Genomic DNA, 57,671 nt, shown 5'->3' on the forward strand with positions numbered 1-57,671 from the left:
CTTGCTCACACTGGACTCCAAACGATTCGGAGTCGACAGCATGAGCTATCTAGCAAAAGCGGACATTTCAACTTTGCTAGATCCGGACATTACAACTTTGCTCTAACACACCCTACGATAAGTCTCAGCCTTTGCGGTGCGGCTTCTTGCCGCCCTTCTCCGCCATGCGCCGGTCGGCGCCCGGCTTCGAGAAACCCTTCTTCTTCGGCGAGGCCGCCATCGGCTCCTCGCCGTCGCGCGTCATGTTCAGCTGCTGGCCGGCCACCCACACGGTCTTCAGGTGGTCGATCAGTTCCGGGGTCATGTCGTCCGGCAGGTCGATGGTGCTGTAGTCGTCGTAGATCTCGATGCGGCCCATGTACTTGGCCGGCATGTCGGCTTCGTTGGCGATCGCGCCGACGATGTTGCCCGGCTTGACGCCATGCTGGTGGCCGACTTCGATGCGGAAGGTCGCCATGCCCGGTTCCGGCGCCCGCTCGACGCGCTCCTTCTTGAACGCCGGGCCTTCACGGAATTCGCGCGGCGCACGCGCGGGACGGTCTTCCCACACACCCGGTTCGCGTGTCACGAAGTCGGCGCGCTGCGGACGTACCTGTCCGGAACCTGTCGGTTCAGGACGCGGCTCGCGGTCCGGCTTTTCCAGCAGCAGCGGCTGGTCGCCGCGCGCCAGCTTGGCCAGCGCCGCGGCGATGTCGACCGCCGGCACGTTCTGTTCGCGCTCGTATTCCTCGACCAGCGAACGGAACACCTCCAGCCCGCCCTCGGCCAGCGTGCTTGCGATCTGCTCCTTGAACTTCGCGATACGCACGTCGTTCACCGCCTTCACGGTCGGCAGTTGCAGCGGCGCTACCGGCTGGCGCGTGGCGCGTTCGATGGCCTTCAGCAGCCCGCGCTCGCGCGGCGTGATGAACAGGATCGCTTCGCCGCTGCGCCCTGCCCGGCCGGTACGGCCGATGCGGTGGGTGTAGCTTTCCGGGTCGGACGGCACGTCGTAGTTGATCACGTGGCTGATGCGCTCGACGTCGAGGCCGCGCGCGGCGACGTCGGTCGCCACCAGGATGTCGATCTTGCCGTTCTTGAGCTGCTCGATGGTGCGCTCGCGCGCCTGCTGGGTCATGTCGCCGTTGATGGCGCTGGCCGCGAAGCCGCGCGCCTGCAGCTTGCCCGCCAGCTCCTCGGTGCCGAGCTTGGTGCGCGCGAAGACGATCATGCCGTCGAAGGTTTCGGCTTCCAGGATGCGGGTCAGCGCATCGAGCTTTTGCATGCCGGCCACCAGCCAGTAGCGCTGGGTGATGTTCTCGGCGGTGCCGGTCTTGGCCGCCACCGTGATTTCCTGCGGGTCGCGCAGGTAGGTCTTGGCGATGCGCTTGATGGCCGGCGGCATGGTGGCCGAGAACAGCGTGGTCTGGCGCTCCGGCGGGGTCTGCTGCAGGATGTGCTCGACGTCGTCGATGAAGCCCATGCGCAGCATTTCGTCGGCTTCGTCCAGCACCAGCGTCTTCAGTTGGGACAGGTCGAGCGAACCTTTCTCGAGGTGATCGATCACGCGGCCCGGCGTGCCGACGATGACGTGCACGCCGCGGCGCAGCGCCGACAGTTGCGGGCCGTAGCTCTGGCCGCCGTAGATCGGCAGCACGTGGAAGCCCTTGATGTGGGCGGCGTAGGTCTGGAAGGCCTCGGCTACCTGGATCGCCAGCTCGCGCGTCGGCGCCAGCACCAGCGCCTGGGGCACGGCCTGCTTGATGTCGATGCGCGACAGGATCGGCAGCGCGAAGGCGGCGGTCTTGCCGGTGCCGGTCTGGGCCTGCCCGAGCACGTCACGGTTGGCCAGCAGCAGCGGAATGGTCGCGGCCTGGATTGGCGATGGCGTTTCGTAGCCGACGTCCTTGAGCGCCTTCAGTACGGGCGCGGACAGGTCGAGATCGGCAAAATTCGGGAGGGGGGTGTCAGACATGGCAAAACTTTCAAAGTTGATACTAAAGCCGCAGTTTACTCCCTCGCGCGGCGAGGGCGGGCACTATTTGGAACAGGGGCCGCTTTTTTACCAGTTGGAAAAAAGCGGCGGCCCCATGCGCGTTCACGCATGGGGCCGCGGATGATACAGGGTTTGCGCTACATTTTCTTGGCTGAACAGGTCTTGGCGATGTACTCGTCATGGGACGGCATCACCGCCACGCACTTGGCGATCACCCCGCGCACGCTGTCGAGGTACTCGGCAATGTCCGCTTCCGACTGGGTGTCGGCCAGCGGGTGGTAGCCGTCGATCGGCATGTTCTGCCCTTCGAACACCTGGATCCAGCCGACTTCCGAGAACAGCTCGTTATCGACGCGCACCACGCGGCCGCGCGAGCGGTACATGTCCATCTTGTGGCGCAGCGTATCGGGAATCGCCATGTTGGCGCATTCCATCCAATATGCGGAGTCGGTACGCTGGTTCAGGTGGTAGTGCAGGATGATGAAGTCGCGGATGCGTTCGTAGTCGAAGCGCGACTGGCGGTTGTACTCGTCGCGGTCCACGCTGCTCCAGCCGCGGTCCGGGAAGAAGTCGATCAGGCGCTGGATGCCCGACTGGATCAGGTGGATGCTGGTCGACTCGAGCGGCTCCAGGAAGCCGCTGGCCAGGCCGAGGGCCACCACATTGCGGTTCCACGCCAGCTTGCGCATGCCGGTCTGGAACTTGATCAGGCGCGGTTCGGCCAGCGCCTTGCCGTCCAGGTTGGCGAGCAGGGTCGCTGCTGCTTCGTCGTCGCTGATGAAGCGGCTGCTGTAGACGTGGCCGTTGCCGGTGCGGTGCTGCAGCGGAATGCGCCACTGCCAGCCCGACTTGTGCGCGGTGGAGCGGGTATACGGCGTGATGACCGGTGCTGATTCACAAGGCACGGCCAGGGCGCGGTCGGCCGGCAGCCAGTGCGTCCAGTCCTCGTAGCCGGTCTGCAGGGTCTGCTCGATCAGCAGGCCGCGGAAACCCGAGCAGTCGATGAACAGCTCGCCCTCGATGCGCGAACCGTTTTCCAGCTCGACCGCGTCCACGTGGCCGTCGCCTTCGCGCTGGCTCACGCGGGTGATCTTGCCTTCGATGCGGGTCACGCCGCGCGACTCCGACAGCTTGCGCAGGTATTTCGCGTACAGGCCGGCATCGAAGTGGTAGGCGTAGTTGATGTCGCGCAGCGGCGAGTTCTGCACGTCGAAGCGCGGCGGCATGAACTTGTTCGCTTTTGCCGCCATGCGGGTGATCGAATACTCCTCGAGCGGGGCAGCCTTGCCCGCGCGGCGCATCTTCTGCCAGAACTGGTCGAAAGGCAGCGTGGCCAGGTCCTGCCCGATGCGGCCGAAGCCGTGCATGTAGCGCTCGCCCAGCCGGCCCCAGTTGACGAACTCGATCCCGAGCTTGTAGCTGCCCTGGGTCTCGCGCATGAATTCGTTCTCCTCGATGCCCAGCACGCGGTTGAAGCGCTGGATCATCGGAATGGTCGCCTCGCCGACGCCGACGATGCCGATCTCGTCGGATTCGACGAGGCGGATGTTGTATCGGCCGTTGAGCAGGGTCGCCAGCGACGCCGCGGTCATCCAGCCGGCGGTGCCGCCGCCGACGATGACGATGTCCTTGAGTGGTTCGTGTTGCATGTGTATTCGCCCGGAGGTCATGAAAAAACGACCCCTGGCAGGCGGGAGCCCGGCAGGGGTCGTTACTTTACCGCAGTTCGGCTGGGATCAGCTTAGAACTTGTAGGTCGCGCCGAAGTGGTAGGTGCGGCCGTAGGCGCGGCGGTTGGTCGGGTTGTTCTCGTCGTCCGTGTACTCCAGGAACGGCGCGTTGTTCCAGTTCTGCGCCTGGGCAAACACGCTCACGCCCTTCAGCCAACCACGCTGGAACTCGTACGATGCCTGCAGGTCAACGATCGTCTCACCCTTGATGAAGGTAAGTTGCTGGTTGTCCTGGAAGTCCGACACCTGGCCCAGGAAGCTGGAGCGCTTGCGCGCTGCCGCGGCGATCTGGAAACCAGCCTTCTCGTAGTACAGGCGCAGGTTGCTCACCTTGCGCGACAGGCCCGGCAGCGGGATGCTGGTGCGATCGCCGGCCACGTTCGGGAAGCCGCTTTCCGGCAGCTCGATGCTGCTGCGGGTATCCGAGTGGTTGACCATGACGCCGAAGCCGTCCAGGTACTGGGTCAGCATCGAGAACGGCAGGTTCACCGCCAGCTCGAAGCCGTGCAGGTTGCCGCCGTCGCCGTTGCGCGGCTGGGTGAACTGGCCCACGGCCGAACCGGCGAACGGACCGGTCTGCGGCAGCGGGGTCGTCGGGGTGATGAACGGCCCGTAGTTGAACGCGCGCGGCGTACGCAGGATATACGTATCCAGGCGCTTGTAGAACACGGCGGCGCTGACGTAACCCTTGTTGCCGAAGTATTTTTCATACGACAGGTCGAGTGACTTGGCGCGGAAGGGCTTCAGCTGCGGATTGCCGCCCGAACCGGTCAGGATCGAGAGACCCTGGGTAGCGAGGTTGAAGTTCTGGCCGGCGCGCAGGTCGTCCGGATTCGCACGCGACACGATCTTGGCAGCAGCAAAACGCAGGACCTGCTCATTCTTCAGGTCGAAGGACAGGTTCAGGCTCGGCAGCACATCCCAGTAGCTGTCGCCTTCGCTGATACGCTTGGCCGGGCAGGTCGCTGCGGTATTGCCGACGCAGCGTGATTGGTCAACGACGTAACCGCCGCCGGTCTGCCTGGTGTGGATCGCCTGCAGGCCGACGTTACCGCGGTAGGACAGGCCGAACATCTCACCGTCCAGGTCGCCCATGGCGTAGCCGGTATTGATGCGCTCGTGCACATCCCAGAAACGGCTGTAGATGTCGGCGTCGACCTTGTTGGCCAGTTCGTACACCGAGCCGAGCGAGCCGCGCGGATCCCACGATGCGACGTTGATGCCCGATGCGCCAGCCTGAACCACGCTACTGCCCGGCACTGCCACCGCGGCGTACGGACCATTGCCACCCTTGATCAGCAGGCGACCTTCTTCGCCAGCACGCGACTTGTCGCGCGAGGTGTGGTTGAAGCCGAAGGTGGTACCGGTAATCGGGCCCCATTCGAATGCGCGCTTGGCGGTCAAGCGCACGGCCTTGACTTCGTCTTCCACGTAAGGCTGGGCCAGGTAGCCGGCCTGAGGCGAGCTTTCGCCACCGGACCAGCCCATGGCGTCGGTCAAGCGCGCCACGGCGCGGTCCGCATAGTTGGAGCCCGGGGTGTACTTCACTTCGGTGAGGTTGCTGCCGTTGAAGTTGGTGAACTTCAGGGTGTCCTGGGTGCGGCCCGGGATACCGGCATAAGTTTCATAGCGCGAACCGAGCTTGGTCGCCTTTGACCAGGTCAGGTCGGCAGCGGTGGTCCACTCGCCGATCTTCAGTTCGTTGTTCCAGCCGATGCTCTTGAGGTCGTCTTCGCCGGCCTCGATGTGGTTACGCACGATGCCTTTCCAGTTGGTCAGGGTGCCGCTGGTGGCCACGCCGTTGCTGACCGTGGCCTGGCTCAGCACGTGCTGCATCTCGTAGGCGCCGTTGCCGTTGAAAGCCACGCCGCCCTCGAAACCGGTGCGTTTCTGCGCGGTATCGCCGGCCGAGTAGAACAGGTCGACAGTCGACTTGAAGTTCTTGTTCGGACGGAATTGCAGTGAAGCAAAGGCGCCGTCGCGGTTATGCGAGTCGGTGACGGTGTCGGCGCCGAAGCCGCCCGGCACGCGCACTTGCGCGCCGTTGTACGGCAGCGTGCCGGTGCCCCAGGAATTGAAGGTGGTCTGGCCGCCGCCCTCTTCTTCGTAACGGGTCAGGCCCACGGCCACACCGATGGTGCGGTTTGCGAACTGGTCGATGTACGACAGGGTGGCGCGCTTGCCGTCGCCTTCCGGCAGGCCGTCCGGGTGCTTCACGCCGAGGCGGGTTTTCTTGTAGCTGACGGCGACGGTGCGCTTGCCGAAGTCCAGCGGCTGCACGGTGCGCAGGTCGATGGTCGAGGCCAGGCCCTGGCCGACGACGGTCGCGTCCGGGCTCTTGTAGATGACGACGGAACCCATCAGTTCGGCCGGGAACAGGTCGAACTCGGGCGAACGGGCATTGCCGGTCGAGGCCATCTCGCGGCCGTTCAGCAGGGTGCCGTTGAAGCTCGGCGCCAGGCCGCGCACCGAGATTTCGGCGGCACGACCCGAGTTGCGGCCACGCTGGGCCGACACGCCCGGCAGGCGCGAGATCGACTCGGCGACGCTCTGATCCGGCAGCTTGCCGATGTCTTCGGCCGAGACGGCTTCGACGATCGAGCTCGAATTCTTCTTGATCGAGATGGCCGCTTCGATACCGCGGCGGATACCGGTCACCTGGACCGTGGCCACGCCCGGCGCGACGGTCGCAGTGGTAGTGGTAGTGGAGCCGGCCGGCGTCGGCTCGGCGGCGGTGGCTGCCTGCTCGGCCGAATTCGGCTGGGTGGCAACGCTCGACGTGGCGCTGGTGGTCGTGGTGGTGTTGTCCTGTGCGGTCGACTGCGCATAAGCGCTGCCGGCGAACACGGACAGGAAGACTGCGCAGCCGGCGGCGACCGGGCTCAGTTGGAAAGCAAGGCGGGCCGGCTCACCGGCGCGCTTGGTTGCGAAGATATTCATTTGTCCCCTCAATAAAGACCAATAATTTTTTCCCGAAACTACAGCGCGACAGGCAGCTGCACGGCAGCCTCAAGCAAACGGTTTTGAACGTTCTGTCAACGATTCTGTACTAAAACTAGATGCACTGTCAACGGGAGTTGCTTGCTGCTACGATAATGGCATGTTTTTCGGAAAATCGTCAGTGAAACACGCCTTTTGCGTTGTATTTGGGCTACAAAACCACATACAGACAGCTGTAGTCGGACTACAAATGCTCGCTTTGGCGACAGCAAGCACTGTGTATGCACCAACATGGTGCAAGTGAAGACCTTGAACTCGCCAATAGACTGGAGAAATTCATAGGGACATGAGGAATTTTGTTGGCGATCTGTACTTTGACTAGATTATTCTGAGTGGATACGTTTGTCTGCTACCACGCTTCCATAGTATTCTTTCGGCAACTTAACCAACCGCGGCAGTTCTCGAGCATCTGGCTTGACGCACATGCTGTAGTCTGACTACGGAATCGCGCAATACCATGCTGGAAGCGAGGGAAGTCCGACTTCTCATGAGACAGTTCTTCGTTAGTATCCTGCTCGGCAGCACTGCCCTCGCCTCCTTCGCCGCTCCCGCTCCATCCTCTGCCATTGCCCACATGGAACCGCCGTTCTGGTGGGCCGGCATGCAGCACACGGGGCTGCAACTGATGGTGCATGGCGAGCGTATCGCTGAGCTCGAGCCGGCGCTGGCCTACCCGGGCGTGCGCATCGCCTCGGTCACGCGCGTCCCCAACCGGAATTACTTGTTCATCGATCTCGACATCGACAAGGATGCGCGGCCGGGCAAGTTCGACATCGCATTCGAGGGCGCCGGGCGCCAGGCCAGCTACCGCTACCAGTTGCTGGCGCGCGAGCCCGGTTCGGCCGGACGTATCGGCTTCAACAGCAACGACGCCATCTACCAGGTCATGCCGGACCGTTTCGCCAACGGCATTCCTGCCAACGACTCCACCAAAGACACGCTGGAAAAGGCCATGCGCTCGAACGGCTCGGGGCGCCATGGCGGCGACATCCAGGGCATCATCGACCGTCTCGACTACATCCGGGACATGGGCTTCACCCAGCTGTGGCCCACGCCGCTGGTCGAGAACAACATGCCGGCCTATTCCTATCACGGCTATGCCGCCACCGACCACTACCGGATCGACCCGCGCTACGGCAGCAACGACGACTTCCGCCGCCTGTCGATCGAGGCGAAGAAACGCGGCATCGGCCTGATCCAGGACGTGGTGCTGTCGCATATCGGCCGCGCCCACTGGTGGATGAAGGACCTGCCCACGCCCGACTGGGTCAACTACGGCGGCAAGTTCGTGCCGACCCAGCACCACCGCACCGCCGTGCAGGATCCCTACGCCTCGAAAGAAGATGCCGACAACTTCACGCGCGGCTGGTTCGTCGAGAGCATGCCCGACCTGAACCAGTCCAACCCGCTGGTGGCCAACTACCTCATCCAGAACAATATCTGGTGGATCGAATATGCCGGCCTGTCGGGGCTGCGGATCGACACCTTCGGCTATTCGGACGGCGCCTTCCTGTCCGACTACACGCGGCGCCTGATGGCGGAATACCCGAAGCTGAACATGGTCGGCGAAGAGTGGAGCAAGCTGGTGCCGGTGGTGGCTCGCTGGCAGCGCGGCAAGGACAACTTCGACGGCTACCGCGCTTCCACCCCGAGCCTGATGGATTTCCCGCTGGCGGAAAGCATGCGTGCGGCGCTGGCCGACAGGCGCGGCGCCAACGTGTTCACCAACGTCTACGAGACGCTCTCGCTCGACTACCTGTATCCTGAGCCCGGCAATCTGGTGCTGTTCGAGGCCAACCACGACGTCTCCCGCATCTGGAGCGAGGTCGGCGAGGACTTCGACCGCTACCGGATGATGATGGTGTTCCTGATGACGATGCCGCGCATCCCCCAGCTCTACACGGGCGACGAGATCCTGATGACCAGCGCCACCGGCGAGCGCGACGACGCCAGCTACCGGCGCGACTTCCCGGGCGGCTGGCCGGGCGACCGGGTCAATGCGTTTACCGGCAAGGGCCTCACGCCGCAACAGCGCGCCGCGCAGGAGCTGGTGCGCAGGCTGGCCAACTGGCGCAAGGGACAGCCGGTGATCCACAAGGGAAAACTGATGCACTACGGCCCGCGCGACAACACCTGGGTCTACTTCCGCTACGACGACAACAAAAGGGTGCTGGTCGCCTTCAACAACAACCCGAAGGAGATGGTGCTGGACACGCAGCGCTTCCGCGAAATGCTGGCCGGCGTGCCCGGCGGCGTCGACGTCCTGAGCGGGAAGCGCTTCGACCTGGCCAGGGAACTGCGCCTGCCGGCCGGGGCCAGCGTGATCCTGGAACTGGAGCCTGCGCCATGAAGCGCCAGATGCTGGCCGCCGCCCTCCTCGCCTGCCTGGCGGCGCAGGCCACGGCGCAGGACAAGGAGAAGGACAAGGAACTGTACGTGCGCGGCGCCTTCAACGGCTGGGGCACCGACAACCTCCTGACGCACAAGGGCCAGGGCGTGTACGAGGCCGAGATCCTCGTCAGCCCCGGCAACCATGCCTTCAAGGTGGGCAGCCGCGACTGGCGCGACGAATGGGTGGCCGACGCCAACAACAGCATCACCGTGACGCCGGACACGCCCTACCGCCTCGCCACCCAGCCCGGGCCGGAAGACTACCTGTTCGTGCGCCAGACCGGCACGTACCGCTTCACGGTGGATGCCTCGAACCCGGCGGCGCCGACCCTGCGCGTGGTGCGGCTACCCACCGCGCCGGCGGCAGCCGCTGCCGACCCGCACGCAGGGCGCGAGGCCGTCGCTGCGCTGGCCTGGCCCACCTGGGACGGCAAACAGGAAACGGCGCGTTTTTCCGTGCCGGACGCCGGCGCCACCCTGCGCCGCTACACCCATTCGACCACATTGAGCCTGCGCGACCCCGGCCCGCAGCACGGCGACTACGCCGAGCAGGAAGGCCTGCCACGCATCCGTACCGGCAACCTCGCCTTCGACGCCCTGTTCGCCCTGGCCGGCCATGAAATGCGCCAGGACGCCGTCAGCCAGATCCGCGACGGTAACTACCAGGGCGGCGCGCCGATCCCCTGCGACTGCTTCGCCACCGGGGAGAAGTGGCACTATGTCTGGACCCGCGACCTCTCGTATGCGGCCGACCTCGGCCTGGCCATGCTGGACCCGCAGCGGGTGCGCAATTCGCTTGAATTCAAGCTGTCCGGCTGGCGCAAGGACGTGTCCGTCAGCTCCCGGGTTGCCGGGACGGCGGACGGCCTGCAGATCGTGCAGGACACCGGCAGCGGCGGCAGCTGGCCGGTAAGTACCGACCGCGTCAGCTGGGCCTTTGCGGCCGAGGAAGTGCTGCGCACCCTGCCGGCGGCCGGGCGCGCGGCCTTCGCAGGGCGTGCGCTGAGGGCGCTGTCGAACACGATCGAGAACGACCGCATCGCCGCCTTCGACGCCACGAGCGGCCTGTACATGGGCGAACAATCCTTCCTCGACTGGCGCGACCAGAGCTACGCGGCGTGGATCCCGAACGACCTGGCCTCGATGTCCTCGTCGAAAGCGCTGTCGACCAACGTGGCGCACTACCAGGCCTTGCGCCTGGCGGCACGGCTGGCGCGCGAACAGGGCGACATGGTCCGCGCGGCGCGCTACGACGGATGGGCCATCGCGCTCAAGCGCGCCATCAACGACAGGCTGTGGCTGAAGGATGCCGGCATGTACAGCAGCCTCACGGCCGGCCATTTCGACGGCGCGCCGCTGCACAAGTTCGACTGGCTCGGGCAGTCGCTGACCATCCTCACCGGCGTCGCCAGCGAAGCGCAGGCGGCGTCGATCATGGCGCGCTACCCGCACGGCCCGATGGGCGCGCCGGTCATTTGGCCGCAGCAGCCCGGCATGCCGGTATACCACAACCGCGCGCTGTGGCCCTTCGTGACGGGCTACGGCCTGGACGCGGCAAGCATGGCCGGCAACGTGGCGGTGGCCGACGCGGCTTACGATTCGCTGGTGCGCGGCGCGGCCCTGAACATGTCGAACATGGAGAACCTCGAGTGGCTCTCAGGCCAGCCGCTGCTGCTCGACGAGCGCAACCCGTCGCTGATCGGGCCGGTGATCAATTCGCGGCGCCAGCTGTGGTCGGTGGGCGCCTACCTGGGCATGGTGGTCCGGCAGGTGTTCGGCGTGTCGGCGCTGGACGACGGCATTGCGCTGCGTCCTTTCGTCACCGCGAAGCTGCGCCGCGAGATGTTCGGCGCATCGAACGAGATCGCGCTGCACGCGCTGCGCCTGCACGGCCGGCGCATCGACGTGCGCCTGCGCCTGCCCGCGGCGAGCCCGGACGAGGGCTACTACGCGGTCGAACGCATCGTCCTGAACGGCAAGCCGGCCGGCCAGTCGATCGGCCTTGCCCGGCTCGCGGCCGTGAACGAGATCGAGATCGTGCTCGGCGCGCTGCTGCCGGGCCGGCAGGAGATTCGCCGCGTGAACGACAACCCGTATGCCGACGCGGGCGCCACCTTCGGTCCGCGCGAGCCCGCGATCACAGCCCTGCATCGACGCCCCGGGGGCGTGACGCTGCAGATCGCTCCTGGCGACGCGCAAGCGGATGTGCTGTACAGCGTGTACCGCGACGGCAAGCCGGTCGCCGACGGACTGCGCGCGGGCAGCTGGACCGACCGCGGCGCGGGCGCCTTCGGCTGCTACGCGGTGGAAGCGCGCTTCGCCGCCACCGGCAACCGCAGCCACCACAGCAGGCCGCGCTGCGTCGACGGCGGGATCGAGGTCGGTGTCACCGATCCGCGCACCATGTCCAACCTGAAGCCCAGCCAGGCGAACGCACGCTTTACAGCGCCGCATCTGCAGGACTGGGGCCGGCCGGAGGACCGCTTCGCCGTCGGCCCCATCGCCGTGACGGCGAGCGGCAGGTACCAGGTCCAGGTGCGCTACCACAACGCGGCGAACCAGGTGAACCTGGGCATCAGCGGCGGGGTGAAATGGCTGGCGCTGAAGGACGGGCGCGGCCGAGTGGTGGCACAGGGCGTGGTGCAGTTGCCGCATGCCCCGTTGGCGAAGGCGGAAACGCCGGCCGTGTATTCGACGCCGCTGGCGGCCAGCCTGCGGCCCGGTCGCTACCGCATCGAGATGAGCGATTTCTATAATATGAGCTATCTTGACAGCAACAGCAGCTTCAGCGCGGCGGGCGGCCTGGGCGGCCCGTCCAACCGCTTCGACATCCATGGGGTGCGCCTGCTACGGACGCAGTAAGTCAGGTAGGGTGCACCGGGGCACGGTAGCTGGCTTCGCCGTGCGCGCGTCCTGCTCCACCAGGCGCTGCGGCTGCGCCTCGGTAGTTTGAACGCGCGGTCGGCGGAGCCGACCACCCTACGACGCTCTGCTATGCAGCCTCGGTTTCATCGGGGGCCGGTCGCGCTTCCTTGCGCGACGGTCCCGTCATCAGCATCAGCCGCCCTTCCAGTACGCGAAATTCCAGTGGCATCGCCACGGTGGACACTTCGCCGTCGGCCGCTACCTTCATGCGCTTGCGGCCGATCAGGGAGGGCGTGCCCACCAGCAGGCGCTTGAAGGCGAAGGCTTCCAGTTCGTCATCGCTGCCGAGGCGCCCCATCAGGCCGCGCACGAGCAGGCGCAGCAAGCCGAGCTTGCCCATCGGCCGCGGCGCGATGCCGACCAGTTGCCCTTCCTCAACCGCCTCGATCAGGCCGTCGCGCATCCCGACCTGCTCCAGCTGCAGGCGGTTGTTCCCGATGAATAAAGTCGTGGTGCGCAGGCGGCGTTCCTTGCCGTCGAGCTCGAGCGTGATACGCAGGTGGCGGTGTGGACGCAAGGCGATCTTGATGGCCGAGAAGAAGGCGACGACGCGGCTGCGTCCATACTGGCGCTTGTCGATCTCGCGCTCCTCGAGCAGCTTCGGATACAGGCCGACGCTGGCGTTGACGAGAAAAATCTTGTTGTTGAGCAGGCCTACCTGCACCGGGCGCATGCTGGCGCGCAGCAGGGCGTACACGGCCTCGGCCAGGTCTTCCGGAATGCCGTGGGTGCGGCCGAAATAGTTGAAGGTGCCTTGCGGCAGGACGCCGAAGGGACAGCGCGCCAGCACGGCTTCGTGGGCGACCGTGTTGATGGTGCCGTCGCCGCCCGCCGCCACCAGGATGCCCCCTTCGGCGACGGCGCGCGCCGCCATGCTGCGCGCCTTGTCCGCCAGTTCGACCGGGTCGTCCACCAGCTCCAGGTGGCAGCTGCGGCCGGCGGCGGCCAGCACCTCTTCGATGGTCGAGCGCCGCAGCGCGGTCTCGGCATGGCCGGATCCGGCGTTGAGGACGATGAAAAACGGCGCGTCGGGACGTGGCTCGGTGGTCTGCATCGATGGCTCGGCGGTCGCTTGAAGTATTGACAACGCCATCCTACCACCGCTTCGCACCGTACTACGTGCGCTAGCGCTCGGTGACCAGGCTCATCCCGTAGAGGTTCAGGTCCGGCTCGCCTGCCTTCAGGCATACCGTGCCCTGCTGGCGCATCCCCAGCCTGAGCAGCAGGGCGATCGACGCCGCATTGCCCGGCGTGGTGATGGCCGCCAGGCGCGGGATGCCGAGCGTGCGCGCATGCGCCACGGTGGCCTGCGCGGCCTCGAACGCATAGCCGCGGCCGCGGTAGCGCGGCAGGAAGGCGTAGCCGAGGTCGACGTCGTCCAGCCCGTCGCGCTTGATCAGGCCGCACAGTCCCACCGGCGCGGCCCCCTCCCCGTGCAGCTCCACCATGTACATCGAGTGGCCGCGCGCGCGCTGCATCGCCACCGGACCGTCTTCGATCGACTTCACGGCGGCCTCGAGCGTGCGTACCCCACGGTCGCCGATATGCTCGATGAAGGCCGGGTCGTTCAGCAGTTCCAGGTAGACGGCGGCGTCGCTTTCATCCACGAGGCGCAGGCGCAGGCGGCCGGTGCGCAGGACTTCCCCCGGGTGCGCGCTCATGCGTCCACCGTCGGCCAGCGGTCCGGGTCTTGCAGCAGCTGGTACATGACGTAGGCGTCCACGTAGCCGAGGGCCTTGTGACGATAGGCCTTGGGCAGGGTGCCGACGATCGAGAAGCCGAGCTTCTTCCACAGCCGGATGGCGACGGTGTTGGTGCTCACCACATAATTGAACTGCATTGCCAGGTAGCCCTGGCGGCGCGCCTCGTCGAGGCTGTGCTCGCCGAGCAGGCGCCCCACGCCCGCCCCTTGCGCCGATGGACTGACCATGTAGGAGGCATTGGCCACGTGATGGCCGCGGCCGACCTGGTTCGGCACCAGGCGGTACATGCCGAGCAGGCGGTCGGCGCCGCTGGTGGCGACGAAGCTCGTCACCTCGGGCCCGAGCCAGTAGGCATGGCCCGCCTCGCGCGAAACGGCAGTGGTGAAAGGATAGGTTTCGCCGGCAACGACATGGGCGCAAAAAATGCTCCATATCGCATCGAAGTCCTGGTCACCGGCTGGGCGGATCTGGATGTCTGTCACGGCTATCGGAACGCGTTTCTGAACTTGAAAGCGTTCTATTCTAGCGTCATTCCAAGCGCGATTTCACGTAGCACGCAGGAGTTTTTTTCGATGTTTCCGCGAAGATTTTTTACGATCAGCCCTGTTGCGGCATCCTGAACCCGGTGCTGGCCGGACGCCCCGGCAGGTGCAGGGTCACCTGCGCGGAAGGCGCCTCGGCCACGATGGCGCCACGCCGCAGCACCATCCTGCGCGGCGCGCGCAGGCGGATCGCTTCCACCGTGGAGCCGGCGTCGAGCAGCACCAGGTCGGCCCAGCATCCCGGCGCCACCCCGTAGCCTTCCATGCCGAGGATGCGCGCCGGGGTCTCGGTCACGGCCAGGAAGCATTGGTGCATCGCTTCCAGGCCCGTCATCTGCGCCACGTGCAGGCCCATGTGCGCCACTTCCAGCATGTCGCCCGAGCCCATGCCGTACCACGGGTCGAGTACGCAGTCGTGGCCGAAGGCGACGTCGACGCCGGCGGCGAGCAGCTCGGGCACCCGGGTCATGCCGCGCCGCTTCGGGTAGGTGTCGTGGCGGCCCTGCAGGGTGATGTTGATGAGCGGGTTGGCGATGGCGGCGACGCCGCTTTCGGCGATCAGGGGCAGCAGCTTGCTCACATAATAGTTATCCATCGAGTGCATCGATGTCAGGTGCGAGCCGGCCACCAGGCCCTGCATGCCGAGGCGCCGGGTCTCGGCCGCCAGGGTCTCGATATGGCGCGACATCGGATCGTCGGTTTCGTCGCAGTGCATGTCCACGCGCCGGTCGTGCTGCGCAGCGAACTCGCACAGCAGGCGGATCGATTCGGCGCCGTCCGCCATGGTGCGCTCGAAGTGCGGAATCCCGCCCACCACGTCCACGCCCATCGCGATGGCGCGCTTCAGGTTGTCGAACGCGCCCGGGCTGCGCAACAGGCCGTCCTGCGGGAAGGCGACCAGCTGCAGGTCGAGGTAGGGCGCCACCTGCTTGCGCACTTCCAGCAGGGCTTCGACGGCCAGCAGGCGGTCGTCGCAGACGTCTACGTGGGTGCGGATCGCCAGCAGGCCACGCGCTACCGCCCAGTCGCAATAGCGCAGCGCGCGCTCGACCAGGGCGTCCTGCGCCAGTTGCGGCTTGAGCTCGCCCCACAGTTTGATACCCTCCAGCAGCGTGCCGCTGCGGTTCACGCGCGGCAGCCCGTAACTGAGGGTGGAGTCCATGTGGAAGTGCGCATCCACGAAAGGCGGGCTGACCAGGTCGCCGCCGGCGTCGATTTCGCGCGCGCCCTGCGCCCCCAGCCGTATTTGGACGGCCGCGATGCGCCCGCCCTCGATGCCGATGTCGATACCACGGCTGCCGTCCGGCAGGCTGGCGTTGCGAATCACGATATCCATGCATACTCCCCGTTTGTCTACCCGATTGTAACCATTTCCAGCCGTACGAGATGGCGAAGCAGACTCCGCGCCTGGAGATGATGCTGCATCGCAATATTTCTGCCATTAATACATCAATAAGCACTTTGCAACAGCAAGGTTCATGGCTACACTAGCCGATATTGCAGTGCACTATAAATGACTGACAAGGAAATCCCATGACTTCACTCCGCGACCCGTTTTCCGCAGTAAGCAAGGCCCAGCTCGAAGCGCAGTTCGATTTCTTCACTTCCGTGACCACCCAGGCGTTCGAGAACGCCAGCCGCCTGGCGGCCCTCAACCTGTCGGCTTCGCGCGACTCGATGGAGCGCTCGCTTGGCGCCACCTACTCCCTGATGCAGTCGCGTGATCCGCGCGACTTCCTCACCCTCGGTGGCCAGGCGGAGGCGCAGGTGCACAGCCTGTTCGCCTACGGCCGTGAGCTGCTCGGCATCGCCGGCGGCGTGCGCCCGACTGCCGTGCAGCCGCAGGCGCCGGCGCCGCAACAGGCGGGCGAGCGCACCGACGCGGCCGAACAGGCGGAAATCAAGGCCGTGCCGGAGGCTGCGCAAGAGGCAGCCGCTACCGTGGCATCCCTTGCCGATGCTGCGGCCGCTGAAGTGGCGCCAGTTCAAGTGCTCCCTGCTACCGAAGCGCTTGCCGAGCGTAGCGCTGCCGAGGCCCTTGCTCCTGCAGTGGACACTGCAGGCGCGCCGGTTGCCGACACCGTGCGCGCTGCCGTTGCCGCATCCATACCCGCATCCGCTGCCCCGAGCGAGCCGGTGGTCATGGCCGAAGCACATGCGGCCGCGAATGTGTCGGAGGCTGCCGTGCTCGCAGCCGTCGAGCCATCCCCGGTCAGCGAACCGAAGGCCATCGCCAGGGCGGCCGGCAAGGGCACTGCCCGCGCCGCCGTGGCCCAGCATCCCGCGGCCGCCCCGCTGCCGGCGCTTGACGCCGCCGAGGTGCTGGTCCCCGACCTGCGTCCCGCTTCTTCCAAACGGAAGAAGTAAGCACCCGCCTGGCGAGGCATAGCGGGCACGCGCCTGCGCCGGATTGGCAAAGCGACTACACTAGCGGGCTCCAGCCCGCTAGTTCTTTTTCGGGCGCACAATCTTCAAGGAAACTGCATGAGTCTCGCAAGGCTGATCGGCGGATTCGTCCGCCGGCACTGGCATGCCTATGTCTCGTCGGCCTTCATGCTGGCCGGCGTCGCCATCTGCACGGTCTTGATACCGCGCAAGGTCGGCGCCCTGATCGACGGCCTGGCCGCCCACAGCCTCGACCAGGATGCGCTGTTGCGCGGCCTGGCCCAGCTGCTCGGCCTGGGCCTGGCCATCTATGTCCTGCGCGTGGGCTGGCGCATCCGCCTGTATTCGGCCGCCTACAACCTGGGCGTCGAACTGCGCACGCGCCTGTATGCGCGCCTGGCGGCCCAGGGTCCGGCCTTCTACCAGCGCCAGCGCACCGGCGACCTGATGGCGCTGGCCACCAACGACATCGACGCCATCGAGATGGCGGCCGGCGAAGCCATGCTGGCCGGTTTCGACGGCACCCTCACCCTGGTCATGGTGCTGGGCATCATGACGCTCGGCGTCGACCCGCGCCTGGCCGCCATCGCCCTGCTGCCCTTCCCGCTGATGGCCTTCGCCTTCTGGCGCATCTCGCGCCAGGTGCACACGGCCGAAGCCGACGCCCTGAAGCGTTTCTCGGCGCTGAACGACCACGTGCAGGAATCGCTGTCGGGCGTGCGCACCCTGCGCGCCCTCGGCCTGGAAGCGCGCAGCAGCGCGCAGTTCAGCGAACTGGCCGCCAACGCGGCCGATGCCAGTTTCACCGCGCGACGCTGGGAAGCCGCCTACGAGCCGGCGGTCGGCCTGACCCTGACCGCCGCCACCGGCTTGACCCTGGGACTGGGCGGCTACCTGGTCTGGCACGACGAACTGACGGTGGGCGCGCTCACCAGCTTCTCGATGTACCTGGGCCAGCTGATCTGGCCGATGTTCGCGGCCGGCTGGGTGCTGTCGCTGATCGAGCGCGGCCGCGCCGGCCTGGCGCGCCTGCAGCCGTTGCTCGACATGCCGCTCACGGTCGAGGATAGCGGCACGCTCGAGACGATCGGGCGCGGCGCGCTGCTGGTGGACGGCGTGAGCTTCTCCTACCGCGAGGCGGAGCACCCGGCCCTGAGCGAGGTATCGGTGCGCGTGGAGCCGGGCAAGACGCTCGGCCTGGTCGGCCCGACCGGCGCCGGCAAGTCGACGCTGCTGCGCGTGCTGCTGCGCCAGGCCACGCCCCAGCGCGGTGCGGTCAGCTGGGCCGGGCAGCCGCTCGAGGCCTACCGGCTGGACGTCCTGCGCGCGGCCATGAGCTGGGTGCCGCAGGAATCCTTCCTGTTCTCGGCGACCATCGCGGAAAACATCGCCCTGGCCCGACCCGGCGCCTCGCGCGCGGAGGTGGAAGAAGCGGCCAGGATGGCTTCGATCCACGACGACATCCTGCGCTTCCCGCAGGGCTACGACACGCCGGTGGGCGAAAAGGGCATCACCCTGTCGGGCGGCCAGCGCCAGCGCGTGGCGATCGCGCGCGCCCTGCTGGCCGACAGCGCCCTGCTGCTGCTGGACGACGCGCTGTCGGCGGTGGACACCGGCACCGAGACCCGCATCCTCGAACACCTGGAGGAACTGCGCGCCGCCCGCGCAGAACGCAGCGCCGTCATCGCCAGCCACCGCCTGTCCGCGGTCAGCCGGGCCGACCACATCGTGGTGCTGCGCGAAGGCCGCGTGACGGAAGCGGGCACCCACGACGAACTGCTGGCCATGGATGGCTGGTTTGCCAGCCAGTGGCGCTACCAACAACTGGAGGCGAGCATCGATGCAGAGTGATACCAAGGGCGTGCCGATGCGCGCCCAGACCGCGCGCGCGGCCGGCCTGCTGCGCCGCGCCGCCGAACCCGACCGCCGCCACCTTGGCTGGGCCAGCTTCTGGCTGGTCATCGCCGCCGGCCTCGAAGTGCTGGGTCCCCTGCTGGGCAAGGCCCTGATCGACGACCACCTCTTGAGCCGCAACCTCGACTGGACCCGCATGTCGCTGCTGCTCGGCGGCCTGGTGATCACCGGCTGGGCCTCGTCCTGGATCCGCTACCTGCAGCTGATCCGCCTGTCCGGCCTGGCGATGCGTTCGGTGCGGCGCCTGCGCGAGTGGGTCTACGGCCACGTGCTGCGGCTGCCGATGGCGTATTTCGACCGCGCCATCACCGGCCAGCTGGTGAGCCGCGTGACCAACGACACCGAGGCGGTCAAGACCCTCTACATCCAAGTGCTGTTCGTGATGCTCGACTCGAGCATCGTGCTGGTCGGCACCCTGGTCGCCATGGCCTGGCTCGACTGGCGCCTGATGCTGGTGGTGCTGGCCCTGGTGCCGGCGGTGGTCGGCATCGTCTGGCTCTACCAGCGCCTATCGGCGCCGGCGGTCACCCGCGCCCGCGCGCTGCGCAGCGATATCAACGGCCAGATGGCGGAATCGATCGGCGGCATGAGCGTGCTGCAGGCCAGCAATGCGCAGGGGCGCTTCGGCGAGCGCTTCCTGCACACCAACCGCGCGCACCGCAAGGCGCGCCTGGCCGAACTGCGCGCCAACGCCTTCCTGCTGCGGCCGGCCCTCGACCTGCTCAACGTGGTGCTGCTCACCATCGTGATCTATGGCTTCGGCCAGCGCCAGATGAACGCGGTGGAAGTGGGCGTGCTGTATGCCTTCATCAGCTACATCGCGCGCGTGGTGGAGCCCCTCATCCAGATCACGATGCAGTTCAGCGGCCTGCAGCAGGCGGTGGTGGCGACCGCGCGCGTGTCGCAGCTGCTCGAGGAGAGCGGCGCGGCGGAACACGCGGCCGGCCGCATCGGCAACGAGGCGCCGTTCGACCCGCAGGCCCCGGCGGTGAGCGTGCGCGGGCTGGACTTCGGCTACGCCCCCGGCCAGCGGGTGCTGCACGCGCTGTCGCTCGACGTGCCCCAGGGCGCCTTCTTCGGCATCGTCGGCCATACCGGCAGCGGCAAGTCGACCCTGCTCTCGCTGCTGCTGCGCTACTACACCCCGGACGAGGGCACGATCGACATCGCCGGCCTGCCCCTGGCCTCGATCGGCAACGAGCGCTTCCGCAACGAAGTCGGCCTGGTGCCGCAGGACCCGTTCATCCTGGCGGCCACGGCGCGCGAGAACATCGACATGGGACGCGGGCTGCCGATCGAGCGGATCGAAGCGGCGGCGCGCGCCGCGCACGCGCACGGCTTCATCGCGGCCCTCGAACAGGGTTACGAGACCCAGCTGGGCGAAGGCGGTTCGCGCCTGTCCTCGGGCCAGAAGCAACTGGTGGCGATCGCGCGGGCGCTTGCCGGAGAGCCGCGCATCCTGCTGCTGGACGAGGCGACCTCGCGCATCGACAGCGCCACCGAGCAGATCGTGCAGGAAGCGCTGGAAGAACTGCGCGGCAAGGTGACCATCGTCGCCATCGCGCACCGGCTGTCGACCATCCGCGCGGCGGACAGGATCATCGTGCTGAACCATGGCCATATCACCGAGGCGGGCTCGCACGAGGACCTGATGCGCATCGAGGGCGGCCTGTACCAGCGCCTGTACCTGCTGCAGCAGATCGCGATCCAGTAGGGGTGATCTGGTCCAGTGGACCAGATCACGCGACGCCGACCGCGCGTTCAACTATCGGATGCGCTGCGTCGGATCATGCCGTAGCTGAACGCGCGTTCGGCATAGCCGAACACCCTACACCCCGAGCCAGTGCTATCGGGGCGCGGGCACCAGGCGCTGCGCATCGCTGCGCCGGATGTCCTCGACGACCTGGGTCGCCATCCGGTCGAGCGCCGCGTAATGCACGCCCAGCCCCTGTTGCAGGGCTGCCGGTATGCTGTCCGCGCACCAGCCGAGCAGCATGCACAGTTCCAGCGTGCGCGGCGCGCCAGGGCCGCAATCGGCGCCCAGGCGGCAGGCGACCAGGGCGCCACCGAAGGGCACGCCGCGCGCGGTCGAGTCCTGCTCGTCGCGCACCGGCACGCGCTCATGGAAGCTCGGCGCCACCAGCGAGGCGATCACGTCCGGATTGCCCTGCCCGAAAGCGGCCAGCAGCATGCGCGCCCGCCCCTCGGCGCCGTCCGCGGCCAGGTAATCGAACATGCTTCCCAACAGCGGATCGGTGGCCAGGTCGAGGTGGCGCGCCGCGTCCAGCTCGCGTTCGGCGTCTTCCAGGCCTTCCGCCGTGAAATCGCAGCGCTGCAGCAGTTCTTCGGCGGCTGCGCGGCGCGGCGCGGGCAAGGCGGGCAAGCTCTGGTCCAGCGCGCGGCGGCAGGTCTCGAGAACCTTGGTGGCGTAGAAATAGGCGCCACTGCCTGGCTTGCGCATGGCGTCGTAGAAGAACACGCGCAGGTTCGGCGCCCCGACGAATTTCGCGTGCGTGTCGCGCCAGGAAGGCGCCGGCCGCCCGCCCGCGGCGGGCGCCAGGACAGGCGCGGGGACAGGTGCTGCGGCAGGCGCAGCGGCCGGCGGCGCCGGCATGGGCCGGGCGGCGGGCAGGCCGGCGGACACCGGCCCGGGCGCGGCGAAATCGGCCGGTTGCGGTGTCGGCACCGTCAGCACCACGAGGCCGGCAAGCAGCGCGCTGAGGGCGAGGCCGATGCTGGGTTCACGCAGGCGCATGGTAGGGTAGGCTCGTCCAGGAGGCCGGCATCCTGTCAGGCCAGCCCCGTCATGCCCGGCTCCAGTTGAGGCAGGCCGCCGGCATGCCGGCGCCGCTCACCAGCATGGCGCCATGCCGGTAGAACTGCCAGCGCCGCTCCTCGGGCACGGCCACCACCACCACGCCCATGGTGCGGTCGCTCCATACCAGGCGCGCATCGACGGCGTCGAGCGCCGCGAACACCTCGCGTGGGCCGGCGCCGGGCTGGAACACCACCGTGGCAAACTGGCTCTGGGCAGGCGGCAGCATGGCCCAGGCGCCAGCCCCGGAGGTGAAGGCGCCGATCAGGAGCATGGCCGCCGCGCCATTCATGCCCGGTCCGCCGCGCCGGTGGCGCAGCCGCAAACCGATGACGAGCGGGACGATGCCGAATGCGACCGCCCAGATCAGGTCCCACATCAGCGGATTGCTGTCCAGGCGCACGCGGTGGAGGCGCAGCACCCAATGGAACACGCCGATGTCGACCAACTGCCAGATGGCGAAGCCGATCAGCACCGCGGCCGCCAGCGGCCAGCCCCATTCGCCGGTCCCCCGGCGGTGCAGGCGCCACAGGCCGATCAGGCCGGCCAGGGCGATCGCGTACATCAGCGCGTGAAAATAGCCGTCCCACAGGATCTGGAAGCGCAGGTCGTCGGTGCCGGGTACCAGACTGAGCAGGTGATGCCACTGGAGGATCTGGTGCAGCAGGATGCCGTCGAAGAAGCCGCCCAGTGCGAAACCGAGCACGGCGCCCCAGCGGAACCACGGTGTTTTCCACATCGCATCACCTCGTTCGGAAACAGGAGCGTCCAAGTATAGCCCTCCCCGTTTCGCGGGCTTGCACCATTCGCAAGGCCTTCAGCCGGCGACTTCAGCTGCGCCGGCTCCAGGCCGTACCGATGGCCACCGCCGCCAGGCCGGCCGCGAGGAAACCGGCGGCCGACTGCAGGCTCGCGTCGCCGTGGAAACCGACTACGTCCATGGTCGCCAGGCCCTTGGCCTGGATCATGACGTAGAAGCCGAACAGGAACAGGCCGAGGAACAGCCGCGGCGTACGGCTCAGCTGCCCGAACAGGGCGGCGCAGCCGGACAACGCGACGAGTCCCGCCAGCAGGGCGGCAGCGCGCACCGGTTCGGCAAGGCTCCAGCGCAGCGCGATGGCGCCCATGAACAGCACGCCAAGCAGCAGCGCGGCCGCCCACTGGCGCAGGAAGCGCCGGCGGATCCCGCCGGGCACGGCGGCGCTCAGGCCCTCGCAGCCGGCGCTGGCGTCGCGCGTCGTGCTCTCGCTGCACAGGATGCCCCAGAACGCCAGCGCTGCCGCCAGCAGGCCCGGCAGGACCGCCGCCGGCAATACCAGCGCGCCCACGAAGCAAACGGCCGCCGCCAGGATCGCGCTGGGCGCAGAGAGCAGGACCAGGCCGCAATCGGCCAGCACCTGGCCGCCTGGCCCGGGCAGGCGCGCGGCCAGGCGCATCAAGGGCGCCACCGTGCGCGCCAGCGGCCGCAGCCAGCCGTTGAGCAAGGCCAGCGGCGAACGGCGCCGGCGCGCCCTGCCGGCCTTGACGCGGTCCGGCGAGAAGCGGTGGAACAGCAGCACGGCCGGCAGCAGCGGCAGCAGGGCCAGTACGCCGGACAACAGGCGGGTCCGCACCATGTCCGCGTTCCACATCCACTGCGGCAGCGTGTGCGGCGGCAGCGCTGCATCGAAGTTCATCATGCCGATGCCCAGGGCCTGGGTATCCACCTGGCTGCGCAGGCCGTCGAGTGCGTGGGCCATGCCGGTGAAATCGAGCCAGACCAGGGAGGATACGGCGGTCCCCTCTTCCGCCACCCCGCCGAGCGACAGCATCGCCACCCATACGAAGAAGTACAGCAGGTCGCCGCCCTTGCCCATGAGCGGACTCCAGCTGTCGCACAGGATGGCGCAGCTGGCGGCAAACAGGGCCATCGGCAACAGCAGCAAGGCGTAGGTCTGCAGGTAGACCAGGGGCTGGATCGGGCCTTCGCCGCGCAGCAGGTGGCACACCAGGGTGGTCAGCATGAAGGCGCCCAGCAGCAGCACCAGCCAGGCCACCGCACCGAGCCAGCGGCTGGCAACCAGCAGCGCGTTGCCGGCCTTGGTGGCGCCGATCACGCCGCCGATGCCGCTGCGCAGGTCTTCGCCGGTGCGCCCGCGCGCCAGGTAGAAACCGGCAAGGCTGAACAGCAGGCTGCCCATGGTGGCGCTGCCCAGCGCCAGCGCGGAACTGGTGTACAGCACGCGCGCCTCATTCACCACCAGCAGGGACTGTCCTGTGCGGATATCGCTGATCATGGCCCAGGTGACAGCGACCACGGCCAGCATCGCCACCAGGGTGGACAGGCGGCGCATGCGCAAGCGCACCTCGTTGGCGGCCAGCAGGACCAAGGGGTGGCTCCTCATGCAGCCTCCGCCTGCAGCGCATAGCGCTGCGCCATCAGTGCTTCTTCCAGGCTCGGCTCGGCGGGGCGCGCGCCCAGGCAGGGCAGCTCGGGATGCGCGATGCGCAGCAGCATGCGCCCGTCCTGGCGCTGGGCCTGCAGCACCTGCACCCGGTCGCGCAAGGGGGCGTAGTCGGGTTCGGGCACGCTGGCGCTCCACACCTGGCCACGGGCCCGGCGCAGGATCGCATCCGGCGTCTCGTGCGCCACCAGGCGCCCGGAACGCATGATCGCCAGCTCGCCGGCGATGCTCTCGACGTCCGACACGATGTGGGTGGACAGGATCACCAGCTTGCCATGGCCCAGCTCGGCCAGCAGGTTGCGAAAGCGCAGGCGCTCCTCTGGGTCGAGGCCGGCCGTGGGTTCGTCCACCACCAGGATGTCCGGGTCGTTCAGCAGCGCCTGGGCAATCCCGAGACGGCGCCGCATGCCGCCCGAGAAAGCCGCGGCCGGACGGTGGGCCTGGTCATGCAGGTTGACCAGTTCGAGCAGGCGGCGGATGCGGGAGCCGTCGCGCACGCCCTTGAGTGCGGCGAAATACTGCATGAATTCAAACGCGCTCAGGTTCGGATAGACCCCGAAGTCCTGCGGCAGGTAGCCGAGGCGGCGCCGGATCGCATCCGGCTTGCGCACGATATCGACGCCGTCGAACAGGATCCGGCCGCTGCTGGGACGCGCCAGCGTGGCGATCATGCCCATCAAGGTGGACTTGCCGGCGCCGTTGTGGCCGATCAGGCCGACCACGCCCCGGCCGAGCGATAGCGACACGTCGTCCACCGCCTTGACCGTCTTGCCGAAATGTTTGCTTACCCCGTGTAGCTCCAGCATGTCGTTCCCCTCGTCTTGTTGTTGGGTTCGACTATAGGAAGGCAATCTTGCCGGAGCCAGCCGTTTGCGACAAACGGTCGAAAACAGGGGGTGAATCCATCTGGAAATCGCTCTCATCCATGACAAACAATGTGTCATTTTGGTGACAATTCACGAGAAATCGTATTTCCAATTTGCAACAAGCATATAATTATTAGAACCAATCAGTAAAGATGCGCTCCCGGCGTGTCGCGAACTTCGATGCCTTTCGTCCCCCATCCACCGGCGCTCTTTCGACGCATCGCGCTCGCCGCGGCGCTTTGCATTGCGGTGACGGGAGCGGCGGCGGATGGGCCTGCGCCACTGGCGCAGCGGCTAGCGGACATCCGCGAAATCAACAAGTACGTGCCCGAGAAAGCCTTGCCGATGCTGCTCGCGATCGAGCAGGAAGGCCGTGCCGCCCCCCTCGAGCTGCGTATCGAATTCCTCAACCAGCTGTCGAACGGCTATGACGGCATCGGCAGGACCAGGGAGGGCGAGGCCGTTGCCGATGAGCTGGTCAGGCTCGGCCGCCAGCACAACAACAATGTTGCGTTGGCCAAGGGCTTGCTGCGCAAGACCTACATGGCCTACCGGCGTTCGGAACTGGCTGAATCGCACCGCCTGGCCCGGGAAGCGGAACGCCTGGCGGCTACCACGAACGACAACGAGCTGAAGGTGCGCACGACGATCACATCCGGCGAGTCGTTTGCCGAGGAAGGCAACTTCCCGAAGGCGCTCGAACGCCTGCAGGCGGCGGCGGCGCTGGCCCGCAAGCACGGCGACCCGACCCAGATCGTCATGTCGCTCAATGCCCTGATCGGTCTGTACGGGAAGATGCGCGAGTACGACAAGGGCTTCGAGGCACTCGCCGAAGCCGTCGAGGCAGCGAAGAAGACGAATTCGCCGGGCCGCATGTCGACCCTCAAGCATGCCGAATACGGCCTGGCCGCCGACACCGGCCAGTACGCGCGCGGCCTGAAGGCCCTGCTCGAGAGCCTGGCCATCGAGCGCTCGATCGGCGCCGACTCGATGGCTGCATACACGCTGGTGAACCTGTCCGACTGCTACCTGAAGCTGCGCGACTACGGCAATGCGGCGCGCTACGCCGAGCAGACCATCACGGCAGCGCGCGCCATGAACGATGCCGGCCTGGAAGCGACGGCGCGCCTGAACCTGGGCCAGGCCTACCTCGCGCTCGGCCGGCTGGCGGAGGGCAAGCGCCACATCGAAGCCGGCATGGCGGCCTACGAGAACCTGGGCGACCAGCCGGAGCTGCAGGCGGTGCTGGTCGAGTACGGCCAGGCGCTCGAGCGCGTCGGCGACCTGCCGGGCGCCCTGCGCGCCTACCACCGTGAACGCAAGATTTCGAACGAGCTGTTCGAGAAGCGCCGCCAGCGCGCGGTGCTCGACTTGCAGGCAAGGTACGAGACCGAGAAGAAGCAGCGCCAGATCGAACTGCTGCGCAGCGAGAATGAAGTGAACCGCCTGCAGCAGCGCGTCTGGTGGCTGCTGGCCGCGGTATTCGCGCTGGCTGCGGTCGTCGTCGGCCTGCTGTACCGCAAGGTGCGCCATGCCAACGCGCAGCTGTACGCGAAGAACAAGGAACTCAAGCAGCAGAGCGTGCGCGATCCGCTGACCGGCCTGTACAACCGCCGCCACTTCCTGGAATACATGCGCGCGACGCCGCAGCCGGACATCCGCTCCGAGTCGGAACAGTGCGGCGCGCTATTCCTGCTGGACGTCGACCATTTCAAGCACATCAACGACGGCTACGGCCACGCGGCCGGCGACGCCGTGCTGACGGCGATCTCCGGCAGCCTGGACGAGATCCTGCGCGAGACCGACATGATCGTGCGCTGGGGCGGCGAGGAATTCCTGGCCTTCCTGCCGTCGATTCCGCGGGCCGGCCTGGACGAAGTGGCGCAGCGCATCCTGAACGGCGTCTCGGCCGTGTCGATCGCGCATGGCGGGCACACGCTCACCGTGAACGTGTCGATCGGCTTCGCGCCCTTCCCGCTGTCCTGCGGCGGACTGGTTTTGCCGTGGGAGCGCGCGGTCAACCTGGTGGACATGGCGCTGTACCTGGCCAAGGCCCATGGGCGCAACCGCGCCTATGGCCTGGTCGGCTTCGGCGATCCGGCCCAGGTGTCCATGGAAGAGATCGAGGGGGACCTCGAGGGTGCGTGGCGCGCGGGGCAGGTGAAGCTGTCGGTGGTGCTGGGCAGCCAGCAGGACGCGCGCGCCGCCTGACGGGCGCCACGGTTGACTGTCAATCGACCACGTCCTGGATCTTCTCGCCGGCGTTTTCCACTTTCTTGCCGACTTCCTCGGTGGCCCGCTTCAGGCCGCCCTTGGCATCCCGGGTCGCATCCTCGACCTTGTCGCGCGCTTCCTCGGCAGCGCGGTCGACCTTGGCCAGTTCCTGGTCCACCTGGCGCGAGACTCTGGCGCCGGCGTCGTCCAGCGCCTTGCCGGCGCGCTGGGCCGGCCCCATGGTTTCTTCCTCACGGCTGCAGCCTGCCAGCGCGGCAAGCAGCAACAGCGTGCCCAACATGCTCGTTTTCATGTCCGACTCCCGAAGTCTGCTTGCCCACCAGCATACACCCGCGGCGCAAAACGCGGCTGACCGTTGGCACGCCCTCTCCTTACTCGTTGCGCGTGGGGTCGGCCAGGGGGTGATGGCGCTCGTCCTCGATGTCCTGCCTGAGCGCGCGGGTCGCGTCGTCTTCGCCCCAGCGCTTGGTGAAGACGGCCAGCCGGGCCAGCGCCTTGTCGTAGGAGCGCGCACGCCGCAGCTTCCGGATGGCGCCGGTGGCGTCGTTCCAGGCCCTGGCGCGCTGCTCGGCGCGCGTGCAGTCGGCGGCAGCCTTGTTCAGCGACTGCTGCACCTGGCGCAGCTGCTCCGGCGTGGCGCGGGTGCCGCGCAGGGCGATCAGCTCGTCCTGCGCCTGCTTCGCCTTGCATTCGACGGCCAGCGCCACCGCACGGTCCATGCGCCGCTCGATGCGCGTCCCTTCGGGGCGCATGACCATCCAGAGGACCCACAGGGCGACCAGCGCGGCGATCCACCAGCGCAGCCGGATCGGCGCGCGCCGCGGCGGCGTGGCCGGTGACGGGCCGGCGGCTCCCACGCGGCCGACACCTGGCGGCGGCGGGATGCCAGGGCCCCGCTGTGGCTGGGCTGGCGGCGGGGCGCTGCCGGCCTGCCCCGCCGCCCCTGCGGACGATGGCGGGGACGCCCTGGCGGCGGCCTGCGCAGCGGCAGCAGCGGCAGCAGCGGCAGCAGCGGCAGCAGCGGCAGCGGATGCCTGCGTTGTGGACGGCTGAGCCGGCGGCGGGGTCGGCGCTGGGGTCGGCGCTGAGGTCGGCGCTGGGGTCGGCGCTGGGGTCGGGACGGGCGTCGGCGTAGGCGCTGGCTCGACCGCCGGCTTCGCCAGCACGGGCGGCACGGCAGCCGGCTGCGCGGCCTGCTGGGCCGTGCCGCACCACGGACAAAAATTCACCCGCCTCGGCAGCAGGCGGCCGCAGTGGGCGCCGATACAGCGGTAGACCGCGTCGTCTTGCACGATACCGTCCTTCATTCAGGATCCGGGACGCCGTCGGACGCGCCGCCGGCATCGTCCGGGTCGGGAATCGCATCGCCCAGCAGCGCCGCCAGTTCCGGCAGCGCGCCCACGGTGCTCCACTTGTCCTGCCTGGGATGCCAGGCCATGTTCCAGGCGCGGGTGGCGGCGTCGATCTCGCCGCGCGCGGCCTGGCCTGCGATCTCGTCGATCGTGAACGGTCCGCGCTGGGCGCCCTGCACGAACAGCTTGTAGCGCGGCTGGCCGATCGGGTCACCGGCCGGCCCCGGCGCCTTGGCCAGCTCCACCGCCGCGGCCACCCGCCCCTGCAGCACGGCGGCCGCATGCGCGTCGCTGTGCAGGTAGGGGGGCAGGATCACGCGCTTGTCCACTGGCCGCTCCACCTCCCAGCTGTAGGCGTCGCTGGCCGAATCCGGCACCGTCTCGGTCCACTGGCCGATGCTGGCAAGCGCCGTCTCGATCTGGCTCGGCGACAGCGTCGGGTCGAGCGCGGCGGCGCGGCGGATCCAGGCGTCGTACAGGCGCCGCGCCGTGATGTTCGGCAGCGAGGGGGATGGCAGCTGGGCGCCGGTCTCGTCCACCTCCAGGCGCGGCTCGTAGACGCGCAGCTGGTAATGGCGCATCAGGGCCGCCAGCAGCACCAGCTGGTGCGGTCCCAGCTTGGCCAGGCGGTGGCGCACGCCCTGGATCAGGCCGTCCCGGTAGTACGGCGGCAGGCCGTTGGAACGGATCGCGTATTCGTTGCCGATCTGGAGCCACTCACCGGAACCCGGCTCGACCTCGAACAGGTACTGGCCGCGCGGCTGGAAGCTGGCTTCGCGGTCGCCCAGGTCGGGCTTGCGGCGGATGACGCCGAGGGCGATCGCCTGCAGGAACCATTCGTAGTCGTCGGCCAGGCGGTTCAGCTCGTCCATCGAGGGCGACAGCGGATGGCGGAAGCGCGTCGCGTCGAAGTGCAGATGGGTCGGGATCTTCGGGTTCTCGATCTGGTACGAGGCGCGCCAGGTGGGCAGGCCGCGCAGCACCGTCATCGGGTAGCCGGACAGCTCGATGTAGCACACCGCCTTGCCCGGAATACCTGTGTTCACCACCGACAGCAGCTCGCCGTGGAAGTAACCGGTCGGCACCGCGGCGCGCATCTCCCCTTCCATCTTGCGCCAGGCGCTCACGTCGCCCACGCCGATGAAGCACTTGAACTGGTCGGCATTCGGCGTGAATTCGGCCGAGAAGCGCGCGTTCACCCAGGGCATGGCGCTGCGGATCCATTCGGCGAATACGCGCTGGCGTTCCTGCGGGCTCATGCTTGACAGGCGTTCCAGCAGCGGGTCGACCGGCTCCGGCTGCTCGAGCTCCTGGCTGGACAGCTGCAGCTGGGCGCGGCGGAACAGCTTCAGCAGCAGGTCGGCGCGCAGGCGCTCGTCGCCGAGCTGGGGGAACAGGCGCGCCGAGCCGCCGAATTCCAGCAGCACCTCTTCGCTCCAGGCATTCACGTCGCCGGTGAGGCGCACCGGGGGCGGCAAGGTATCGCCGGCCAGCTTGATATAGGTGGCGTGCTCCTGGCGCGCGTCCGCGCGCAGCTGGCTGATGCGCTGGTCGGCCGCCATCAGCATCGCCTGGACCTGGCGCCGGCCTTCCTGGAATTCGCCGGCGATGCCGGTCCACTGGGCATTGCCGTGTTCGTCGGTGGACTGGGGCTCGCCCAGCCAGGCCGACATGTTGCGCATCACTTCGATCGACTGGCCCGCCGCCACCGCGAGCAGGTGGAAGCGCAGGTAGTCGGCGATGTCGCGCTTGAGGTGGTTCATCACCTCGCGCGCCTGCGGCTCCTTGCCAAACAGGCGTCCGGCCGCCTGCGACAGGTTGTTCAGCGATTCCTCCACCTGGCGGGTGCGCAGCGCATCGCGGATGTCGCGGTAGCGGCGGCCGTTGCGTTCGGCATTGGCGATGTCGCGCTGCGACAGGCGCGCCTTGACCTGCTCGAGCAGCGAGAGCACGAATTCCAGGCCGCCCTGCTTGCGGTCGTCCAGCAGGGCGTACAGGCGGTCGCGCACGCGGGTCTTCTGGCGCGCCGTGACCTCGTTCGTGTGGCGCTTGATGCGGTCTTCGCTGGTCTCGGCGGTGGCGCCGGCCTCGCGGATGGCGTCGCGCTCCAGTTGCGGCAGCAGTTCGGCCACTTTCTCGCGCCACTGCTTGATGTCGTAGGAGGCCATGATGCGGTCGACTTCGAGCTGCACCTTGCTCTCGACGCGCTCGAGCAGCAGGCGCCCGTCCTTGTCCAGCAGGAGGGTGCCGGTGAGCGCGTATTCCGGGAAGGGCGTGACGTCCACCGTGCCCTTGCGGAAGTCGGGGAACACGTCGAAGGGGCGCTCGGCCATGTCCATCTGCTCGCGCATGAAGCTGTCGCGTTCGGCGTCGCCGGCGCGCCGTGCGCCGGTCGTGCCGCCCTTGCCATCGGTGCTCACCAGGCCGAAGAAAGCCTTCACCATCAGCCCGGCCAGCTCGTAGGCGCGGATGTCGTCGCGCAGGCTCTGCTGGGTGTCGAGCACCGACTGGCCGAAGGCCGAATACACCTTCGAGTACGACAGGCGCATGTCGCCGAAGCGCTGCTCCGGCACCCGCGGGTTGTAGGGCCCCAGCTTGTGCTGCTGCTGGTTGACCGCCACCGAGCGCTTGCGGTTGGCGAAGTCGGCCGAGGCGAAATCTTCGAACAGGGTGTCCGCCACCATCTGGTACACGTCCTTCACGTCCAGCGTGGCCTTGTTGGCGAGGTTGGCGGTATCGACGAAATATACGTCGTCAAAGGGCGCGCCGCGGCCCGTGATGCTGTCCGGGTCCATCCAGTGGACCTGGGCGTTCATGTCGCGCATCGCCGTTTCCAGTTCCATCAGGGTGGCGTAGGCATTCGCCTCGGTGCGCTCCTTGTTGGCCTTGGCAAAGCCGCCGGGCATCAGGAGCACCAGGTCGACCTGGCTGTCCGACACTTCCTGGCGTGCGATGGCCTTCGACAGCCAGCCGAGGTCGAGCACGCTGCCGGCGCCGGTGCCGCCCGCACAGGAGGCGATGACGACGATGCGGAACTTCGAGGTATCGACCTGCAGGCCGAGGCGCTGGTAATTCTCCTTGCGCTCGATGCCGGCATTGCTGCCCAGGGAGTTGAGCGCGCCCTTGATGCGTCCGCGCAGCTTGGGGTACTTGTCGAAGAGATACAGGCGCGCCAGCGCGCGGATCTGCCCTGCCCCCTTCGACGGATCGATGCCGAGCGAGCGCAGCTTCTTGGGACGAAGCGGCATCCAGCTTTCGATCAGCGGAAAGCGCGCCAGGCTATCGTCGGACTCGTGGTACTGCGGCAGGTCGAGCGGCTCGACCAGGCGTTCCTCGTCGGTGAGCTTGACCAGTTCGAACCAGGGATCGGTGCGCTGCGACTTGCCCTCGTCGATGACGGCATTGTTGTCGAGGTCAAAGTGCAGGAAGCGCGCCACCGGGAAGTCGGCGATCGACTCGACCCGGGTCGGGTTGTGCCGGTTCCAGACCGCCGACAGGATGCGGCGGCGGATGCGCATCATCACTTCCATGCCGGTGCCGCCGGCGCCGATGAACAGCGTTGGGCGCAGGTCGACTTTGAGTTCGGCTTTCGCGTTCAGGGCTGCGGGATTGGGGAAATCTGCCATAGTAGTCTTTCGCGGGCTTGAGTGATGCGTTACCGGCGGCCGATGAACAGGGCCGCGACCAGGGCCACCAGTCCCACTGCAACCAGCGGGCCGGTGACGGCGAAGGTCAGGAATTTGCTCGCGTTGATGATGGCCAGCACCGCGGCGGCCGACAGGAAACCGAGGCCGACGAACAGCAGCCAGCCGGCGCTGCCCGCCGACGAGGGGGCCACACGCCGCACCACCAGGTGATGCACGTAGGCGTTGCGCACGAAGAAGAACACCACCAGCAGCACGACGAACACGGCCGCGCCGATCGCCAGGTCGCGCGACGAGGTGTCGGTGGCCGCGACCGGCGCAGTCTCGGTTCCCGGCACCACCTCGACCGGGCGGCCGGCAGTGTCCGGCTGGGTCCGGGGCAGCGTGTCCTGGGGGGAGGCCGATTCCTCAGGGAGCTTGAAGCCTGGATCGGCGGGCGACGGCGCGCTGGGTGACTGGGTGCCTTGCATGGTGGATTCCTTTCTTTTTGTTTATTGTTGACAACGTGTATGAATGAGACTCGTCAGCGGCCGAGCCGCACCTGCGCACCTTCGCGCAGGTCGAGCAGCTGGTGGCCGAACAGGGTGGTCTTCAGCTGCGCCACCTGGGCGCCGGCCTTGTCGTAGATCGGCTGGACCGTGCCAGGGCGGCCGCGCATGGTGCGCAGCTCGTCCTCGACCGTCACCTGGGCCACGCGCGGCCGGCCGTAGGCCCAGGCGGCGGCTGCGCCGGCGGCCAGCAGGGCTGCCGCCAGGCCGCCGAGCGCCGCCAGCGGCCCCATGCCGTAATGCACCCGCACTTCGATCGGCAGCACCGCCCGGGACGCCTGCACCGTGCTTGGCGGCGTGAAGATGTCGGGCAGCGGATCGCCCGGGAACAGCGCCGCCATGCGCTGGCGGAAAGCCTGCGACAGTTCCAGGCGCTGGTTCGCCAGGTGCAGTTCGATCCGACCCGGCAGTACATAAGCCGAGCCGGCCGACTTGAGCGCCGCCATCGACCACCTGTCCGGCAGCTGGGCGACCGGCAGCTGCATGGTCGAGCCGAGCGGCAAGGGTTTGCCCGGCGCCAGGCCGCTCACGCGGCTGCTGGCCAGCTCGATCTTGCGGTCTTCGCCGGCCAGCATTGAACGCGCGCCCAGCGTGGCCGAGGTGATGGTGTACGGGTACATCGTGTTTTCGAGGCGCCAGGCAATGCGCGCGCGCGGCGTGCGCGCATCCGGATCGATGTCGGCGCGCAGACCGCCATTCGGGGCTTGCGAGAAGGCCACTCCCGCGGCCTGCTCGACCTGCGCCGGGACCAGGCGCACGGTGTCGCGGTCGAGCGGCTTCAGGCGCGCCGGCTGCTCGGTGATCACGCTGGCGATGCGCCCCGAAGCAAGCAGGGCGTCGAGCGCGCGGCTGCCGTCCCTGCCGACGGCGAAGGCGTAGACCATCAGGCCGTTGGCCCCGTAGTGCTTGCCCTGGACCGGCATGCGCAGCGGGAAGGCCACCACCTTGTCGATGGCCTGGCCGCGGTGGATCAGCTCGTAGAACTCTCGGTTGCGCGCGGCGGTGGCCTGGTCGTTATTCGGGCTGTTGCGGTTGTTGGTCACCAGCCAGACGATGCCCGGCTTGCCGCCCAGCGCCGTGCCGATGGCCGCTTCCACCGCTTCGCCCAGGTCGGTGTCGGCCAGCGCGCTGCTGTTCGGCTTGCGGGCGGTGTCGAGGCCGGCCAGCGCCGCGTCCACGCGGCTGCGCACGGTCTTCCCGTCGGCCTTCAGCGACAGCAGCGCCTTCGGCGACGGCGCCCCGGGCAGCGACTGGTTGAAGGCCGCCAGCACCAGGGCGTCGCCCGGCTGTACGACGGCGCCGGCCAGCGCGCCGACCAGGGGTTTGAACTGGCTCTTCGGGTCGCTGTAGAAGGGCTCCATCCAGCCCGAGTTCTGCACCAGGAAGACGTGCGGGGTAGCCGCTGCCCCCGCGGCTGCAAACAACAGCGGCAGCACGGCCAGCGCGGCAACGAGGCGCTGCAGGAGCGCCCTCATGCCAGCTCTTCCAGGCGCCAGCCGCGCATCGCGTTCCAGTCAGGGTGGTGCAGCCACAGGCAGCCGTCGTACACGAAGGGTACGCACTCGAGCGGGCGGGCCAGGCGCACGGCTTCGTCGAGGATGACGTTGCGGCGGCCGATCCATTCCACCGTGGTGCGGGGAATGGTGCGGGCCTCCAGTGCATCCTCGGCGCGGCCGTTGTACTTGTGCAGGCGCAGCACCAGCCCGCTCGGCTGGCTGCGGTTGTTGTTGAAGGCGCGCAGCAGCGGCAGCACCAGGGTGTCGTCCTGGTTCAGGTCTTCGACGTGCTCTTCCGACCAGGGTTCGTCCACCACCGGGTGGCCGCGCCGGAACAGGAAGTTGGCAAAGCCCAGGCGTGCGCCGTCGATCACCGCTGCCTCGGGGCGCTCGCTGCCGAGTTCGAGGAAGGAATAGCCCTGGCCGTCATGGCCGATGTGCCACAGGCGGCCGTCGCGGCTCTGGGTCGGCCCGCCGAAGTCGAGGCGCGGCTGCCAGCCCGGCGGCCAGGGCGTGAAGCGGGGCGCCTCGCCCGGACGCCAGGCGAGCTCGCCCTCCGCGTGCAGCCAGAACAGGCGGCCGTCGTAGCCGATCGGGCGCGACCAGCCGGCGGCCGGCACGTCCGGGCAGGCGAATTCCTCGACCGCGTCGACGTCGACGCGCGCGCTCCACAGCCTCACCATGCCATCCGGCGCCACCAGGCAGGCGATGTGGCGGCGCATGGCGCCGGGCGCGGCCACCAGCGGCGCCTGCAGCACCGGTTCGAGGCGGTAGGTTTCGCTGACGGGATTGATCCACAGGCGCTGCAGGCCGCCGTTGGTGGGCACGATGGCGACCTCGCCGCGGCGCGGTTCCAGCACCGGCAGCCAGGCATGGCACGAGGTCGTGAAGGCCAGGCCGGGCGCGCCTTCGTCCGGCGTCATCACATGCCACAGGCCGGCGACCGGATCCCAGTATTGCAGCACGCCGCGGGTATGCGCCAGCGCCAGCAGGCGCTGTTCCGGAAAACCATAGTGCGAGGCGGCGAACACGCAGTGCGCGTTGGGCGGGGCCGGCATCGTCAGGTCGCAGCGGCCCGGATGCGGCGCGGCCGGGCGTTCCTCGAGGCTGTCGCCGAGCGGCAGCGAGGTGACCGGCAGCCCGTGCGGCACGTGGCGCGGCAGCATGGCGTCCGCGCCGGGACCCCACCAGCCGGACTGGCGCGAGGGCGCGCCGGGCAGGCGCTGCAGCGGTTTTCCGCAATTGGGGCAGAAGGCGAAACCTTCGGGGTAGATGGGTGCGCAGCCGCAGGCCGTTGGCAGTGAAGCGCCGAGCAAGCGGGCCACGTCGGGCAGGCGGCCATGCGCGTGGGCCTGCCAGTCGACCCGCCCCAGCCCTTCGCTGGCCAGCAGCTCGAACTGCCCGCTACGCTCGTCCTCCTCCCAGACACTGGCAGGTGTTTCCCATCGGTATGCCATTCTTCGCCTATGCTTCGTCGAATTAATTGATCAACATCTAGCCTGTCGAGGCCGTTGTTGTTGCTCAAATCATAGCGCCGGCCACTGCTGCGCGGCGCGCCGTACACGGGGTAGCGCGCCCTGACACCTGAAGGATCAATAGATGAGCCCAAAACGGGGTGCAGCGGGGAACTTTTGATGAACGTACGTATAATGGCCGCGATTTCCCCTTCATTTCCGTTCAACATGCATACGCCCCTTACGCCCGACGCCCCCTTGCCGGACGCCCCGCTGCCGGACGCGCTCCCCGCGCATGCCGTCGACGCCGCCGCGAAGCACCTGGGCGACATCCTGGCAATGGCGGTCGAACACGGCCCGGCGCACCGGGCGCTGGTCGTGCATGACGGGCGCACCGCCCTGGCGCGCGCGCTTGTCGAGGGCTACCGCCGCAAGCTGCCCGACGCCGAGTTCATCGACTTCGACGGCGCCACGTCCGAAGCGGTGCTGGCAGCCTTTCGCGCGATGGCCCCGAAGGACCTCGTGGTGCTGGTGCAGTCGACCAACTTCCGCCTGGATGGCTTTCGTATCCGGGTCGAGCTGTTCAAGCTCGGGCTGAAGGTGGTCGAGCACGTGCACCTGTCGCGCATGCCGGGGCCGCAGTCGGTGCACTACATCGAGTCGCTGGCCTACGACCCCGCTTACCTGCGCGGCACCGGACGCGCGCTGAAACGCCGCATCGACGCAGCGCCCCATGCGCGCGTGGTCGGCGGCGGCGAGACCCTGTATTTCGCATCGCCCCTCGAGCCGGCCAAGCTGAATGTGGGCGACTACAGCGAGATGCACAATGTGGGCGGGCAATTCCCGATCGGCGAAGTGTTTACCGAGGCGATCGACCTGGAGGCCGTGCATGGCCGGGTCCAGGTGCACGTGTTCGGCGACACCAACTACCGCTCGAACCACCCGGAGGCGCCCGTCACCCTGATCGTCGAGCGCGGGCGCGTGGTGGGCGCCGAGAATGCGACGCCGGCCTTCCAGCAGGTGCTGGACAACATCACGGCGGACGAGGGCGAAGTCTGGGTGCGTGAACTGGGCTTCGGCCTGAACCGCGCCTTCACGCGCGAGCGGCGCGTGGACGACATCGGCACCTACGAGCGCATGTGCGGCATCCACCTGTCGCTCGGCGCCAAACACGGCGTGTACCCGAAACCAGGATTCAAGCGCAAGGACGCGCGCTACCACATCGACGTGTTCGCGGTCACGGACGCCGTGTATCTCGGCGACGAATGTGTTTACGAGGAGGGCCGCTGGATTTGTAACAACTAGTTTTCTTCGCGTCACAAGTGCTACCATGGCCCGTTTGCAAATATTTCGTAGAGCGCTCCATGGCAGGAAAAACAGGCAAATCCACACTCACCTGCGTCGATGAAATCCAGGCGATCGGCGCGGTGCCGAAGATCCTGGAAACCGTCGCTGCCTTGACCGGCCTGCGCTTCGTGTGCATCGCCCACGTGACCCAGGATTCCTGGACCGCCTGCGCCGTGCTCGACAGGCTCGAATTCGGCCTCAAGCCGGGCGACGGGCTCGACGTGACGACCACCCTGTGCGAGGAAGTGCGCGACACGGGCGACGCGGTGATCATCGACCACGTGCGCGAGAGCGCCCGCTACCGCGACCACCATACGCCGCGCATCTACGGCTTCCAGAGCTACTTCTCGATTCCCGTGTTCCGCCCCGACGGCCAGTATTTCGGCACCCTGTGCGGCCTGGACCCGGAACCGGCGCGCCTCACCGATAGCGTCACCGTCTCCACCCTGCAGCTGTTCACCGAACTGATCGCCAAGCAGCTGGAGAGCGAGCGCTCGCTGGGCGAAGCGCGCGCCGCGCTGTTCGGCGAGCGCGAGACCGCCGAGCTGCGCGAACAGTTCATCGCCGTGCTCGGGCACGACCTGCGCACCCCGCTCGGCTCCGTGCTCTCCGCCACCGAGCTCCTGCTGCTGAAACACCAGGACTCCTCTACCCGCCAGGTGGTCGAGCGCATCCAGCGCAGCACCCGGCGCATGGCGGCGCTGGTCGAGGACGTGGTGGATTTCACGCGCGGCCGCATGGGCAGCGGCATCGCCCTCGACCTGCGGTCCGTGAAGGGCGTCGACCTGCGCCTGCTCGACGTCGTCGACGAGCTGTCGAGCCTGTATCCGGAACGCGTGATCGACACCGCGATCCAGCCCGGCTTGTGCCTGCACTGCGACCCGGAGCGGCTGGCGCAGCTGCTGTCCAACCTGCTCAAGAACGCCCTCGTGCACGGCAGCGAGCACCATCCGGTGTTCGTCGTCGCCCATGTGCGCGATGGCCGGTTCACGCTGCGCGTGACCAACGGCGGCCCGGACCTGAACCCGGCCGTCGTCGCCCAGCTCTTCAAGCCCTACTGGCGCGCCGCCTCGCGCGCCGGCAGCGAAGGGCTGGGGCTCGGCCTGTACATCGTCGACCAGATTGCGCGCGGCCATGACGGTGCGATCGACGTCAGCTCCAGCGCCGGCTCGACCTCGTTCACCTTCACCATGGAAGCCCAGGACTGACGCCATTCCGCACTTGCTTTCAGCCTTGCCTTTCCCGATACTGCTTACCGAAGAGGTAACACAACAACACGAACAGGGAGACGGCATGAAAGCAGGAAGCGGCATGAATCGGCGGTTGGTTTTGCGTGCGGGCGCCGCATGCGTAGCAGGGTCGGCGGTACTGGCCTGCTGGCCGGCCCATGCCCAGGACGCGCAAGCGATCGCGCGCATCGAGAAGGGCTTGCGCCAATCCGTGGCGATCCAGGGCACGAAGGTCGAGACGCGCAGCTTGGCGGCCGAAATGGAACGCCTGCGCGTACCGGGCGTGAGCATCGCCGTCATCCGCGGCGGCAAGATCGCCTGGGCCAAGGGCTATGGCGTGACCCACGCGAACGGCGCGCCCGTCACGCCCCAGACCCTGTTCCAGGCGGCCTCGATCAGCAAGCCGGTGGCCGCCATGGGCGCCCTCAAGATGGTCGAAGCAGGCCAGCTCGCGCTCGACGCCGACATCAACACCGTGCTCACCAGCTGGAAGCTGCCGCCGGGTTCCACCCGGCGCCCGGTCAGCCTGCGCCAGCTGCTGTCGCATACGGCCGGCACCACGGTCTCGGGCTTTCCGGGCTACGCGGCGGGCGCGCAGGTGCCGACGCTGGTGCAGGTGCTGGACGGCGCGGCGCCGGCCAATACCGGCCCGGTGCGCATCGAAGGCTTGCCGGGCGACGCATGGAACTACTCGGGCGGCGGCTACAGCATCGTGCAGCAGGCCATGATCGACCGCTCCGGCCGGCCCTTCGACGCGCTGATGGACGAGACCGTCCTCAAGCCGCTCGGCATGAGCGACAGCAGCTTCGCCCAGCCGCTGCCCACCGCCCTGCTGGCGCGCGCCGCCCTGCCCCACGGCGCGAGCGGCGCTCCCACGCCCGGCGGTCCGCACATCTATCCCGAGCTGGCGGCGGCCGGCATGTGGTCCACGCCCACCGACCTGGCGAAGTTCGCGCTCGCGCTCCAGCGCAGTGCGGCCGGCGCCGAGGGCGTACTGTCCCCGACCATGACGCGCACCATGCTGCGACCGGTGATGAACAACTACGCGCTCGGCCTGCAGATCGACGGCAAGGCGCCGCAGCATACATTCGCCCACGGCGGCAGCAACGCGGGCTACCAGAACAACCTGGTCGCCTACGTGCAGCGCGGCGACGGCGTGATCGTGATGACGAACGGCGACGCCGGGGCCGAGCTGGCGCAGGGCCTGATCCGCGCCGTCGCCGCAGAGTACCGCTGGCCGACCTACCAGACCACGATGCGCAAGGCGATCGCGCTGCCCGCCGCCACCCGCGCCAGGCTGGCCGGGCGCTACGAGATCAAGGACCTGGGCAGCTTCGAGATCGCGGAGCGTGACGGCAAGCTGATGGTGGCGCTGCGCGAGAACCAGTGGGAACCGCTGTACGCCGAATCGGCGCGCACGCTGTTCGTGCTGTCGCGCGAACTCGAGCTGCGCATGGGCGACGGCAGCGGGCGGCTGGTCAGCGGCGCCTTCAACGTGGCCTTCAAGCGGGTGCGCTGAGGTCTTCTCCCAGGGGGGGCGCCGGCTTGCGCAGCGGGCAGGCGTCGAGCGGCTCGGCCAGGCGCTGCGTCAGGCCAGCCCGCAGCGCCGCCAGGCCGGCAATGCGCGCGTCGATGTCCGCCAGCTTGCGTTCGAGCGCGGCGCGCAGTTCGTCCCCGGAGGTAGCGGGGTCCATCAGCAGCGGCATGCCCGCTTCGATCTCGGCCAGCGTGAAGCCCAGCGACTGGGCGGTGCGCAGGTAGCACAGCCACTCCACCGCTTCCGGCGGATAGTCGCGGTAGCCGTTGCCGCGCCGCCGCGCCGCTAGCAGCCCGCGCGCCTCGTAGAAGCGCAGCGCGTCGCGGCTCAGGCCGGTGGCGGCCGCCAATTCTCCAATCTGCATGGGGTTCCCCAGAAAAGCGCTTGACCCTGGAGTGTACTCCAGGCTTGAGGATAGGGGCTTCACCACCAAGGAGCCCCGCCATGCCCGTGCCGCTTTCCCCCGCCGCCAACCGCCGCATCGTGCGCGCCAGCGCCGTCTACGACCTGCTCGTCACCGCCGCTTTCGCCACGCCCTGGACCTTCGCCCTCGCCCACGGCCAGGTGTCGTCGCTGAACACGGCGCTGGGCGGCGCGCCGCTGCCCGGCTTTGCGCCCTTCCACCTGCTGTTCGCCTGCCTGATGGGCAGCGTCGTGCTGGTCTGGTCGACCCTGCGCATCCTCGAACCGACCCGGCGCCTGGGGCGCTTCGACGGCGTCGCGCGCTTCCTGTTCTCGCTGTGGATGGCCTGGTGCCTGGCCGTGACCGGCGCGCCGGTGCTGTGGCTGTTCCTGGCGCCGGAGTTCGCCTGGGGCGTGGCGCAGTGGTGGCCGGTGCGCGGCCGCAACCGGGAGCACGGGCAGCGCTACAATGGCGCTTTATCGTCCATTTCTCCAGCATGCTGACCAACGAACAACGCGAACAGTACGGGCGCGACGGCTTCCTTGTCCTGCCCGGTTTCAAGAGCCTTGATGAGATCGCGGCGCTGCGCCGGCGTGCCGGGGAGATCGTGGATGCCTTCGATCCGGACGAATCGCGCGCCATCTTCACGACCAGGGACCAGGCCCGCGCCAGCGACGCCTGGTTCCTCGGCTCGGACAACACGGTGCGCTGCTTCTTCGAGGAGGAGGCCTTCGGACCCGACGGCCGGCTGCGCCAGGCCAAGGCGCTGTCGATCAACAAGATCGGCCATGCCATGCACGACCTCGACCCGGTCTTCGATGCCTTCACGCGCGATCCCAAGCTGGCCGCCGTCGCGCGCGACCTGGGCCTGGCGCAGGCGCAGGTATGGCAGTCGATGTACATCTTCAAGCAGCCCGGCATCGGCGGCGAGGTGCGCTGGCACCAGGACGCCACCTTCTTCGACAGCGACCCGATCACCGTGACCACCTTCTGGTTCGCGCTCGAAGACGCGACCGTGGACAACGGCTGCCTGTGGGCCGAACCGGGCGGGCACCGCGGCCCGCTGCGCGAGCGTTTTCTCCGCACCGGCGGCACCATCGGCATGGAAAAACTGGACGACACGCCCTGGCCCGACAACAGCACTGCCGTGCCGCTGGAAGCCAGGGCCGGCACGCTGGTCTGCTTCCACGGCCTGCTGCCGCACTACAGCGCGCCGAACCGGTCGCCAGTGTCGCGCCATGCGTTCACGCTGCACGCGACCGACGGCCGCGCCGCCTACTCGCCGCGCAACTGGATCCAACGCGACGCCGGCTTTCCGGTGCGCGGCTTCGACTGAAGCCAGCGCCTCCTACATCACGCTGACCCAGCCGCCCTTGTACAGGATCGGACCGGTCGGCCCGTTCGGATCGGGCGAACCGCCCTTCGGCTCCAGGCTGACCGCCAGCAGCGCCACGTCGGCGCCGAGCGCCTGCCCCGTGAGCGGCAGCGACAGTTCGCGTCCGGCGCCCAGCACGCCCAGCGAGCGCGGCTTACCCGCGCGCGGCACCGCCCACAGCTGCAGCGCCTGCTCCGCGCTGACGGGCTGCGCGGCGACCAGGCGCACGGTCAAGAGCTGCCGCTCGCGGTCGGCCAGCACCAGCAGCGCGGTTTGTGACTGTTCGTCGGTCAGGGTGGCGACATCACTGAAGGACGGTTCGCTGCGCTCCTGCATCACGGTCACCAGCAGCAGGGCCGCCACCATGCTCGAGGCCACGCCGAGGGTGCGCCAGGCGCCGAGCGCGCCGTGACGCCAGAACTGCCAGGCCGGGGCCGGGGCCTGCAGGCCGAGGCGCGCCTCGATCGCGCGCCAGACGTGCCTGCGCGGCGTCGCCGGCGGCACGAATTCGGCCATCGCGCCGATGCGGTCGCGCCATTCGGCCACGGTGCGGCGCAGCGCGGCATCGCCATGCATGTAGCCTTCGAAGCGGCGGCGCGCCCGTCCGCGCAGGGTGCCGAGCACGTATTCGGCCGCGAGCCGGTCGCGCAGCCTGTCATTGCCACGCAGGTTCATGATGCCCTCCCGCCGGCGCTAAGACAGGCCTGCAGGCGCGCCAGGCTGCGCCGGATCCAGGTTTTCACCGTTCCGATCGGCAGCGCAAGCTTTTGCGCCACGTCGCTGTGCGACAGGTCGTGGAAGAAGGCCAGGCCGACCACGTGCCGGTGCTTTTCCTCGAGTGCCGACATGCAGGTCGCCAGCGCCTTCGCTTCACTGCTCAATTCGAGGGCGTCGGCCGGGTTGGCGGCCGGATCGCGCAGCGTCGCCAGTATCCCGTCATCGAAGTCTTCGCCATCGATCTCGATTTCCGACTGCTGGCGGCGCAGCAGATCGAAGGACTTGTTGCGGACGATGGTCGTCATCCAGGTCATCGGCGCCGACAGACCGGCCTGGTAATCGTTGGCGTGGTGCCAAATCGATACAAAACTTTCCTGCAAGACCTCTTCTGCCAGCTCACGCCGGCGCAGGATGCGCAGTGCCAGGCCGTAGAGCCGCGGCGAGCTGGCCTCGTATAGCTGGCGGAAAGCGAGCACATCTTTCTGCGCAGCGCCATGTAACCAAGAATTGAGTTGTAATGTATTTATCGAATTTGCTGATTGGACCACGGCATCGGCTTCCGGATGAGTATTGTTCTGACGATTCTGACAAGCATGAACTTAACATATTTACGTTGAGACAATGCAAGAAAAATATTTTGAATCCGATAAGGCCAGGCCCGCGTATATACCTTGGAAGCCACGCCGTGCCGGCCCCGCCGTCCCAAGCAAGCTCGACACCCCCGGGAGGGGATCACACACTAATGAGGAGATCGTCATGCAATCTGGAAAGCAACACCGTTGGGCCGCTGCCCTGCTATCGGGCGCGGCCCTGGCCGCATTGACCCTGCCCGCCACGGCCTCGAGCCACCGCGAAGCACCGTTCCTGACCAACGCGCCGAAGGTCGACGGCACCGACTTCTACATGTTCCGCAGCTATGCACCGGGACGTGAAGGCTTCGTGACCATGATCGCCAACTTCACGCCCTTCCAGGACCCGCAGGGCGGCCCGAACTTCTACCAGTTCGACAACAACGCCCTGTACGAAATCCACGTTGACAACAACGGCGACGCCAAGGAAGACATCTCCTTCCAGTTCCGCTTCAAGAGCACCTCCAAGAAGACCGCGCTGAACGTGGGCGGCAAGCCGGTGCTGATCCCCCTGATCAATTCGAACACCATCAGCGGCGTCAACCCGGCTTCCCTCAACGTGCGCGAAACCTTCACCATCGACATGGTCAAGGGCGACCGCCGCGCCGGTACCCGCACCCGCCTGGCCGCGGCCACCGGCGGCGCCACCGAGTTCGACAAGCCCGTCGACAACATCGGCGACAAGACCTTCGGCGGCGCCACCGGCTACGAAACCTACGCCAACCTGCACATCCACGACGTCGCCATTCCGGGCTGCGGCAATGCCCGTGTGTTCGTCGGCCAGCGCAAGGAGCCGTTCTACATCGCTGTCGGCAAGACCTTCGACCTGATCAACCTGAACCCGCTTGGCCCTGAGAACGGCAACAAGAACGATCTCGAGAACAAGAACATCAGCGCGATCGCGATCGAAGTGCCGATCTCCTGCGTGGTGGCGGCCGGCGAACCGGTCATCGGCGCCTACGCCACCGCCAGCATGCGCCAGGGTCGCCTGATCAACCCGAACCCTGCCAGCGGCATCAACAACGCCGTCAAGGAAGGCGGCGCCTGGACCCAGGTATCGCGCCTGGGCATGCCGCTCGTGAACGAAGTCATCATCGGCATGGACGACAAGGACCGCTTCAACACCTCGAAGCCGAAGGATGATGCGCAGTTCATCACCTACGTCACCAATCCGACCCTGCCGGCGCTGATCGAGACCCTGTTCCCCTCGGCCAAGGCCCCGACCAACTTCCCGCGCAACGACCTGGTGACCGCCTTCCTCAAGGGCATTCCGGGCGTGAACCAGCCGAAGAACGTGGTGGCTTCCGAGATGCTGCGCCTGAACACCAGCATCGCACCGACCCCGGTGGCGACGCAGAACCCGATGGGTGTGGCGGCGGGCGACAACGCCGGCTTCCCGAACGGCCGCCGCCCGGCCGATGACGTCACCGACATCGCGCTGCGGGTATCGATGGGCGCCCTGTGCGTGCTGACCGGCGCCACGGACGCGCTCGGCGTGGGCTGCAAGCCGGCCGACGCGCCCGCGGGCGGCCTGGCGCTGACCGATGGCGTGCGCAAGAACGCGGCATCGTTCAAGCCGGCCTTCCCCTACCTGAACACCCCGCTGCCGGGCAACCAGTAAGGAGAACGCCATGACTTCCACCAAGCACCGCATGCGCAATGGCGCGCTGCTGGTGTCGCTGGCCCTGCTGCTCGGGGCCTGCGGCGGCAGCAATGACCGCGAACACGTGGCCACCCCGCCGCCGCCGACCGGCACCAATCCTCCGCCGCCGGCCGCCGATTCATTCTTCTCCCTGGTCTTGTCGCGCGTGGCTGCATTGCTCGACAACGACGAGCCGGTCGCCATCGACGCGGTCACTGCGACCACGCCGGAAAACACCGAGCCGGAACCGCTGCCGCCCACCTGAGCCGGGCTGACAGTACGACGGGACGCGCGGTACGGCTCCCGTCGTCCCATGGAGGAAGGATCGTCGTGAGATTGCCCAAGTTTTACCCCCTGCTGCTGGCGGTGCTGCTTTCTTGCAGCGCCGCAGCAGCTCCCCATATCCCGGCTAGCGGCAGCACGGTGCTGGAACGGCTGCCCGGACGCCTCGACCCGGTGCAGCGCGAACTGCAGCGCATGCGCACCGAACTGGCCGCCAACCCGACCGACCTGGCGCGCGCCTCCGCGCTCGCCCAACGCTATATCGAACAGGCGCGCCGCGAAGGCGACCCGCGCTACCTCGGCTATGCCCAGGCCGCGCTCGCACCCTGGTGGAAGCAGTCGCGCCAGCAGGCCCCGGCGCAGGTGCTGGTGCTGCGCGCCACCCTGGTGCAGAGCAGCCATGCCTTCGGCGAAGCCCTGGCCGACCTCGACGAGGTGGTGCGGCGCGATCCGGACAATGCCCAGGCCTGGCTGACCCGCGCCACCATCCAGCTGGTGACGGGCGACCATGCCGGCGCCCGCGCCAGCTGCGCGCGCCTGTTCGGACGCGCATCCGAGCTCGTGTTGCAGACCTGCCTGGCATCAAGCGGCAGCCTGAGCGGCCAGGCCCAGGCCAGCTACCGGCAGCTGGCGCGCACCCTCGCCGCCCGCGCCGACAGCCCAGCGCCACTGCGCGCCTGGTCCGCCACCCTGCTCGCCGAGATGGCCGAGCGGCTGGGCGAGCATGCCGCTGCCGAAACCCATTTCCGCACGGCCCTGCGGCTCGACCCGCAAGACACCTATCTGCTCGCCGCCTACGCCGACTTCCTGCTCGAGCGCGGACGCCCGCAGGAGGTGCTGCGCCTGCTCGGCACGCGCACCCAGGCCGATGCCCTGCTGCTGCGCCATGCGCTTGCCTTGTCCGCCCTTGGTGCGCCGGAGGCCAGGCGCCAGACGGCCGCGCTGCAGGCCCGCTTCGAGGCGGCGCGGCGCCGCGGCGACACGGTCCACCGCCGCGAGGAAGCCCGCTTCGCCCTGGCCCTGGCCGGGAACCCGGCCGAGGCGGTGCGCCTCGCGAAACTCAACTGGGCGGTGCAGAAGGAGCCGGCCGACCTGCGCATCCTGGCACGCAGCGCGGCCGCCAGCGGCGACGCCGAAGCGGCGCGCCTGGTGCGCGACTGGCTGCGCCAGACCAGACTCGAAGACCGGACGCTCGATAGCGCCAATGCGGGAGCCAGGACATGATGCGGCGCCTGCTTTCCCTGCTGGCGGCGCTGGCGCTGCTGTGGACCCCGGCGGCCTTTGCCCACAAGGCCAGCGACAGCTACCTGAACCTGAGCGTCGACAATGCGCAGATCGAGGGCCGCTGGGACATCGCCCTGCGCGACCTCGAGCTCGCGGTCGGCCTCGACGCCAACGGCGACGGCCAGCTCACCTGGGACGAGGTGCGCGCCCGCCACGGCGCCATCGAAGCGTATGCGCTGAGCCACCTGAAGTTGGCAGGCGGCGGCGCGGACTGTCCGCTGCGCGTGACGCAGCAGCTGGTCGACAGCCATACCGACGGCGCCTACACGGTATTGATGCTGCGCGGCGCCTGCGCCGCGCCGGTCGACACGCTGGCGGTCGGTTATACGCTGCTCGCCGAACTCGACCCGCAGCACCGCGGCCTGCTCGCGCTGCGCAATGCCGGTACGGGCGCCACGTCCACCGCCATCCTCGGTCCGGACAACCCACGCCAGCAGCTGCGCCTGGCGGAACCCGACCGCTGGCGCCAGTTCGCCGACTACGTGTGGCAAGGGGTCTGGCACATCTGGATCGGCTTCGACCACATCCTGTTCCTGCTGTCCCTGCTGCTGCCGGCCGTGTTGCTCTACCGCGACCGGCAATGGGTCGGCCGGGAAGGCTTCCGCAGCGCCGGGACGGACGTGGTGCGCGTCGTCACCGCCTTCACGGTGGCCCATTCGCTGACGCTGTCGCTGGCCGCGTTCGAGGTGGTGTCGCTGCCTTCGCGCCTGGTCGAATCGGTGATCGCGGCCTCGGTGATCGTGGCGGCCCTCAACAACCTGCGCCCGCTGGTCCAGCGCGGCCGGGTCTTGTTCGCCTTTGGCTTCGGGCTGCTGCACGGCTTCGGTTTCGCCAGCGTGCTGGCCGACCTCGGCCTGCCGCAGGATGCGCTGCTGCTGTCCCTGGTCGGCTTCAACGTGGGTGTCGAGCTGGGCCAGCTGGCGATCGTCGCCGTGTTCCTGCCGCTTGCCTGGTGGCTGCGCAACGGCCTGTTCTACCGGCGCGTGGTGATGCTGGGCGGCTCGGTCGCCATTGCGCTGATCGCCGCCGTCTGGCTGCTGGAACGCGCGCTCGACCTGCAGCTGTCCGGATGGACCGGGGTGGCTGCATGAGCGTCGGCCCGGCCCGTCCATGCATATGTACTATGTATCAGCTTTTTTACAAATCCTCTGAGCAATTGATAATAGGTAAAGATAGAATACTTTTTCCTATTCCAATTAAAATTTCAGGGGAAATATGATACGTCTGCCCATCGGACTGGCCGCGCTGTGCCTCAGTGCCTCGGCTCTCGCTGCGCCTCCTTTCGACGACAAATTCCGCCAGCTCGACGAGCTGCTGCCGACGCCGGGCGCCGTGCGCACCGCGTCGGGCGCACCGGGGCATGCTTACTGGCAGCAGCGCGCCGACTACAAGATGCGCGCCACGCTCGACGAGAACAAGCGTTCGCTGACCGGTTCCGGCACCATCACGTATCACAACAACTCCCCTGACACGCTGAAGTACCTGTGGCTGCAGCTGGACGAGAACATCTACAAGCCGGATTCGGCCGCGCGCACGACCGCCGCCCTGCCCTCGCGCGATGCCTGGCAGGCGCGCGGCAACGACGGCGTGAAGTTCGACGCACTGCGTACCGTCCTGGAAGGCAATAGCTTCCAGGGCGGATTCAACATCCGCAACGTGCGCGACAGCGGCGGCGGGCAGTTGAAGCACACCATCAACGGCACCATGATGCGCATCGACCTGCCGCGTCCGCTCAAGCCGGGCGCGAGCGTGTCGTTCAGCCTCGACTGGAACTACAACATCAACGAGCAGAAGGTGCTCGGCGGCCGTTCGGGCTACGAGAAGTTCGAAGACGGTAACGACCTGTTCGAGATCGCCTTGTGGTTCCCGCGCATGGCCGCCTACTACGACGTCTACGGCTGGCAGCACAAGCAGTTCCTGGGCGCCGGCGAGTTCACGCTGGAGTTCGGCGACTACGACGTGCAGATCACCGTCCCGGCCGACCACATCGTGGCCTCCACCGGCGAACTGCAGAATCCTAACGAAGTGCTCACCGCCACCCAGCGCGAGCGCCTGCAGCAGGCCAAATCCGCGAAGAAGCCGGTCATCATCGTGACCCAGGCCGAAGCGGAAGCTGCCGAGAAGAAGCGCGCTACCACCACCAAGACCTGGCACTTCAGGGCCAAGAACGTGCGCGACTTCGCCTTTGCGTCGAGCCGCAAGTTCATCTGGGACGCCCAGGGCATCAAGTCGGGCAATACCGACGTGATGGCCATGTCCTACTACCCGAAGGAAGGCAACCCGCTGTGGGAGCGCTATTCGACCCACGCGATCATCCACACCATCGAGCAGTACAACAAGTACTCGTTCGACTACCCGTACCCGGTCTCGATCTCGGTGAACGGTCCGGTAGGCGGCATGGAATACCCGATGATCACGTTTAACGGTCCGCGTCCGGTCAAGGACAAGAAGACCGGCGAGCTGACCTACTCGAAGCGCACCAAGTACGGCCTGATCGGCGTGATCATCCACGAAGTGGGCCACAACTACTTCCCGATGATCGTCAACTCGGACGAGCGCCAGTGGACCTGGATGGACGAAGGCATCAACTCCTTCGTGCAGTCGCTGGCCCAGGAAGCCTGGGAAGAAGAATGGGACGAGATGCGCGGCCACCCGCGTTCGATCGTGCCCTACATGCGCACCCAGAACCAGGTACCGATCATGACCAACTCGGAGTCGCTGCTGCAGTTCGGTAACAACGCCTATGCCAAGCCGGCCGCCGCGCTGAACGTGCTGCGCGAGACCATCCTGGGCCGCGAACTGTTCGACTTCGCCTTCAAGGAATACGCCGAACGCTGGAAATTCAAGCGCCCGACCCCCGCCGACTTCTTCCGCACCATGGAAGACGCTTCGGGAACGGACCTCGACTGGTTCTGGCGCGGCTGGTTCTACACCACCGACGCGGTGGACATCAGCGTGGACGGCATCACCGAGTACACGGTCAGCACCAAGGATCCGGAAATCGAGAAGGCCTGGGCACGCGCGCGCAAGCAGGAAGAGCCGATCTCGGTCACCGACCAGCGCAACAAGGGCATGCAGCGCCGCGTCGACCGCTTCCCGGAACTGAAGGACTTCTACAACCAGAACGACGACTTCACCGTCACCAACAAGGACCGCAACCGCTACAACGAGACCATGGCGGGCCTGGAAGACTGGGAAAAAGCCCTGCTCAAGGAAGGCAAGCACCTGTACCTGGTGGACTTCTCGAACAAGGGCGGCCTGGTCATGCCGCTGATCGTCGAGATCACGACCAAGAGCGGCAAGAAATACATCGAGCGCATCCCGGCCGAAGTATGGCGCTATTCGCCGAAGAAGATCACCAAGCTGTTCGTGACCGACGAGCCGATCGTGGGCCTGACCCAGGACCCGTACTGGGAAACCGCCGATATCGACGTGAGCAACAATTCGTGGCCGGCCAAGCCGACCCCGTCGCGCCTGGAGCTGTTCAAGACCGAGCGTAACCCGGCGACCGGCAACCTGATGCGCGACTTCAATACGAAGCTGGCGCCACCGAAGGACGCAAAGGCCGCGGGCCAGAACGGCGACGCACCGAAGGCCGAGTAAGCATGGCTTGAGGTACGACTGGCGCGGGCCTGGGCCCGCGCCATCGCTTTCACGACCGGCAGGGCTTCGCGCCCTGCCGTTTGTTTATTGAAAATGATTTTATAAAAAAATTCGCATGAAGATGAAGCAACTGCAGGTGGCGCTGGCCACCATGTTCCTGGCGACGAGCGCACTGGCCGCGCCAGCTTTTGACGACAAATTCCGCCAGCTCGACGAGCTGCTGCCGACCGCCACCGACACCCGCACCGCCTCCGGCGCGCCGGGCCACCGCTACTGGCAGCAGCGTGCCGACTACCGCCTGCGCGCCACCCTCGACGAAGACAAGCGCGCCATCACCGGCTCGGGCAGCGTCACCTATCACAACAATTCGCCGGACACGCTGTCCTACCTGTGGGTACAGCTGGACCAGAACATGTTCCGCTCCGATTCGGACAACCGCCGCATCAGCACCCTGCCCTCGCGCGAGGCCTGGCAAGCGCGCGGCAATGACGGCGTCAAGTTCGACGCCCTCAAGGCCACGCTCGAACAGCGGCGCTTCGAAGGCGGCATCCAGGTTACGGGCGTGACCGGCAGCGATGGCCGCGCCCTGCGCCACACGGTCAACAAGACCATGATGCGGATCGACCTGCCGCAGCCCCTGAAGCCCGGCGCGCGCGTGTCCTTCAACCTGGCCTGGACCTTCAACATCCCCGAGGCGAACGTCGTCGGCCGCCGCACCGGCTTTGAAAAATTCGACGACGGCAACGACATCATCCTGTCCGCCCAATGGTTCCCGCGCATGGCGGCCTACTACGATGTCAAGGGCTGGCAGCACAAGCAGTACATGGGCGACGGCGAATTCACGCTGGAATTCGGCGACTACGACGTGCAGCTGACCGTCCCGGCCGACCACATCGTCGCCTCCACCGGCGAACTGCAGAACGCCGATGCGGTGTTGACTGCCGCCCAGCGCGAGCGCCTGCGCCAGGCGCGCACGGCGAAGAAGCCGGTCGTGATCGTCACCCAGGCGGAAGCCGAAGCCGCAGAAAAGAGCCGCTCAGGTGCTCACAATAAGGCAAGCAAGACCTGGCATTTCAAGGCGCGCGACGTACGCGACTTCGCCTTTGCCTCGAGCCGCAAGTTCATCTGGGATGCCCAGGGTATCAAGAGCGGCGACAAGGACGTGCTGGCGATGTCCTACTACCCGAAAGAAGGCAACCCGCTGTGGGAGCGCTACTCGACGGCGGCGGTGATCCACACCATCGAGCAGTACAACAAGTATTCCTTCGACTATCCCTACCCGACCGCGATTTCCGTAAACGGCTCGATCGGCGGCATGGAATACCCGATGATCTCGTTCAACGCGGGCCGCCCGGTCAAGGACAAGAAGACCGGCGAGATCACCTATTCGAAGGGGACCAAGTACGGCCTGATCAGCGTCATCATCCACGAGGTCGGCCACAATTACTTCCCGATGATCGTCAACTCGGACGAGCGCCAGTGGACCTGGATGGACGAAGGCACGAACAGCTTCCTGCAGTTCCTGGCCGAGGAGGCCTGGGAAGACAACTACCCGTCGCGCCGCGGCGAAGCCCGCCACATCGCCGACTACATGCGCAGCACCAACCAGGTGCCGATCATGACGAATGCCGAGTCCACCCTCCAGCGCGGCAACAATGCCTATGGCAAGCCGGCCACCGCGCTGAGCATCCTGCGCGAGACCATCCTCGGCCGCGAACTGTTCGACTTCGCCTTCAAGGAATACGCCGAGCGCTGGAAATTCAAGCGCCCGACTCCGGCCGACCTGTTCCGCACCCTGGAAGACGCCTCCGGCACGGACCTCGACTGGTTCTGGCGCGGCTGGTTCTATACCACGGATGCGGTGGACATCAGCGTGGACGGCGTCACCGAGTACACGGTGAGCAGCAAGGATCCGGAAGTCGAGAAGGCCTGGGCACGGGCGCGCAAGCAGGAAGAGCCGATCTCGGTCACCGACCAGCGCAACAAGGGCATGCAGCGCCGTGTCGACCGCTTCCCGGAGCTGAAGGACTTCTACAACCAGAACGACGACTTCACCGTCACCAACAAGGACCGCAACCGCTACAACGAGACGATGGCGGGCCTGGAAGACTGGGAAAAAGCCCTGCTCAAGGAAGGCAAGCACCTGACCCTGGTGGACTTCTCGAACAAGGGCGGCCTGGTCATGCCGCTGATCGTGGAGATCACCACCAGGAGCGGCAAGAAGACCATCGAGCGCATCCCGGCCGAAGTATGGCGCTACTCGCCGAAGAAGATCACCAAGCTGTTCGTGACCGACGAGCCGATCGTGGGCCTGACCCAGGACCCGTACTGGGAAACCGCCGACATCGACGTGAGCAACAACTCGTGGCCGGCCAGGCCGGCCCCGTCGCGCCTGGAGCTGTTCAAGACCGAGCGTGATCCGGCGAACGGCAACCTGATGCGCGACTTCAATACCAAGCTGGCGCCGCCGAAAGACGCACCGAGCGACGCAAGCAAGGCGCCCGACGCCGCGAAGAAAGCCGAGTAATGATGATGTCCCGCCTGAAGCTCTCCTTCAAGGCGCTGTGCGCCGCCGCCCTGCTCGTCGTGAGCGTGGCGGCGGATGCGCACCGCTTCCACATGGGGATCACCGAGGTCGCCTTCAATCCGCGCACCCAGAGTACGGAGATCGTCCACACCTACATGGCGCACGACGTCGAGGCGCTCCTGATGAACATGTACGGGCGCCAGTTCGACCTGGGCGATCCGGAAGACCAGGCCGTGCTGCGCAAGTACGTGGAAGACCGCTTTTTCCTCAAGGGCCAGGACAATGCGCGCCTGCCGGTACGCTGGGTCGGCATGACGGCCGACTCGCAAAGCATCGTCATCTACCAGGAACTGCCGAACGCGCCGCTGTCGAAGACCGCAGCCATCCACCAGCGCGTGCTGATCGACTTCCTGCCGAACCAGGTCAACACCGTCAACCTCAACGATGCGGGTGCCGTCCGTTCCCTCACTTTCACGCAGTCCGCCGTCGAACAACCAGCCCATAAGGACAAACCCTGATGCATCTTCGCTGCCCCCGTACTCCCATTGCCTGCGCCATCGCCGCGCTGCTGGTCCAGGCTCCGGCCCTGGCCGATGACTTCGTCCTGCAGCGCGTGCTGGTCGAGGGATCGCGCCTGAACCAGATCGGCAAGACCGATTCGGCCAGCGCCGGCACGGTGGGAGCGAAGGAACTGGGGCAGCGCACCGTGTACCGTCCCGGCGAGCTGCTCGAGGCAACGCCTGGCCTGATCGCGAGCCAGCACAGCGGCGAAGGAAAGGCCAACCAGTTCTACCTGCGCGGCTTCAACCTGGACCACGGCACCGACCTCGCGACCTGGGTCGACGGCATGCCGGTCAACCAGCGCAGCCACGCACACGGCCAGGGCTGGACCGACCTGAATTTCCTGATTCCCGAACTCGTCACCCGCCTCGACTATCGCAAGGGTCCCTACTCGGCCACGGATGGCGATTTTTCCTCGGCGGGCAAGGTGACGCTGTCGTATGCCAGCCGGCTGGTGGCGCCGCTGGCATCGGTGACGCTGGGCCAGGACAACTACACGCGCACGGTGCTGGCCGGTTCGCCCGAGCTGGCCGGCGGCAACCTGCTGTACGCGCTGGAACTGATGCGCAACGACGGTCCCTGGACCCGTCCAGACGGCTACCGCAAGATCAATGCGCTGCTGCGCTACAGCCGCGGCTATGCCAACAATGGCTGGACCGTCACCGGCATGCATTATCGGGGCCACTGGAACGCCACCGACCAGATCCCGCTGCGCGCCGTCATGGACGGCCGCCTGGGACGCTACGACACGATCGACACCAGCGACGGGGGCGAGGCCGAACGCAGCAGCCTCTCGGGCAGCTGGCGCCGCACCACGGACGACCAGGCCACCGGCCTGAGCGCCTACGTGATCCGCAACCGCGGCGAGCTGTATTCGAACTTCACCTACTTTTTGAATGATCCGGTCAACGGCGACCAGTTCGCCCAGCCGGACCGCCGCGTGACGACCGGCGTGGACGGCAGCCATACCTGGCACGTGTTCAGGAACCAGGACGACAGCCGGGCTTCCGACATGACGGTGGGCTTCCAGCTCCAGAACGACAATATCTTTAACGGGCTGTACGACACCCGCGCGCGCCAGCGCCTGCGGACCACGCGCGAAGACCACATCGTGGAAACCAGCGCCGCCGTCTACCTCGAGAATCCGACCAAGTGGAGCGAAGCCCTGCGCACCGTGGTCGGCGTGCGCGCCAACGCCTACCGTTTCCGCGTCGCCGGCGACCGCCCGGAGAATGCGGGCCGCGCCCGCGACACCCTGGTTACGCCTTCGCTGAGTATCGCCTACGGACCGTGGCAGCACAGCGAGCTGTACTTCAACTATGGCCACGGCTTCCACAGCAACGACGCGCGCGGCACCGTGGCAACGGTCGACCCGAAAACCCTCGACCCGGTCGAACGCACGCCCGGCCTGGTACGCTCGCGTGGCGTCGAACTGGGCCTGCGCACGGTGGCGATCCCGAAGACGGAAATGACGCTGTCGGTGTACCGCCTCGACTTCGATTCCGAACTGACTTATATCGGCGACGCCGGCAATACGGAAGCGGGCGATCCGAGCCGCCGCTACGGCATCGAAGTGTCGAATATCTTCCGCGCCAACAAATGGGTGTCGCTGAACTTCGACGCGGCCTACGCGCGGGGCCGTTCGCGCGGCGGCAACCCGGATGGCGACCGGGACGCCGGCCGCCGCATCCCCGGCGCCGTGGAAGGCGTGGCCCAGGCGGGCCTGACGGTGGAGCGTGCCGGCCCGTGGTCGGGCGCACTGCGCCTGCGCTACTTCGGCCCGCGCCCGCTCATCGAAGACGACAGCGTGCGCTCGCGCCCCAGCCTCACGCTCAACGGCCGCGTGGGCTACCGGATCGGCAAGGACATGCGCCTGGAACTGGAAGGCTTCAACCTGGCCAACCGGCGCGATTCGGCGATCGACTATTTCTACGAGTCGCGCCTGGCGGGCGAAGCCCAGGGCGTCGAAGACATCCATTTCCACCCGATCGAGCCGCGCAGCTTCCGCCTCAGCTTCGTGAAGAACTGGTAGGGAATTGCCCAGCGTCACATCCGCTGCGTGGAAACCTGCTACGCTAAGCGGATGACTACCTGTGACCTCCCCTTCACCGCTCTGTCGCAGCTGACCGACGCCGTCCGCAGCGAGGGCTACGCCCTGCTGCGTCCCCTCGACGTGGCGCGCCTGGCCGGCTGCACCCTGGACGAGCTGCAGGCCCTGGCGCCGAGCTGGGACCGGCTGGAACGCGACAACTACCTCAAGGACGGGGGCCGCTACCGCCGCAGGCGCCACGCCTGTTTTATCGACGACAGCGACGACGCCGGCCACACGCTGGTGCAGGCGCCGCATCGCGCCCACTGGCAGCCGGTCGAGTACAACGCCCTGCACGGCGGCATGCACCGCCTGTTCGCCCCGATCGAAACCCGGACCATCGCCAACCCGGCCTGGGCGCGCCTGCTGTGCGCGCTCGGCGACGTCTGCTCGAGCGTACGCGGGCGCCAGCCCTGGTACGTGGAAGCGCACCAGTTCCGCATCGATACCGCCGACGGCATCGGCCGCCCGACACCGGAAGGCGCGCACCGTGACGGCGTCGATTTCGTCGCCGTGATCCTGATTGGACGCACCGGCATCAAGGGCGGGGAGACGCGGGTGTTCGAGGCCGACGGGCCGGCCGGCAAGCGCTTCACCATGCGCGAACCCTGGACCCTGCTGCTGCTCGACGATGCTGCCGTGATCCACGAATCGACGCCGATCCAGCCGCTCGACGAACACGGGCACCGCGACACGCTGGTGCTGACCTGGCGCGCCGGGTCTTTCCAGGGCGCAGACGCCGCATAGCAGCGCGACACGCAAAAAAAAACGCCCGCAGACCTTGCGGCTGGCGGGCGATAATCCAATTCTCGGAGAAAACTGGAGGAGACAGTTCCAATATAGCGCGATTTATTGTGCAGTGCAATACCGTAGAACTACTGTTAAGGAATCTCTAAGGAAGCGTTTCCAACCCGTGACTATTGCGCAGCCTATGTTGCAGTGCGCAATAATTGCTTCCCAAGGCCAATCGTTCTGGAATCCTTCACTGCCTCGCAGCGCCGGCAGGGGTTCGGCATCGGCCGGCTGCTGCGCGCCGTGGCCGCCATGGCGCGGGCCGAGGGTGTCGGCGCTTCCATCAAGAACGGTCCCGGCCGGGCCACCTCCTCCATTCCTTCCTTGCCGGCCACGCTGGCCCGCAGCGGCGGCGGCGGCGATGCCTGCCGGTGCGGCCGTGGCGGCGCCATCGCCAGCGCCAGTCGTCCACCCGCCAGCGCCTCCGCAAACGCACCCCGCTCCTGCAGCCCCATCGGACGCAACAGCCACCCGAGCCGCTGCACCGTTTGCTGAATGTTTGAAATTGCCGACGATCGCCTCGGCAATACGCGAATTCACGCGCATATATTGCAACTTTGCTACACTTGACGGATTGCTCCGAAGCCCATCGAAGAACATGCCTACCCTCCGCCGCCTGCCGCAGCACATCCCCCTTCCCCTGATCGCCGCCGCCGGCGCGACGCTATGCTTCGCCCTTGCGTTCGCCGTGCCGAAGCGGGCCACCGCCAAGGACGAAAAGCCCGCCGCGCCCACCCCAGCGCTGACCGTGACCACCGGCCAGCCGGCGACCACCAGCTTGCCGGTCGGCCTGACTGCCAACGGCAGCGTCGCGGCCTGGCAGGAAGCGGTGATCAGCAGCGAATCGAACGGCCTGCGCCTGAGTGAAGTACGGGTGAACGTGGGCGACGTCGTCAAGAAGGGCGAAACCCTGGCCGTGTTCGACAGCGAGACGGTGCGCGCCGACGTCGAGCAGGCGCGGGCCGCGCTGCAGGAAGCGCAGGCCAATGCCAGCGCCGCCAAGGCGGACGCAGACCGTGCACGCGCCCTGCGCAGCTCCGGCGCCTTGAGCGAGCAGCAGGTGACCCAGCTCCTGACCGCGGAACGCACCGCGCAGGCGCGCGTGAGCTCGGCCAAGGCCACGCTGGCCCAGCAGCAGCTGCGCCAGCGCAATGCCACCGTCGTAGCGCCCGATAGCGGCGTCATTTCGGCGCGCAACGCCACCGTCGGCACCGTGGCGGGTCCGGGCATGGAACTGTTCCGCATGATCCGCCAGGGCCGCCTGGAATGGCGCGCCGAAGTCACCTCGAAGGACCTGGGGCGCATCAAGCCGGGCATGCGCGCCTCCGTGCGCGCCGCCAGCGGCAGCGAGATCGTCGGCAAGGTACGGACGGTAGCGCCGACCGTCGACCCGCAGACCCGCCTGGCGCTGGTCTATGTGGACCTGCCGCCTTCCCTGTCCGCTAACGCCCCGCTCAAGGCGGGCATGTTCGCCAGTGGCCGCTTCGAACTGGGCGCCACCAATGCCCTCACCGTGCCGCAACAGGCGGTCGCCGTGCGCGACGGCTTCAGCTATGTGTTCCGCCTCAACCGCGACAACCGCGTGAGCCAGCTGAAGGTCACGGTGGGGCGTCGCCTGGGCGACCGCATCGAGATCGTCGGCGGACTGGCGGCGGGAACGCCGATCGTGGTCCGCGGCGCCGGCTTCCTGAACGACGGGGATCTGGTGCGCAACGTGCCCGCGCCGGCGGCGCCGGCGAAGGCGGCGCCTGCGGTCCCGGCGCCGCGCCAGGCCGCGCGCTGAAGCAGGGTTCGATCATGAATTTTTCCGCTCTGTCGATCCGCAACCCGATTCCGGCGATCATGCTGTTCGTCCTGCTGACCTTCGCAGGACTGCTGGCCTTCAAAGGCAACAAGGTCCAGGACTTCCCGGACATCGAGCTGCCCTTCGTGGTCGTCTCGGCCACGCTGGAAGGCGCGGCGCCGGCCCAGCTCGAAACCGAGGTGGCGCGCAAGATCGAGGATTCGGTCGCGACCCTGCAGGGGGTCAAGAACATCTATACCAACGTGCTCGACGGCGTGGCCACCATCACCGTCGAATTCATCCTGGAAAAGAACCTGGGAGAGGCGGTCGATGAGGTGCGCGACGCCGTCGCCCGGGTGCGCGCCGACCTGCCGCCGGAGCTGCGCGACCCCACCGTGACCAAGGCCGCCACGGCCGGCCGCGTGGTGACGACCTTCGTCGCCACCGCGGCGC

42 protein-coding genes (1 of these 42 running past the window's edge) are annotated in these 57,671 nt (G+C 67.5%); 22 read left to right on the plus strand and 20 right to left on the minus strand.

All coding sequences use genetic code 11. The features are described from left to right. Positions 1 to 124: 124 nt before the first annotated feature. The 3 genes from AC56KL_RS17575 to AC56KL_RS17585 all read right to left on the minus strand — a co-directional run bounded on the left by AC56KL_RS17575 (position 125) and on the right by AC56KL_RS17585 (position 6,644). Positions 125 to 1,954 carry a DEAD/DEAH box helicase gene (locus AC56KL_RS17575; RefSeq protein WP_497181460.1) on the minus strand — a complete coding sequence of 610 codons (1,830 nt, stop codon included), beginning with the start codon at positions 1,952 to 1,954 and terminating at the stop codon, positions 125 to 127. Between the two features lie 158 nt (positions 1,955 to 2,112). After that, positions 2,113 to 3,624 carry a tryptophan halogenase family protein gene (locus tag AC56KL_RS17580; protein WP_497181461.1) on the minus strand — a complete coding sequence of 504 codons (1,512 nt, stop codon included), beginning with the start codon at positions 3,622 to 3,624 and terminating at the stop codon, positions 2,113 to 2,115. 92 nt (positions 3,625 to 3,716) lie between these two features. Further along, on the minus strand, positions 3,717 to 6,644 hold the full coding sequence (locus AC56KL_RS17585) for a TonB-dependent receptor (RefSeq protein WP_497181462.1): 2,928 nt from the start codon (positions 6,642 to 6,644) through the stop codon (positions 3,717 to 3,719). Between the two features lie 547 nt (positions 6,645 to 7,191). Between AC56KL_RS17585 and AC56KL_RS17590 the strand changes: the two genes are divergently transcribed. Together AC56KL_RS17590 and AC56KL_RS17595 are read left to right on the plus strand one after the other, a co-directional pair. After that, positions 7,192 to 9,054, plus strand: a complete 1,863-nt coding sequence (locus AC56KL_RS17590) for a glycoside hydrolase family 13 protein (protein ID WP_497181463.1) — start codon at positions 7,192 to 7,194, stop codon at positions 9,052 to 9,054. Next, positions 9,051 to 11,957 (plus strand): MGH1-like glycoside hydrolase domain-containing protein, encoded by a 2,907-nt coding sequence (locus AC56KL_RS17595; RefSeq protein ID WP_497181464.1) that lies wholly within the window; start codon positions 9,051 to 9,053, stop codon positions 11,955 to 11,957. Before AC56KL_RS17590 ends, AC56KL_RS17595 begins: the two co-directional genes overlap by 4 nt. Positions 11,958 to 12,087: 130 nt before the next feature. On the opposite strand, the gene AC56KL_RS17600 is transcribed toward AC56KL_RS17595, so the two are convergent. From AC56KL_RS17600 to AC56KL_RS17615, 4 genes are all read right to left on the minus strand, one after another. Continuing rightward, positions 12,088 to 13,074, minus strand: coding sequence for a diacylglycerol/lipid kinase family protein (locus tag AC56KL_RS17600; protein ID WP_497181465.1), 987 nt, complete (start codon positions 13,072 to 13,074; stop codon positions 12,088 to 12,090). Positions 13,075 to 13,144: 70 nt separating this feature from the next. Beyond that, complete coding sequence (locus AC56KL_RS17605) at positions 13,145 to 13,681, minus strand: GNAT family N-acetyltransferase (RefSeq protein WP_497181466.1); 537 nt, start codon at positions 13,679 to 13,681, stop codon at positions 13,145 to 13,147. Then, positions 13,678 to 14,205 carry a GNAT family N-acetyltransferase gene (locus tag AC56KL_RS17610; protein WP_497181467.1) on the minus strand — a complete coding sequence of 176 codons (528 nt, stop codon included), beginning with the start codon at positions 14,203 to 14,205 and terminating at the stop codon, positions 13,678 to 13,680. The genes AC56KL_RS17605 and AC56KL_RS17610 overlap by 4 nt, the downstream gene beginning before the upstream one ends. Before the next feature lie 115 nt (positions 14,206 to 14,320). Next, positions 14,321 to 15,601: an amidohydrolase family protein gene (locus AC56KL_RS17615; protein ID WP_497181468.1), complete on the minus strand. Its 1,281-nt coding sequence runs from the start codon at positions 15,599 to 15,601 to the stop codon at positions 14,321 to 14,323. A gap of 197 nt (positions 15,602 to 15,798) precedes the next feature. On the opposite strand from AC56KL_RS17615, the gene AC56KL_RS17620 reads away from it, so the two are divergent. From AC56KL_RS17620 to AC56KL_RS17630, 3 genes are all read left to right on the plus strand, one after another. Then, the gene (locus AC56KL_RS17620; RefSeq protein ID WP_497181469.1) at positions 15,799 to 16,632 is read left to right on the plus strand and encodes a phasin family protein; all 834 of its coding nucleotides are present in this window, start codon (positions 15,799 to 15,801) and stop codon (positions 16,630 to 16,632) included. A 117-nt stretch (positions 16,633 to 16,749) separates the two neighbouring features. Beyond that, a complete protein-coding gene (locus AC56KL_RS17625; protein ID WP_497181470.1) occupies positions 16,750 to 18,501 on the plus strand; it encodes an ATP-binding cassette domain-containing protein in 1,752 nt (583 codons plus the stop codon). Then, the gene (locus tag AC56KL_RS17630; protein WP_497181471.1) at positions 18,491 to 20,278 is read left to right on the plus strand and encodes an ABC transporter ATP-binding protein; all 1,788 of its coding nucleotides are present in this window, start codon (positions 18,491 to 18,493) and stop codon (positions 20,276 to 20,278) included. The genes AC56KL_RS17625 and AC56KL_RS17630 overlap by 11 nt, the downstream gene beginning before the upstream one ends. A 132-nt stretch (positions 20,279 to 20,410) precedes the next feature. Here AC56KL_RS17630 and AC56KL_RS17635 read toward each other — a convergent pair whose 3' ends face one another. The 4 genes from AC56KL_RS17635 to AC56KL_RS17650 form a co-directional block, all read right to left on the minus strand. Further along, positions 20,411 to 21,319: a hypothetical protein gene (locus AC56KL_RS17635; protein WP_497181472.1), complete on the minus strand. Its 909-nt coding sequence runs from the start codon at positions 21,317 to 21,319 to the stop codon at positions 20,411 to 20,413. A gap of 49 nt (positions 21,320 to 21,368) precedes the next feature. Further along, entirely contained in the window at positions 21,369 to 22,118 is a 750-nt protein-coding gene (locus AC56KL_RS17640; protein ID WP_497181473.1) for a DUF2243 domain-containing protein, read from the minus strand. A gap of 91 nt (positions 22,119 to 22,209) precedes the next feature. Continuing rightward, entirely contained in the window at positions 22,210 to 23,763 is a 1,554-nt protein-coding gene (locus AC56KL_RS17645; RefSeq protein WP_497181474.1) for a hypothetical protein, read from the minus strand. After that, a complete protein-coding gene (locus AC56KL_RS17650) occupies positions 23,760 to 24,629 on the minus strand; it encodes an ABC transporter ATP-binding protein (protein WP_497181475.1) in 870 nt (289 codons plus the stop codon). The genes AC56KL_RS17645 and AC56KL_RS17650 overlap by 4 nt, the downstream gene beginning before the upstream one ends. Positions 24,630 to 24,869: 240 nt before the next feature. Between AC56KL_RS17650 and AC56KL_RS17655 the strand changes: the two genes are divergently transcribed. Beyond that, complete coding sequence (locus AC56KL_RS17655; protein WP_497181476.1) at positions 24,870 to 26,900, plus strand: GGDEF domain-containing protein; 2,031 nt, start codon at positions 24,870 to 24,872, stop codon at positions 26,898 to 26,900. Positions 26,901 to 26,919: 19 nt separating this feature from the next. Here the strand turns inward: AC56KL_RS17655 and AC56KL_RS17660 are convergent, their stop codons facing one another. From AC56KL_RS17660 to AC56KL_RS17685, 6 genes are all read right to left on the minus strand, one after another. Then, positions 26,920 to 27,216, minus strand: coding sequence for a hypothetical protein (locus AC56KL_RS17660; protein ID WP_497181477.1), 297 nt, complete (start codon positions 27,214 to 27,216; stop codon positions 26,920 to 26,922). 79 nt (positions 27,217 to 27,295) lie between these two features. Next, positions 27,296 to 28,231 (minus strand): hypothetical protein, encoded by a 936-nt coding sequence (locus AC56KL_RS17665; protein WP_497181478.1) that lies wholly within the window; start codon positions 28,229 to 28,231, stop codon positions 27,296 to 27,298. Then, positions 28,228 to 31,902: a tubulin-like doman-containing protein gene (locus AC56KL_RS17670; protein ID WP_497181479.1), complete on the minus strand. Its 3,675-nt coding sequence runs from the start codon at positions 31,900 to 31,902 to the stop codon at positions 28,228 to 28,230. The genes AC56KL_RS17665 and AC56KL_RS17670 overlap by 4 nt, the downstream gene beginning before the upstream one ends. Positions 31,903 to 31,931: 29 nt before the next feature. Next, positions 31,932 to 32,390, minus strand: coding sequence for a hypothetical protein (locus AC56KL_RS17675; RefSeq protein WP_497181480.1), 459 nt, complete (start codon positions 32,388 to 32,390; stop codon positions 31,932 to 31,934). 53 nt (positions 32,391 to 32,443) lie between these two features. After that, on the minus strand, positions 32,444 to 33,943 hold the full coding sequence (locus AC56KL_RS17680; protein WP_497181481.1) for a hypothetical protein: 1,500 nt from the start codon (positions 33,941 to 33,943) through the stop codon (positions 32,444 to 32,446). Continuing rightward, positions 33,940 to 35,421, minus strand: a complete 1,482-nt coding sequence (locus tag AC56KL_RS17685; protein WP_497181482.1) for a hypothetical protein — start codon at positions 35,419 to 35,421, stop codon at positions 33,940 to 33,942. Before AC56KL_RS17685 ends, AC56KL_RS17680 begins: the two co-directional genes overlap by 4 nt. Before the next feature lie 225 nt (positions 35,422 to 35,646). Between AC56KL_RS17685 and AC56KL_RS17690 the strand changes: the two genes are divergently transcribed. The 3 genes from AC56KL_RS17690 to AC56KL_RS17700 all read left to right on the plus strand — a co-directional run bounded on the left by AC56KL_RS17690 (position 35,647) and on the right by AC56KL_RS17700 (position 39,513). After that, positions 35,647 to 36,723 carry a M29 family metallopeptidase gene (locus AC56KL_RS17690; protein WP_497181483.1) on the plus strand — a complete coding sequence of 359 codons (1,077 nt, stop codon included), beginning with the start codon at positions 35,647 to 35,649 and terminating at the stop codon, positions 36,721 to 36,723. A 59-nt stretch (positions 36,724 to 36,782) separates the two neighbouring features. Next, positions 36,783 to 37,973, plus strand: a complete 1,191-nt coding sequence (locus AC56KL_RS17695; protein ID WP_497181484.1) for a GAF domain-containing sensor histidine kinase — start codon at positions 36,783 to 36,785, stop codon at positions 37,971 to 37,973. Positions 37,974 to 38,076: 103 nt separating this feature from the next. Further along, on the plus strand, positions 38,077 to 39,513 hold the full coding sequence (locus tag AC56KL_RS17700; RefSeq protein ID WP_497181485.1) for a serine hydrolase domain-containing protein: 1,437 nt from the start codon (positions 38,077 to 38,079) through the stop codon (positions 39,511 to 39,513). Here AC56KL_RS17700 and AC56KL_RS17705 read toward each other — a convergent pair. Next, positions 39,497 to 39,895 (minus strand): MerR family transcriptional regulator, encoded by a 399-nt coding sequence (locus AC56KL_RS17705; RefSeq protein ID WP_497181486.1) that lies wholly within the window; start codon positions 39,893 to 39,895, stop codon positions 39,497 to 39,499. The two genes, AC56KL_RS17700 and AC56KL_RS17705, sit on opposite strands and share 17 nt — an antisense overlap. 80 nt (positions 39,896 to 39,975) lie before the next feature. Between AC56KL_RS17705 and AC56KL_RS17710 the strand changes: the two genes are divergently transcribed. Then, the gene (locus AC56KL_RS17710) at positions 39,976 to 40,437 is read left to right on the plus strand and encodes a hypothetical protein (RefSeq protein WP_497181487.1); all 462 of its coding nucleotides are present in this window, start codon (positions 39,976 to 39,978) and stop codon (positions 40,435 to 40,437) included. Next, the gene (locus tag AC56KL_RS17715; RefSeq protein ID WP_497181488.1) at positions 40,431 to 41,270 is read left to right on the plus strand and encodes a phytanoyl-CoA dioxygenase family protein; all 840 of its coding nucleotides are present in this window, start codon (positions 40,431 to 40,433) and stop codon (positions 41,268 to 41,270) included. The genes AC56KL_RS17710 and AC56KL_RS17715 overlap by 7 nt, the downstream gene beginning before the upstream one ends. Before the next feature lie 12 nt (positions 41,271 to 41,282). On the opposite strand, the gene AC56KL_RS17720 is transcribed toward AC56KL_RS17715, so the two are convergent. Together AC56KL_RS17720 and AC56KL_RS17725 are read right to left on the minus strand one after the other, a co-directional pair. Then, positions 41,283 to 41,984 carry an anti-sigma factor gene (locus AC56KL_RS17720; protein ID WP_497181489.1) on the minus strand — a complete coding sequence of 234 codons (702 nt, stop codon included), beginning with the start codon at positions 41,982 to 41,984 and terminating at the stop codon, positions 41,283 to 41,285. Then, positions 41,981 to 42,574 (minus strand): RNA polymerase sigma factor, encoded by a 594-nt coding sequence (locus tag AC56KL_RS17725; protein WP_497181490.1) that lies wholly within the window; start codon positions 42,572 to 42,574, stop codon positions 41,981 to 41,983. The genes AC56KL_RS17720 and AC56KL_RS17725 overlap by 4 nt, the downstream gene beginning before the upstream one ends. A gap of 208 nt (positions 42,575 to 42,782) precedes the next feature. Here AC56KL_RS17725 and AC56KL_RS17730 point away from each other — a divergent pair, with 208 nt between their 5' ends. From AC56KL_RS17730 to AC56KL_RS17780, 11 genes are all read left to right on the plus strand, one after another. Continuing rightward, positions 42,783 to 44,276: a DUF4331 domain-containing protein gene (locus tag AC56KL_RS17730; RefSeq protein WP_497181491.1), complete on the plus strand. Its 1,494-nt coding sequence runs from the start codon at positions 42,783 to 42,785 to the stop codon at positions 44,274 to 44,276. A 10-nt stretch (positions 44,277 to 44,286) separates the two neighbouring features. Then, the gene (locus AC56KL_RS17735; RefSeq protein ID WP_497181492.1) at positions 44,287 to 44,562 is read left to right on the plus strand and encodes a hypothetical protein; all 276 of its coding nucleotides are present in this window, start codon (positions 44,287 to 44,289) and stop codon (positions 44,560 to 44,562) included. 65 nt (positions 44,563 to 44,627) lie between these two features. Continuing rightward, complete coding sequence (locus tag AC56KL_RS17740) at positions 44,628 to 45,803, plus strand: tetratricopeptide repeat protein (RefSeq protein ID WP_497181493.1); 1,176 nt, start codon at positions 44,628 to 44,630, stop codon at positions 45,801 to 45,803. Continuing rightward, a complete protein-coding gene (locus AC56KL_RS17745) occupies positions 45,800 to 46,954 on the plus strand; it encodes a HupE/UreJ family protein (protein WP_497181494.1) in 1,155 nt (384 codons plus the stop codon). Before AC56KL_RS17740 ends, AC56KL_RS17745 begins: the two co-directional genes overlap by 4 nt. A 124-nt stretch (positions 46,955 to 47,078) precedes the next feature. After that, complete coding sequence (locus AC56KL_RS17750) at positions 47,079 to 49,466, plus strand: M1 family metallopeptidase (RefSeq protein ID WP_497181495.1); 2,388 nt, start codon at positions 47,079 to 47,081, stop codon at positions 49,464 to 49,466. 115 nt (positions 49,467 to 49,581) lie between these two features. Then, the gene (locus AC56KL_RS17755; protein WP_497181496.1) at positions 49,582 to 51,993 is read left to right on the plus strand and encodes a M1 family metallopeptidase; all 2,412 of its coding nucleotides are present in this window, start codon (positions 49,582 to 49,584) and stop codon (positions 51,991 to 51,993) included. After that, positions 51,993 to 52,511 (plus strand): DUF6702 family protein, encoded by a 519-nt coding sequence (locus AC56KL_RS17760; RefSeq protein ID WP_497181497.1) that lies wholly within the window; start codon positions 51,993 to 51,995, stop codon positions 52,509 to 52,511. Before AC56KL_RS17755 ends, AC56KL_RS17760 begins: the two co-directional genes overlap by 1 nt. Then, the gene (locus AC56KL_RS17765; RefSeq protein ID WP_497181498.1) at positions 52,511 to 54,586 is read left to right on the plus strand and encodes a TonB-dependent receptor; all 2,076 of its coding nucleotides are present in this window, start codon (positions 52,511 to 52,513) and stop codon (positions 54,584 to 54,586) included. The genes AC56KL_RS17760 and AC56KL_RS17765 overlap by 1 nt, the downstream gene beginning before the upstream one ends. Positions 54,587 to 54,637: 51 nt before the next feature. Next, positions 54,638 to 55,390 carry a 2OG-Fe dioxygenase family protein gene (locus AC56KL_RS17770; protein ID WP_497181499.1) on the plus strand — a complete coding sequence of 251 codons (753 nt, stop codon included), beginning with the start codon at positions 54,638 to 54,640 and terminating at the stop codon, positions 55,388 to 55,390. Between the two features lie 643 nt (positions 55,391 to 56,033). Continuing rightward, a complete protein-coding gene (locus tag AC56KL_RS17775) occupies positions 56,034 to 57,218 on the plus strand; it encodes an efflux RND transporter periplasmic adaptor subunit (RefSeq protein ID WP_497181500.1) in 1,185 nt (394 codons plus the stop codon). Between the two features lie 14 nt (positions 57,219 to 57,232). Next, positions 57,233 to 57,671, plus strand: partial view of an efflux RND transporter permease subunit gene (locus AC56KL_RS17780; protein ID WP_497181501.1) — the 5' portion only. The gene runs 2,684 nt beyond the window's last position; the window shows 439 of its 3,123 coding nt (coding positions 1–439); it begins with the start codon at positions 57,233 to 57,235; the stop codon falls past the right edge of the window.

This window comes from Telluria sp. ZB4P34, from assembly GCF_059686055.1.

Bases quoted from the DNA above. Each gene is read 5' to 3' on its own strand.
- AC56KL_RS17575 (WP_497181460.1), bottom strand. From the start codon at position 1,954: ATGTCTGACACCCCCCTCCCGAATTTTGCCGATCTCGACCTGTCCGCG.
- AC56KL_RS17580 (WP_497181461.1), bottom strand. From the start codon at position 3,624: ATGCAACACGAACCACTCAAGGACATCGTCATCGTCGGCGGCGGCACC.
- AC56KL_RS17585 (WP_497181462.1), bottom strand. From the start codon at position 6,644: ATGAATATCTTCGCAACCAAGCGCGCCGGTGAGCCGGCCCGCCTTGCT.
- AC56KL_RS17590 (WP_497181463.1), top strand. From the start codon at position 7,192: ATGAGACAGTTCTTCGTTAGTATCCTGCTCGGCAGCACTGCCCTCGCC.
- AC56KL_RS17595 (WP_497181464.1), top strand. From the start codon at position 9,051: ATGAAGCGCCAGATGCTGGCCGCCGCCCTCCTCGCCTGCCTGGCGGCG.
- AC56KL_RS17600 (WP_497181465.1), bottom strand. From the start codon at position 13,074: ATGCAGACCACCGAGCCACGTCCCGACGCGCCGTTTTTCATCGTCCTC.
- AC56KL_RS17605 (WP_497181466.1), bottom strand. From the start codon at position 13,681: ATGAGCGCGCACCCGGGGGAAGTCCTGCGCACCGGCCGCCTGCGCCTG.
- AC56KL_RS17615 (WP_497181468.1), bottom strand. From the start codon at position 15,601: ATGGATATCGTGATTCGCAACGCCAGCCTGCCGGACGGCAGCCGTGGT.
- AC56KL_RS17620 (WP_497181469.1), top strand. From the start codon at position 15,799: ATGACTTCACTCCGCGACCCGTTTTCCGCAGTAAGCAAGGCCCAGCTC.
- AC56KL_RS17625 (WP_497181470.1), top strand. From the start codon at position 16,750: ATGAGTCTCGCAAGGCTGATCGGCGGATTCGTCCGCCGGCACTGGCAT.
- AC56KL_RS17630 (WP_497181471.1), top strand. From the start codon at position 18,491: ATGCAGAGTGATACCAAGGGCGTGCCGATGCGCGCCCAGACCGCGCGC.
- AC56KL_RS17635 (WP_497181472.1), bottom strand. From the start codon at position 21,319: ATGCGCCTGCGTGAACCCAGCATCGGCCTCGCCCTCAGCGCGCTGCTT.
- AC56KL_RS17640 (WP_497181473.1), bottom strand. From the start codon at position 22,118: ATGTGGAAAACACCGTGGTTCCGCTGGGGCGCCGTGCTCGGTTTCGCA.
- AC56KL_RS17645 (WP_497181474.1), bottom strand. From the start codon at position 23,763: ATGAGGAGCCACCCCTTGGTCCTGCTGGCCGCCAACGAGGTGCGCTTG.
- AC56KL_RS17650 (WP_497181475.1), bottom strand. From the start codon at position 24,629: ATGCTGGAGCTACACGGGGTAAGCAAACATTTCGGCAAGACGGTCAAG.
- AC56KL_RS17655 (WP_497181476.1), top strand. From the start codon at position 24,870: ATGCCTTTCGTCCCCCATCCACCGGCGCTCTTTCGACGCATCGCGCTC.
- AC56KL_RS17660 (WP_497181477.1), bottom strand. From the start codon at position 27,216: ATGAAAACGAGCATGTTGGGCACGCTGTTGCTGCTTGCCGCGCTGGCA.
- AC56KL_RS17665 (WP_497181478.1), bottom strand. From the start codon at position 28,231: ATGAAGGACGGTATCGTGCAAGACGACGCGGTCTACCGCTGTATCGGC.
- AC56KL_RS17670 (WP_497181479.1), bottom strand. From the start codon at position 31,902: ATGGCAGATTTCCCCAATCCCGCAGCCCTGAACGCGAAAGCCGAACTC.
- AC56KL_RS17675 (WP_497181480.1), bottom strand. From the start codon at position 32,390: ATGCAAGGCACCCAGTCACCCAGCGCGCCGTCGCCCGCCGATCCAGGC.
- AC56KL_RS17680 (WP_497181481.1), bottom strand. From the start codon at position 33,943: ATGAGGGCGCTCCTGCAGCGCCTCGTTGCCGCGCTGGCCGTGCTGCCG.
- AC56KL_RS17685 (WP_497181482.1), bottom strand. From the start codon at position 35,421: ATGGCATACCGATGGGAAACACCTGCCAGTGTCTGGGAGGAGGACGAG.
- AC56KL_RS17690 (WP_497181483.1), top strand. From the start codon at position 35,647: ATGCATACGCCCCTTACGCCCGACGCCCCCTTGCCGGACGCCCCGCTG.
- AC56KL_RS17695 (WP_497181484.1), top strand. From the start codon at position 36,783: ATGGCAGGAAAAACAGGCAAATCCACACTCACCTGCGTCGATGAAATC.
- AC56KL_RS17700 (WP_497181485.1), top strand. From the start codon at position 38,077: ATGAATCGGCGGTTGGTTTTGCGTGCGGGCGCCGCATGCGTAGCAGGG.
- AC56KL_RS17705 (WP_497181486.1), bottom strand. From the start codon at position 39,895: ATGCAGATTGGAGAATTGGCGGCCGCCACCGGCCTGAGCCGCGACGCG.
- AC56KL_RS17710 (WP_497181487.1), top strand. From the start codon at position 39,976: ATGCCCGTGCCGCTTTCCCCCGCCGCCAACCGCCGCATCGTGCGCGCC.
- AC56KL_RS17715 (WP_497181488.1), top strand. From the start codon at position 40,431: ATGCTGACCAACGAACAACGCGAACAGTACGGGCGCGACGGCTTCCTT.
- AC56KL_RS17720 (WP_497181489.1), bottom strand. From the start codon at position 41,984: ATGAACCTGCGTGGCAATGACAGGCTGCGCGACCGGCTCGCGGCCGAA.
- AC56KL_RS17730 (WP_497181491.1), top strand. From the start codon at position 42,783: ATGCAATCTGGAAAGCAACACCGTTGGGCCGCTGCCCTGCTATCGGGC.
- AC56KL_RS17735 (WP_497181492.1), top strand. From the start codon at position 44,287: ATGACTTCCACCAAGCACCGCATGCGCAATGGCGCGCTGCTGGTGTCG.
- AC56KL_RS17745 (WP_497181494.1), top strand. From the start codon at position 45,800: ATGATGCGGCGCCTGCTTTCCCTGCTGGCGGCGCTGGCGCTGCTGTGG.
- AC56KL_RS17750 (WP_497181495.1), top strand. From the start codon at position 47,079: ATGATACGTCTGCCCATCGGACTGGCCGCGCTGTGCCTCAGTGCCTCG.
- AC56KL_RS17755 (WP_497181496.1), top strand. From the start codon at position 49,582: ATGAAGATGAAGCAACTGCAGGTGGCGCTGGCCACCATGTTCCTGGCG.
- AC56KL_RS17760 (WP_497181497.1), top strand. From the start codon at position 51,993: ATGATGATGTCCCGCCTGAAGCTCTCCTTCAAGGCGCTGTGCGCCGCC.
- AC56KL_RS17765 (WP_497181498.1), top strand. From the start codon at position 52,511: ATGCATCTTCGCTGCCCCCGTACTCCCATTGCCTGCGCCATCGCCGCG.
- AC56KL_RS17770 (WP_497181499.1), top strand. From the start codon at position 54,638: ATGACTACCTGTGACCTCCCCTTCACCGCTCTGTCGCAGCTGACCGAC.
- AC56KL_RS17775 (WP_497181500.1), top strand. From the start codon at position 56,034: ATGCCTACCCTCCGCCGCCTGCCGCAGCACATCCCCCTTCCCCTGATC.